The organism is Arthrobacter sp. ISL-69 (genome assembly GCF_018613775.1).
GTDB lineage: Bacteria > Actinomycetota > Actinomycetes > Actinomycetales > Micrococcaceae > Arthrobacter.
Map to the genome: position 1 here is coordinate 49,485 of NZ_JAGGPO010000006.1, position 50,929 is coordinate 100,413.

General features: G+C 65.4%; 43 protein-coding genes and 1 pseudogene. 27 read left to right on the forward strand and 17 right to left on the reverse strand.

Annotation, left to right across the window (positions count from 1 at the left end; genetic code table 11):
* The first annotated feature begins 368 nt into the window (after positions 1–368).
* On the forward strand, positions 369–1,307 hold the full coding sequence (locus J7I79_RS03205) for a cytochrome b/b6 domain-containing protein (protein WP_214950190.1): 939 nt from the start codon (positions 369–371) through the stop codon (positions 1,305–1,307).
* A 49-nt stretch (positions 1,308–1,356) separates the two neighbouring features.
* On the opposite strand, the gene J7I79_RS03210 is transcribed toward J7I79_RS03205, so the two are convergent.
* Positions 1,357–2,781 carry a deoxyribodipyrimidine photo-lyase gene (locus J7I79_RS03210; RefSeq protein ID WP_214950192.1) on the reverse strand — a complete coding sequence of 475 codons (1,425 nt, stop codon included), beginning with the start codon at positions 2,779–2,781 and terminating at the stop codon, positions 1,357–1,359.
* 211 nt (positions 2,782–2,992) lie between these two features.
* Between J7I79_RS03210 and J7I79_RS03215 the strand changes: the two genes are divergently transcribed.
* Complete coding sequence (locus J7I79_RS03215; RefSeq protein ID WP_214950194.1) at positions 2,993–4,231, forward strand: hypothetical protein; 1,239 nt, start codon at positions 2,993–2,995, stop codon at positions 4,229–4,231.
* 90 nt (positions 4,232–4,321) lie between these two features.
* Here the strand turns inward: J7I79_RS03215 and J7I79_RS03220 are convergent, their stop codons facing one another.
* The gene (locus J7I79_RS03220; RefSeq protein ID WP_214950202.1) at positions 4,322–5,110 is read right to left on the reverse strand and encodes a PspA/IM30 family protein; all 789 of its coding nucleotides are present in this window, start codon (positions 5,108–5,110) and stop codon (positions 4,322–4,324) included.
* 111 nt (positions 5,111–5,221) lie between these two features.
* Positions 5,222–7,276 (reverse strand): TPM domain-containing protein, encoded by a 2,055-nt coding sequence (locus J7I79_RS03225; protein ID WP_214950204.1) that lies wholly within the window; start codon positions 7,274–7,276, stop codon positions 5,222–5,224.
* A gap of 299 nt (positions 7,277–7,575) precedes the next feature.
* Between J7I79_RS03225 and J7I79_RS03230 the strand changes: the two genes are divergently transcribed.
* The 5 genes from J7I79_RS03230 (at position 7,576) to J7I79_RS03250 (ending at position 12,707) form a co-directional block, all read left to right on the forward strand.
* Complete coding sequence (locus tag J7I79_RS03230; RefSeq protein ID WP_214950206.1) at positions 7,576–9,222, forward strand: S1C family serine protease; 1,647 nt, start codon at positions 7,576–7,578, stop codon at positions 9,220–9,222.
* A gap of 263 nt (positions 9,223–9,485) precedes the next feature.
* Positions 9,486–10,286: an electron transfer flavoprotein subunit beta/FixA family protein gene (locus tag J7I79_RS03235; RefSeq protein WP_214950208.1), complete on the forward strand. Its 801-nt coding sequence runs from the start codon at positions 9,486–9,488 to the stop codon at positions 10,284–10,286.
* A 13-nt stretch (positions 10,287–10,299) separates the two neighbouring features.
* The gene (locus tag J7I79_RS03240) at positions 10,300–11,253 is read left to right on the forward strand and encodes an electron transfer flavoprotein subunit alpha/FixB family protein (RefSeq protein ID WP_214950210.1); all 954 of its coding nucleotides are present in this window, start codon (positions 10,300–10,302) and stop codon (positions 11,251–11,253) included.
* 4 nt (positions 11,254–11,257) lie between these two features.
* Complete coding sequence (locus J7I79_RS03245; RefSeq protein ID WP_214950212.1) at positions 11,258–12,034, forward strand: PIG-L deacetylase family protein; 777 nt, start codon at positions 11,258–11,260, stop codon at positions 12,032–12,034.
* Between the two features lie 73 nt (positions 12,035–12,107).
* Positions 12,108–12,707 carry a gluconokinase gene (locus tag J7I79_RS03250; RefSeq protein WP_214950214.1) on the forward strand — a complete coding sequence of 200 codons (600 nt, stop codon included), beginning with the start codon at positions 12,108–12,110 and terminating at the stop codon, positions 12,705–12,707.
* On the opposite strand, the gene J7I79_RS03255 is transcribed toward J7I79_RS03250, so the two are convergent.
* From J7I79_RS03255 to J7I79_RS03270, 4 genes are all read right to left on the reverse strand, one after another.
* Positions 12,634–13,503 carry an anti-sigma factor domain-containing protein gene (locus J7I79_RS03255; protein ID WP_251042333.1) on the reverse strand — a complete coding sequence of 290 codons (870 nt, stop codon included), beginning with the start codon at positions 13,501–13,503 and terminating at the stop codon, positions 12,634–12,636. The genes J7I79_RS03250 and J7I79_RS03255 overlap by 74 nt on opposite strands.
* 1 nt (position 13,504) lies before the next feature.
* A complete protein-coding gene (sigK, locus tag J7I79_RS03260) occupies positions 13,505–14,110 on the reverse strand; it encodes an ECF RNA polymerase sigma factor SigK (RefSeq protein WP_214950222.1) in 606 nt (201 codons plus the stop codon).
* 255 nt (positions 14,111–14,365) lie between these two features.
* Complete coding sequence (locus J7I79_RS03265) at positions 14,366–14,833, reverse strand: tRNA (cytidine(34)-2'-O)-methyltransferase (RefSeq protein ID WP_214950224.1); 468 nt, start codon at positions 14,831–14,833, stop codon at positions 14,366–14,368.
* Between the two features lie 48 nt (positions 14,834–14,881).
* On the reverse strand, positions 14,882–15,829 hold the full coding sequence (locus J7I79_RS03270; protein WP_214950226.1) for a J domain-containing protein: 948 nt from the start codon (positions 15,827–15,829) through the stop codon (positions 14,882–14,884).
* 123 nt (positions 15,830–15,952) lie between these two features.
* Between J7I79_RS03270 and J7I79_RS03275 the strand changes: the two are divergent.
* The 3 genes and pseudogenes from J7I79_RS03275 to J7I79_RS03280 all read left to right on the forward strand — a co-directional run.
* Positions 15,953–16,624, forward strand: a pseudogene (locus tag J7I79_RS03275) (diacylglycerol/lipid kinase family protein); the annotation flags it as partial.
* Complete coding sequence (locus J7I79_RS24120; protein ID WP_251042334.1) at positions 16,608–16,856, forward strand: hypothetical protein; 249 nt, start codon at positions 16,608–16,610, stop codon at positions 16,854–16,856. The pseudogene J7I79_RS03275 and the gene J7I79_RS24120, both read left to right, overlap by 17 nt.
* Before the next feature lie 160 nt (positions 16,857–17,016).
* Positions 17,017–17,670: a hypothetical protein gene (locus J7I79_RS03280; protein WP_214950228.1), complete on the forward strand. Its 654-nt coding sequence runs from the start codon at positions 17,017–17,019 to the stop codon at positions 17,668–17,670.
* A 10-nt stretch (positions 17,671–17,680) separates the two neighbouring features.
* Here J7I79_RS03280 and J7I79_RS03285 read toward each other — a convergent pair whose 3' ends face one another.
* Positions 17,681–18,103, reverse strand: coding sequence for a hypothetical protein (locus J7I79_RS03285; RefSeq protein ID WP_214950230.1), 423 nt, complete (start codon positions 18,101–18,103; stop codon positions 17,681–17,683).
* Between the two features lie 89 nt (positions 18,104–18,192).
* On the opposite strand from J7I79_RS03285, the gene J7I79_RS03290 reads away from it, so the two are divergent.
* Complete coding sequence (locus J7I79_RS03290; RefSeq protein ID WP_214950232.1) at positions 18,193–18,855, forward strand: metalloregulator ArsR/SmtB family transcription factor; 663 nt, start codon at positions 18,193–18,195, stop codon at positions 18,853–18,855.
* On the opposite strand, the gene J7I79_RS03295 is transcribed toward J7I79_RS03290, so the two are convergent.
* Positions 18,842–19,720: a DMT family transporter gene (locus J7I79_RS03295; RefSeq protein ID WP_214950234.1), complete on the reverse strand. Its 879-nt coding sequence runs from the start codon at positions 19,718–19,720 to the stop codon at positions 18,842–18,844. The genes J7I79_RS03290 and J7I79_RS03295 overlap by 14 nt on opposite strands.
* Positions 19,721–19,777: 57 nt before the next feature.
* Here J7I79_RS03295 and J7I79_RS03300 point away from each other — a divergent pair, with 57 nt between their 5' ends.
* Positions 19,778–21,007, forward strand: a complete 1,230-nt coding sequence (locus J7I79_RS03300; protein ID WP_214950236.1) for a cysteine desulfurase family protein — start codon at positions 19,778–19,780, stop codon at positions 21,005–21,007.
* On the opposite strand, the gene J7I79_RS03305 is transcribed toward J7I79_RS03300, so the two are convergent.
* Positions 20,986–22,236 carry an NAD(P)/FAD-dependent oxidoreductase gene (locus tag J7I79_RS03305; protein WP_214950242.1) on the reverse strand — a complete coding sequence of 417 codons (1,251 nt, stop codon included), beginning with the start codon at positions 22,234–22,236 and terminating at the stop codon, positions 20,986–20,988. The genes J7I79_RS03300 and J7I79_RS03305 overlap by 22 nt on opposite strands.
* A 224-nt stretch (positions 22,237–22,460) precedes the next feature.
* On the opposite strand from J7I79_RS03305, the gene mnmA reads away from it, so the two are divergent.
* Together mnmA and J7I79_RS03315 are read left to right on the forward strand one after the other, a co-directional pair.
* Positions 22,461–23,600, forward strand: coding sequence for a tRNA 2-thiouridine(34) synthase MnmA (gene mnmA, locus J7I79_RS03310; protein WP_214950251.1), 1,140 nt, complete (start codon positions 22,461–22,463; stop codon positions 23,598–23,600).
* A 119-nt stretch (positions 23,601–23,719) separates the two neighbouring features.
* Positions 23,720–25,345: a hypothetical protein gene (locus tag J7I79_RS03315; protein WP_214950253.1), complete on the forward strand. Its 1,626-nt coding sequence runs from the start codon at positions 23,720–23,722 to the stop codon at positions 25,343–25,345.
* A gap of 45 nt (positions 25,346–25,390) precedes the next feature.
* Here the strand turns inward: J7I79_RS03315 and J7I79_RS03320 are convergent, their stop codons facing one another.
* Positions 25,391–26,218: a caspase family protein gene (locus tag J7I79_RS03320; protein WP_214950255.1), complete on the reverse strand. Its 828-nt coding sequence runs from the start codon at positions 26,216–26,218 to the stop codon at positions 25,391–25,393.
* A 315-nt stretch (positions 26,219–26,533) separates the two neighbouring features.
* Here J7I79_RS03320 and J7I79_RS03325 point away from each other — a divergent pair, with 315 nt between their 5' ends.
* From J7I79_RS03325 to J7I79_RS03350, 6 genes are all read left to right on the forward strand, one after another.
* Positions 26,534–28,168: an ABC transporter substrate-binding protein gene (locus tag J7I79_RS03325; protein ID WP_214950257.1), complete on the forward strand. Its 1,635-nt coding sequence runs from the start codon at positions 26,534–26,536 to the stop codon at positions 28,166–28,168.
* Between the two features lie 132 nt (positions 28,169–28,300).
* Entirely contained in the window at positions 28,301–29,392 is a 1,092-nt protein-coding gene (locus tag J7I79_RS03330; RefSeq protein ID WP_214950259.1) for an ABC transporter permease, read from the forward strand.
* Between the two features lies 1 nt (position 29,393).
* On the forward strand, positions 29,394–30,419 hold the full coding sequence (locus J7I79_RS03335) for an ABC transporter permease (protein WP_214950260.1): 1,026 nt from the start codon (positions 29,394–29,396) through the stop codon (positions 30,417–30,419).
* A complete protein-coding gene (locus J7I79_RS03340) occupies positions 30,416–32,110 on the forward strand; it encodes an ABC transporter ATP-binding protein (RefSeq protein WP_214950262.1) in 1,695 nt (564 codons plus the stop codon). Before J7I79_RS03335 ends, J7I79_RS03340 begins: the two co-directional genes overlap by 4 nt.
* Before the next feature lie 124 nt (positions 32,111–32,234).
* On the forward strand, positions 32,235–32,678 hold the full coding sequence (locus J7I79_RS03345) for a chorismate mutase (protein WP_104172242.1): 444 nt from the start codon (positions 32,235–32,237) through the stop codon (positions 32,676–32,678).
* A gap of 96 nt (positions 32,679–32,774) precedes the next feature.
* Positions 32,775–33,800 (forward strand): hypothetical protein, encoded by a 1,026-nt coding sequence (locus tag J7I79_RS03350; protein WP_214950310.1) that lies wholly within the window; start codon positions 32,775–32,777, stop codon positions 33,798–33,800.
* On the opposite strand, the gene J7I79_RS03355 is transcribed toward J7I79_RS03350, so the two are convergent.
* Genes J7I79_RS03355 through J7I79_RS03380 form a run of 6 tightly spaced genes read right to left on the reverse strand, consistent with a single transcriptional unit; the run spans position 33,797 to position 40,249 of the window.
* Positions 33,797–34,510, reverse strand: coding sequence for a DUF4166 domain-containing protein (locus J7I79_RS03355; RefSeq protein ID WP_214950264.1), 714 nt, complete (start codon positions 34,508–34,510; stop codon positions 33,797–33,799). The genes J7I79_RS03350 and J7I79_RS03355 overlap by 4 nt on opposite strands.
* Before the next feature lie 43 nt (positions 34,511–34,553).
* A complete protein-coding gene (locus tag J7I79_RS03360; protein WP_214950266.1) occupies positions 34,554–35,846 on the reverse strand; it encodes a DUF58 domain-containing protein in 1,293 nt (430 codons plus the stop codon).
* Positions 35,846–36,874 carry a MoxR family ATPase gene (locus J7I79_RS03365; RefSeq protein ID WP_214950268.1) on the reverse strand — a complete coding sequence of 343 codons (1,029 nt, stop codon included), beginning with the start codon at positions 36,872–36,874 and terminating at the stop codon, positions 35,846–35,848. Before J7I79_RS03365 ends, J7I79_RS03360 begins: the two co-directional genes overlap by 1 nt.
* Entirely contained in the window at positions 36,871–38,124 is a 1,254-nt protein-coding gene (locus J7I79_RS03370; protein ID WP_214950269.1) for a DUF4350 domain-containing protein, read from the reverse strand. Before J7I79_RS03370 ends, J7I79_RS03365 begins: the two co-directional genes overlap by 4 nt.
* Positions 38,121–38,843 carry a DUF4129 domain-containing protein gene (locus J7I79_RS03375; protein ID WP_214950272.1) on the reverse strand — a complete coding sequence of 241 codons (723 nt, stop codon included), beginning with the start codon at positions 38,841–38,843 and terminating at the stop codon, positions 38,121–38,123. The genes J7I79_RS03370 and J7I79_RS03375 overlap by 4 nt, the downstream gene beginning before the upstream one ends.
* Positions 38,840–40,249, reverse strand: a complete 1,410-nt coding sequence (locus tag J7I79_RS03380; RefSeq protein ID WP_214950274.1) for a hypothetical protein — start codon at positions 40,247–40,249, stop codon at positions 38,840–38,842. Before J7I79_RS03380 ends, J7I79_RS03375 begins: the two co-directional genes overlap by 4 nt.
* A gap of 255 nt (positions 40,250–40,504) precedes the next feature.
* Here J7I79_RS03380 and mtrA point away from each other — a divergent pair, with 255 nt between their 5' ends.
* From mtrA to secA, 7 genes are all read left to right on the forward strand, one after another.
* On the forward strand, positions 40,505–41,179 hold the full coding sequence (mtrA, locus tag J7I79_RS03385; protein WP_104172248.1) for an MtrAB system response regulator MtrA: 675 nt from the start codon (positions 40,505–40,507) through the stop codon (positions 41,177–41,179).
* 97 nt (positions 41,180–41,276) lie between these two features.
* On the forward strand, positions 41,277–43,112 hold the full coding sequence (gene mtrB / locus J7I79_RS03390) for an MtrAB system histidine kinase MtrB (RefSeq protein ID WP_251042343.1): 1,836 nt from the start codon (positions 41,277–41,279) through the stop codon (positions 43,110–43,112).
* Positions 43,109–44,830, forward strand: a complete 1,722-nt coding sequence (locus J7I79_RS03395; RefSeq protein ID WP_214950276.1) for an LpqB family beta-propeller domain-containing protein — start codon at positions 43,109–43,111, stop codon at positions 44,828–44,830. Before mtrB ends, J7I79_RS03395 begins: the two co-directional genes overlap by 4 nt.
* Positions 44,831–44,940: 110 nt before the next feature.
* Positions 44,941–45,861: a phosphoribosyltransferase family protein gene (locus tag J7I79_RS03400; protein ID WP_214950278.1), complete on the forward strand. Its 921-nt coding sequence runs from the start codon at positions 44,941–44,943 to the stop codon at positions 45,859–45,861.
* Between the two features lie 178 nt (positions 45,862–46,039).
* A complete protein-coding gene (gene hpf / locus J7I79_RS03405) occupies positions 46,040–46,765 on the forward strand; it encodes a ribosome hibernation-promoting factor, HPF/YfiA family (RefSeq protein ID WP_214950286.1) in 726 nt (241 codons plus the stop codon).
* Between the two features lie 49 nt (positions 46,766–46,814).
* Positions 46,815–48,062: a winged helix-turn-helix domain-containing protein gene (locus J7I79_RS03410; RefSeq protein WP_214950288.1), complete on the forward strand. Its 1,248-nt coding sequence runs from the start codon at positions 46,815–46,817 to the stop codon at positions 48,060–48,062.
* A 70-nt stretch (positions 48,063–48,132) separates the two neighbouring features.
* On the forward strand, positions 48,133–50,874 hold the full coding sequence (gene secA / locus J7I79_RS03415; RefSeq protein ID WP_214950295.1) for a preprotein translocase subunit SecA: 2,742 nt from the start codon (positions 48,133–48,135) through the stop codon (positions 50,872–50,874).
* Positions 50,875–50,929 lie beyond the last annotated feature (55 nt).

Genomic DNA, 50,929 nt, shown 5'->3' on the forward strand with positions numbered 1-50,929 from the left:
GTTCAAATCCTGTCCCCGCAACCAATGAGAGGCCCTGACCGGGAAATAGCCGGTCAGGGCCTCTTTCTTTGTCTGCAGGCCCCCAACTACTAGCATTTCCTAGTATTCTCATTCGCGGAGGCAACGTCCTACCGTGCCACGTGGCTGTTCAATGACGATCACCGCATTGGCAGGCCGTCGCCTCCAAGGGAACGGATCTTTATGTTGCGGGGCATGACCGCCGCCGCATGCGGGTTCGCTCTTCCGCTGTTCATGATTCAAGCTGTTAAGGCGCACTTCACCCAGCCGCCGCTCCTGCCGGTGCAGCCCGGCCGGGGGTGGAGCCGCCCACGTCACTGGTCGATCATTCTCGAGAGGAATGCTGTTCGATGTCACTACCAACCAAGAAGAAGTCCGGAACTGCGAAGAGCAAGTGGGCCAAACTGTATTGGGCAGTACCGGCTGTGCTCGTCGCCCTGCTTCTCGTAGTGCTGCTCGCGATGTGGGCCACTGGACTTGACGGCGTGAAAGAATTCGTGGCGGACTACCCGGGTCACTCAGAGCTTCCCGAGGGTGCTCCCGTCGGCTTCCCCGCGTGGCTGGGTTGGCAGCATTTCCTCAACGGCTTCTTCTTGTTGCTGATCATCCGTTCCGGCTGGCAGGTCCGCACGCAGACCCGCCCTGCTGCCTACTGGACGCGGAACAACAAGGGCCTGATCCGGACCAGGAATGCGCCGGCGAAAATCAGCCTGGCGCTGTGGTTCCACCTCGTTCTGGACGCATTATGGATCCTCAACGGCATTGTGTTCGCCGTCCTGCTGTTCGCCACCGGCCAGTGGGTACGGATCGTGCCTACCAGCTGGGATGTCTTCCCCAACGCGCTCTCGGCGGCGCTGCAGTACGCGTCGCTGAACTGGCCCACGGAGAACGGCTGGGTCAACTACAACGCCCTCCAGCTGCTGACCTATTTCGTCACCGTCTTCATCGCGGCGCCACTGGCATTCATCACAGGCCTGCGGATGTCGTCGGCCTGGCCCAAGAACGCCAAGGCGCTGAACAAGGCTTACCCGATCGAGGCCGCCCGCGCTGTGCACTTCCCGGTGATGATCTACTTTGTTGCGTTCGTCGTCGTCCACGTGTTCCTGGTCCTGGCCACTGGTGCGCTGCGGAACTTCAACCACATGTACGGCGGTAGCGACGACGTCAGCTGGGTGGGCTTCGGCGTCTTCGCAGCATCGGTCGCGGCGATGGTCGCGGCGTGGTTCCTGGCCCGGCCGCTCTTCCTGAGCCCCGTTGCCTCCCTGATGGGCAAGGTCAGCAGCCGCTGACCTGCCCGCAGACGCGCGCGGCAGTCCCGGCCGCGGTTCGAGCCACAGGTCAGCTGTCCTTGAGCCTCTGGTAGGTCTCCAGGGCCCGCTCACGCGACTCGGGCAGGCCCACCACTGGCTCCGGATAACCGGCGGCCAGTTCCGGCGCCTTCCACGGTTCGTGGATCTCTTTGTCACTCAGGTCCGCGAGTTCCGGGATGAACTCGCGCAGGTACCGGCCCGCTGCATCGAACTTCTTGCTTTGCGTCACGGGGTTGAAGATCCGGAAGTAGGGGGAGGCGTCCGCCCCGGATCCGGCCACCCATTGCCAGTTGGCTGGATTGCTGGCTGCGTCGGCGTCCACCAGCGTGTCCCAGAACCAGGCTTCCCCCAGCCTCCAGTCGGCCAGCAGGTTCTTCACCAGGAACGACGCGGCCGCCATCCGGACACGGTTGTGCATCCAGCCCGTCTGCCACAGCTGACGCATTCCGGCGTCCACCAGCGGATAGCCTGTCCGGCCCTGCTGCCAGGCCTCCAGCTCAGCGTCCGACGGCGTTTGCCACTCGAAGCGGTCGAAGTCGGGACGGTAGTTGCGGGTGGCCAGCGCCGGGTTCTCGTACAGCAGTTGCCAGCAGAACTCCCGCCAGCCCAGTTCGGACCGGAAGATCCCGACGTCGGCAGGCGCCTGGCGTGGGAACCGCTCACGGAGCGCCTGCCAGACGCGGAACGGACTGATCTCACCGAAGCGAAGGTGGGGTGAGAGGCGGCTGGTGCCCTCGAGTCCTGGTCTGTCGCGGCCGGTCCCATAGTCCTCGACGGGGCCGTCCACGAAGTCCTGCAGGCGTGCGTGCGCGCCTGATTCACCGGGGTTCCACACTGCCCCGAGGCCTGCGCTCCAGTCGGGGGTGCGGGGGAGCAGCCCCCAGACCTCCAGGTCATCGCTGCCCGGTAGCGCACCGCGGGTGTCGCGGCCCGGGGCCGGAAGCCTGTCCGGGGCGTCGGAGGGCATGCGCGGCTCGCCGCTCTCCAGGCAGGCGCGCCAGAAGGGCGTGAATACTTTGTATGGTCCGCCCGCTCCGGTGCGAACGGTCCACGGCTCGAACATGAGGCTGGCCTGGAAACTCGCCGCATCCAGGCCTTGATCTGCGGCCCAGCCCTTGACCCCTGCATCGATGGTGCGTTCGGCTCCGCCGTACCTGCGGTTCCACCGGAGATGCGTGGCCCCGGTTTCGGCTGCCAGCTCCAGGATGATCCCGGCGGCGCTCCCTCGTCGCAGCACCAGCCGGGAGCCTACGGCTTCCAGGTCGCGGGCCAGAGAGGCAAGGGAATGGTGGAGCCACCACTTGGCGGCGCCGCCCAAGGGGCGCACGCCGGCCGACTCCTCATCCAGGACATAGACGACAGTCATGGCGTGGCCCAGGGCTGCCGCGTCGGCCAGGGCCGGATTGTCATCCAGGCGGAGGTCGTCACGGAGCCAGACGATGGTGGAAGGCATGCTTCCACGGTACACGCCGGGCAGCGCTATTTACTGGCCGGTAACTTCGTCGTAGACTCGCTCCACGCCGTCCGCTGCGCAGTTTCTCCGCGCGGACGGTTCCGTTCGCATCAGGCTTTTTCCCGTTGATAACGGCATTCCGGCTGGAGGCGGCCGGACGCCGGCAACCTGTTCGCCGCAATGTTGCTGCGGACAGGAAAAAGGATGACCAATGAAGCTATTCCTTGGACCGGCGGGACAGCCCCGGATGGCGGTCCCCAGGCACCCGGCCAGGCGGGTGCTCTTCGCCGCACTGGCTGTCGCAGTCACCGTTTCCGCACTGACCGCCCCAGCCGTGCACGCGGCTCCTCCCGGTGACGGGTGGGTGGTAAGCGTAGGGGATTCCTTTATTTCGGGGGAGGCGGGGCGCTGGGCGGGCAATTCGAGTGACCCCTCCCAAACTGATGCGCTGGGCGACGCCGCCTATCTTGACGCCGGCCAGTCGGAGAGCACAGCCGGCTGCCACCGTTCTTCCTCTGCTGAGATTGGGATCCGGCAGGCCCAGGCACTCAATCTGTCCTGTTCCGGTGCCAAGACGGCCACGTCCTGGAACTCATCCGGGCACTTCAAACCGGGGCTGGACTTCTACAGCGACGCTGCCGGCAACATGGGCCAGGCGCTGGCGCTACAGAACTTCGCGTCGGCCAACCGCGTGAGGATGGTTGTGGTGTCGGTCGGCGGCAACGATCTCGGGTTTGCGGGCATCATCGCCACATGTGTTTCCAAGTTCATGACCAGCCCGTGGTGGGCCCCGAGCTATTGCAAGGACTCGGCAACGGTGGCCACGAACTTTTCGGCTACGAACCGCGCAGCCGTGGCATCACGGATCGGCACCTCGCTCGCGAATGTAGCCAAGGCTATGACTGCCGCCGGATACACGGCCGGTGACTACAGCATGGTGGTACAAAACTACGTCTCACCCCTGCCGCGGAGCGCCGACATTTCCTATCCCGAGACCGGATTCAGCCGGCAAAGCACCTACGGCTGCGGATTCTGGAACGCAGATCTGGACTGGGCTTCGGGAACCGCTGTCCCCGCCATCAACGCCACCATTTCGGCCGGCATCGCCGCTTCCGGCGTGGACGGCATCCGCACCCTGGATGTGGCCTCGCTGTTCAGTGGCCATGAACTGTGCGCGGCCACGACGCAGAAGCTGGACAGCACCGCCCTGGCGGACTGGCGAAGCACGGGCGCCGCGGACATCAGTGAGTGGATCAACGAGGTCCGGACTGCCAGTGCCGCCTTCAGCGACTACTACGTCCAGGAGTCCCTGCATCCCAACTATTGGGGCCAGCTGGCCCTCCGTAATTGCCTGCGGCAGGTGTATAACGACGGCGCCGTCCGTTCCGGGAGCTGCACCGCAGGGACCGGTCTGACGGCAGCCGGCGAGCCGGCGGTCACCGTGCGATAGCGCTCCTCCGACGGTCCGGCATCAAAAAGGCCGGGGTCCCACGCGGGACCCCGGCCTTTTTACGTCCGGATCATGAGCCGGAGCGGCAGCCTACAGCTTGTCGAAATCAGCTTCTTCAACGGTGGAAGCGGCAGCCGAGGAGTTGGCCGACGACCCGATCGCCGGCTTCGCGCCGCCGGACTTCAGGGAAGCGAGCCGCGCTTCGATCTCGGTCTGTTCGCCGAGGTCTTCAAGCTGGTTGAACTGGGCGTCCAGGCTGGAGGCAGCGAGCTCCTGCTGGCCACGGACCTTGGCCTCTTCGCGGCGGATCTTCTCTTCGAACCGGCCAACCTCACTGGTGGGGTCCATGAAGTCAATGCTCTTGAGCGCGTCGTGCACCTGGGACTGGGCAGCGGCGGTCTTGGAGCGCGCCACGAGTTCGTTGCGCTTGCTGGTCAGCTCGTTGAGCTTGCCCTTCATCTGGTCCAGGCCGGACTTGAGCTTGTCCACAACCTCGCTCTGCGAAGCGATGCTCGGCTCGGCAGCCTTGGCCTCACTCTCGGCAGCCATCTGGCGCTGGATGGCGACCTTGGCGAGGTTGTCGAACTTCTGGGCGTCGACTGCATCGCCGCTGCTCCGGTACTCGTCAGCCTTGCGGGACGCTGCCAGGGCCTTGTTGCCCCAGTCGTGGGCATTCTTGATGTCCTCGTTGTAGTCGTCCTGGAGCATCCGCAGGTTACCGATGGTCTGCGCCACTGCGGACTCTGCTTCGGCAATGTTGTTGGTGTAGTCCCGGACCATCTGGTCCAGCATCTTCTGCGGGTCTTCGGCCTGGTCCAGCAGGGAGTTGATGTTCGCCTTCGCGAGCTGGGCCATGCGGCCGAAAATGGACTGCTTCATGGTGTTACCTTTCGTCCTGCTCAGTGGTCGCCACTGAATTCAGTGAACAGTTGATGTACCGCTTCTACCCGGCGGCCGGTCGGAACCGGCCGCCGCGAGTCTTTGGATCAGCTAGAAGCTGCCGGAGTCGCCGCCGCCGAAATCGCCGCCGCCAAAGTCGCCGCCGCCGAAGTCGCCACCTCCGCCGTCGCCGCCCCAGCCGCCGCCGTCGCTGTGGCCGCCGCCCCAGCCGCCGCCGCTGCCGCCGTTCAGGATGGAGTTGATGAGGATGCCGCCCAGGATGGCGCCGCCGAGGCCGCCGCCCCCGCCGCCGCCGAACATGCCGCCGCCGCGGCCATAGCCCTGGTTGGCGTAGCCGAAGCTGTCCACGTCCCCTTGGGCGAGCTGCGCTGCCTGGGCCGCGAGGGCGTGGGCCTGCTGGGCGTATGTGAGCGCCGTGACCGGATCATTGCGGGATATGGACAAGGCATAGTCCAGGTTCCGCTGGGCTTCGGCCAGCCGGGTCCTCGCCTCGGTCCCAACCCCGCCGCGGCGTGCGGTGATGTAGTCGGACGTGGCACTGATCTGCGCCTGGGCCGACATAATGGTCTGCTGCAGCGACGCCTGTGCGCGACGGGCCTGTTCCTGCTGGTCGCGGATTCCGGACAGGGACTGGTCCAGCGCCTGATGGGCTGTCTCAACCCGTTCCAGGGTGGCGATCGGATCGATCTTTCCGCCCTGGATCTCCGCCTTCACCTGCGCCAGGGCAGCCTCCACGCCCGCCACGGGTCCTGCCAGCTCCGGATGAGCGCCGGACTGGATGATGGCCTTGGCCTGTGCAAGGTCCTGGGAGGTGTCAACCACTGCTGCTTCGAGGCTGTTGCGTGCCTCATCCAGGCTTCCGGAGACCTTCGCAATGGCGTCGATCAGCACCTTGGTCTGGTGCAGGCTTTCTTCGGCGGCGCGGACCGCTACGGCAGCAAGGCTGCTTTCTCCGGATGCCAGCTTGTCCTGGGCCGTTGAGGTGGCGTTCTGCACGAAGGCGAGCCGCTCCTTGGCCTGGCCGATGTTGTCCGAGACCTGGACCAGGGCACTGTCCGCGTACTTGGCCCGCAGCGTCATGAGGGTCTGTTCCGCAGTCGCGATCCGGGCGTCAGCATCCCGGGCGCCGGCGTTCACCGCGGCCAGGGCCTGGGGTGCGTTCTTTTCGAGCTCACGGAGCGAATCGAAGTCGGCCTTTTGCTCCTGGAGCGAGGCAAGGGCAGCTTCCGAACGGCGGATGATCTCGCCAAGCCAGCTCCGCTGTTGTTCCTCGGTGTCCGGGATGTGGTCGTCAAGCTGCTGCTGCAGTTTGAACGACTCAGACATGTGGCCCTTGGCTTCCTGCAGGGCCTTCGTGAAGTTCCCGACGGCGGCATCGCCGTATTGTGCCTGGGCGAAGCCGAGTTCCTGCTCGCTCGAGTTGATGGCATTATCGGCCTCAATAAGCAGCGAGCCGCTCTTCTTACGCAGGTCGTCCACACTCAGCGAGGCCAGCGGATCCAGCTCTGCGCCCTGCGGTCCGTAGCTCGCGCTTGAGGCGATGGCCGCCTTCTTCCGGCGGTTCCGGAAGTAGAAGTAAGCGCCCACACCGCCCGCTGCCACGACCCCGGTACCCACCAGGACGGCAGCACCTGCGCCGTCACCGGAGGAAACAGTACCGCTGCCGCCGCCGGCGGCGTCGCCCACCGCCGTCGCTGTGTCAATGGCAGCCTGGGCGAAATCGCGTTTTCCTGCGCCCAGGTTGGTCGCCAAGGCGTTCTGAGAGATGTTGCTCGTTTTGGAGGCTATGGAACTCGTTGAATTCGGCGCGAAGTAGTACTTACCCTCGTCCGACATCGCCAGTATTACGTCCGCCTTACCCATGCCCTTGTTCTTCGCCACGTCTTGGGCCCATGCCTTGGGATCCGTGGGGCTTTCGAACTTTTTCACGGTGACCACGTACAGGTTGTACTTGTGGTCCTTCAGGAGCTTTTGGATTGCTTCCTGGACTTCAGCCTTGCGGCCGCCCAGCACATTGGCGTTGTCCACGATGTTTTGACCGGACGGGATGGTCACCGGGGGCTCGGCCCAGGCGCTAGTGGCGGGAACCGCCAACAACCCGGCAAGGCCGATCACGGCGAGGAGACGTTTAAACTTAGACCGCATGTGCAACCCTTCAGCACTTCTGCGACTGATTCGGGCCGAGCCAGTCGTCACAGAATGCAGCAGCGCCCCCACGCATGTGTAAAGCCGCAGGTCGCTGTGGCAATTCCATTTGATTCTATGGTGCACCTAATTGCCCGTCCACAACGGCGAATATGCCACCAGCGAAAAGCGCTACATCCGTGAATCGGGCCCTCGAAAAGGGGATTCCGACGGCGTTCAGGAACCTCCCAGCCAACGTCCGCTTTAGCTTCAGTCAGAGGGTCCATAGTTAAAGGCAGACAAGGACGAAAGGAAGTCTAATGACTGAGAACCCAGCACAGGGTGCGTCGCCTGAGAACAGGGATCCGGAAAAGCCTCGGGAAGGCTGGCCGGCACAGCCTCCTCAGGCGGACACGCAGCCGCTGGATGCGGGGCATCGGGAGCCCCAGTCAGCGGCGCAGCCAGCCGGGGACTCAGCCCAGGACAACCCGACCATCCGGATTGACCAGCCGCAGTCCGGTTCGGCGCACGCCAGCGAGGGACAGCCGCACCCGGAAGCCGACGGCGCACCGCGGCCCGTCTATCCCCCTCACCAGCCGTTCTACGGCCAGCAGGCCGGACCTGCCCCCCAGCACGGATCCGCACAGCACGGATCCCACCAGCACAATGGACCGTACCCGGGCGGCGGCTCCTACGCCGGACAGGGCAGCCAACATCAGCAGGGCAGCATGTACGCCTCCGACCCCGCGAGCACGCCCAAGCGCAAAGCCGCGTTCGGTGTGGGAACCCTGGTGGCCAGCATCCTGGCTGCCGGCCTCGTGGGCGGTGGAGTAGTGGCCGCCAGTGATGCCTTCCTGAACAACGGTTCCACGTCAGCCGTCAGCAGCACCGGCAGCCAGCCCGGTACCGTGATCGTCAACAACAAGGACGACGTAAACGTCATCACCGCAGCCTCGCTGAAGGCGTCACCAAGCGTTGTGACCATCAAAGCGACGAGCGGAAGCGACGGCGGCACCGGATCGGGAATCATCCTCGACGACGATGGCCACATCCTGACCAACACGCACGTCGTGACCCTCGACGGAAAAACGGCCAACGCCGCCATCGAAGTCCGGACCAGCGACGGCAGGGTGCTCACCGCAAAAATCGTCGGCACCGACCCACTGAGCGACCTGGCCGTCATCAAGGTGGACAATCCTTCCGGGCTGACGCCGGCAACACTTGGTGACTCCGGCAAACTCAACGTGGGGGACACCGCCATCGCCATCGGATCACCGCTGGGCCTCACGGGAACAGTCACCGACGGCATTGTCTCCACGCTGAACCGGACCATCAGCGTTGCGTCATCGGCAGCGCCGAAGGAAGGCGCGGATGACTCCCAAAGCGACGGCGAAGGCGGCTTCCAGTTCGCACCGCCGGACGGCGGCCAGAGCCAGAGCACCTCGAACCAGGGATCCATCTCGCTCAACGTGATCCAGACCGATGCAGCAATCAACCCCGGTAACTCCGGCGGTGCGCTGGTCAACAGCAAGGGCGAGGTCATCGGTGTCAACGTGGCCATTGCTTCAGCCGGCGGTGAATCCAGCACCAGCGGCAACATCGGCGTCGGTTTCAGCGTCCCCATCAACCTCGCCAAGCGCGTGGCCCAGGAGATCATTGACACCGGAAAGGCAACGCACGGCCAGTTTGGAGTCAGCGTCAAGCCGAAGTCATCCACGTCTTCAAACTCGTCGTTCTCGGTGGGTGCCGAAGTGGCTACCGTCGAGTCCGGTTCCGCTGCCGCTAAGGCCGGCCTCAAGGTGGGCGACGTCGTCACGAAGTTCAACGACCTTGCCATCAGTGATCCCAACCAACTGACGGCGGCGGTTCGGGAGCAGCCGGCGGGCGCCTCGGTGAAAGTCACGATCCTGCGCGGCGGCAAGGAACAGCAAGTGGATGTGACGCTCGGGGCGGCAGCCGAGCAGTAATGCCGGGGACCAGTTCCGGCAAGGGTACGAGCAAGCATTGACCGCAGGGCTGAGGCGGGGACACCGGTATGGTGCCCCCGCCTCAGCTGTGCAAGCGGCAGCCTGCGCCCTGCCTGACACAGGCGTTAACGGGACGGCGCGGGCGCCCCGCTATATGGTTAGCTTGGTTCTACCCGCACCCCGGGGGAGATCCGCGGCCATAACCTCACCCGGCTGGCTATCCACAAGCATGGAAGGCTGCTGTACAGAAAGTGGAAGAGACAATGAAGATCATCGTTCTGGTCAAGCATGTACCAGACGCGCAATTGGACCGTCACCTCAGCGGCGAGGACAACACCACGGACCGCGCCGACAGCATCCTGTCCGAGCTGGACGAATACGCCCTGGAGGCTGCCCTGCAGCTGATAGAGGCCCGCGGCGGAGCAAAGGCCGGCAACCAGGTTATCGCCTTGAGCATGGGCCCCGCAGGCGCCGTCAACGCCATCAAGAAGTCCCTCCAGATCGGTGCCACCGAAGGAGTCCACCTCCGCGACGACGCGCTGGCCGGTTCTGATGCGGCCGCGACGTCCTTTGCGCTGGCAGCAGCGGTCCGCCATCTTGGCGCGGACAGCCCCGTGGACCTGGTCCTCACCGGCATGGCGTCCACCGATGGCGAGACCTCCCTCGTGCCCGCGCAGTTGGCCGAGCGGCTGGACCTTCCGCAGGTCACGTTCGCCTCCGAGCTGGAAGTGGACGGCGGCCGTGTCATTGCCCGCCGCGACAGTGACACGCACTACGACACGATCGAGGCAACGCTCCCGGCTGTCGTGTCCGTCACCGACCAGATCAACGAGCCGCGCTTCCCCAACTTCAAGGGAATCATCGCGGCAAAGCGCAAGACCATCACCACCCTCACGCTCGCGGAGATCGGCGTCGACCCCGCACAGGTGGGCAAGGCAGGTTCCTGGACCACAGTGCAGACGGCCGCCGCCCGCCCGCCGCGCACCGCCGGCACCATCATCACCGACGAAGGCGACGCCGGCATCAAGCTGGTCGAGTTCCTGGCCGCCCAGAAGCTGCTCTAAGAGGATTTCAGACATGGCAAAAGTACTTGTATTCATTGACAACCCCGGCCAGGCCCTCAAAAAGAGCAGCCTGGAACTGCTGACGATCGCCCGTTCGCTCGGTGACACGGCTGTCGCGGTCAACGGCCCGCTGAACGACGACGTTGCCGGCGCCTTCGGTGCCAACGGCGCCACGACCATCTTCCGGCCGTCGTCGGACGACCTGGACGCGTACCTGGTCGGCCCCAAAGCCGCCTACCTTGCCGGGGCAGTGGCGGCCTCTGGTGCCACCACCGTGCTCCTCGAGAATTCGTTCGACGGCAAGGAGATCGCAGCCCGGCTGGGCATCAAGCTCGGTGCGGGCGTCATTACCGACGTCGTGGCGGTGGACCCGGACGGCACGGCCCACAAATCGGTGCTCGCGGGCTCCTACACCACCACGGCCAAGGCCACCACAGCCGTCTCCGTGCTGACGGTCAAGCCGAACAGCGTCACTCCGGAGCCCGCGGCTGCAGCAGCGAGCCCGGAGGTCCTCACTGTTGAGGTTCCTGAATACGCCTCAGCCGGCGCTGCCCGCATTACAGGCCGCAAGGACAAGCCCGCCAGCGGCCGTCCGGACCTCACCGAGGCCCGGATTGTCGTGGCAGGCGGCCGCGGCGTCGACGGCGACTTCGGTCCCGTGGAGGAACTCGCCGACGCCCTCGGTGCCGCCGTCGGTGCGTCCCGCGCCGCGACCGACGCCGGCTGGATCGGCCACGATGCGCAGGTGGGCCAGACCGGCAAGACGGTTTCCCCGCAGCTGTACATTTCGGCTGGCATCTCCGGCGCCATCCAGCAGAAAGCCGGCATGCAGACGGCCAAGGTCATTGTCGCCGTCAACAAGGACGCCGAATCACCGGTCTTCGAGATCGCCGACTTCGGCATTATCGGAGACCTCTTCCAGGTCCTTCCGCAGGCGACCGAAGAGATCAAGAAACGCAAAGGCTAATTAGTTGAGCACCAACGCTACGGCGCAGAGCCCGTTCAACCCGGACCACCACCGGGTTGAGCGGGTCCTTTGTTTTACCGCCCACCCCGACGATATCGACTTCGGCGCCGCCGGAACGATCGCTGCCTGGACCTCGGCAGGGGTTGAAGTCAGCTACTGCATCATGACCGACGGCGACGCCGGCGGCTTCGACCCGGCGCAGCGCGACGAGATCGTGGAGATGAGGGCGGAGGAACAGCGCCGCGCCGCCGCGCTGGTCGGGGTTACCGATATCCACTATCTCCATGAGCGGGACGGCTACCTGGAGCCGACGCACGAGGTGATGAGGGGAGTGGTGAAGCTGATCCGGGAGATCCGTCCCGACGTCGTACTTTCCATGCATCCCGAGCGCAACTGGAACCGCATCCAGAAGAGCCACCCGGACCACCTCGCCGTGGGCGAGGCCGTCACCCGGGCGGTCTACCCGGCGCTGGAAAACCCCTTCGCCTATCCGAAACTGGCCGAAGCGGGCCTCGAGGCCTACAAGCTGCCGTGGCTATGGCTGTTTGCCGGGCCCGAGGAGCGGGAAAACCATTTTGTGGACGTCACAGGGCACGTGGAGGAAAAGCTGGCGGCGATCCATGTGCACGCCAGCCAGCACCCGGACCTGGACGCCATGGACCGCACAGTCCGCTCCCTCATGCTGGAGACCGGATCGCGGGCGGGGCTGGCCGACGGACGCAGCGCCGAGGCATTTCACGTCGTCACAGTCAACGGTTCGGGGACCATCGCCGGGTTCTAGGGTTGCCCGGGTGTAACCCGTGTCATATGCTGGCCACTCTTTAAATCATATTTATTGAGGAAGGCGGACTTTGATGGCGAAGACTGCGCAGCAGCCGGTACTGGTGATCATGGGCGTCTCAGGATCCGGCAAGTCAACTGTGGCCGGCCTCGTGGCCGGCAAGCTCGAATGGGCCCTGGCGGAAGGCGACGACCTGCACCCGGCGTCGAACGTCGCCAAGATGCAGGCCGGTGAGCCTCTGGCCGATGAGGACAGGTGGCCGTGGCTCGAAACCATCGCCGAATGGATCCGGGCTCACGCCCAGGACGGAACGCCGGGTGTGATCACCTGCTCTGCACTGAAGAGGGTGTACCGCGATGTTCTCCTCGGCGAGGGCGTGGTGTTTGTCTTCCTGCAGGGAAGCAAGGACAAGATCTCCGACCGCCTGGCGTCGCGGCACGGGCACTTCATGCCTCCCGCACTGCTCGAATCGCAGTTTGACGCGCTGGAAGAACCGACCGCCGACGAAAACCATGAATCTCACATAGCAACGGAGCGGCCTGCCGGTGCGCGCCTGAAAGGCAGGCACCGGCAGGCCGGTGATGATGCTGGAAGTCGCGCTACGCTCCGAGAGGGGCCGCGGCCACTGTCGGCAATGTGGGTGAAGCGGAGCCGCCCACAGGTTCAACGGTGATGCCCAGCGCCGCTGCCGAACCAATGCCCTTAACCACAGCTGGTTTGGACAGTGCTTCGGCATCCATGAGCCCCTGCGAAACCGGAGCGGAACCGTCCTTGGGGATCAGCCACATCTGATACACCTTGCCGGCAGGAGGGGCCGGGACACCGTTCATCTTGACCACAACAGCGTCCTTGGACGAGGAAATGGAGACAGTGGCCGTACCGCCGCCGCTCACTTCAACGGTTGCCTGCCGGACATCCTGGGCCTGGAGGACCTGGTTGAGCGGATCGTTCTGGTTGGCCACATAGGCGCCGACTCCCACGCCGCCAAGCGCGATAACAGCCGCGGCGGCCACGCCCACCAGCCAGTTGCGGAGCCCGGGAGCCCGGCGCCGTTCTTCACGGCGCTGGCGGGCGGCACGGAGTTCATCGGTCGCCGGAGTCCCACCCGGTTCAAGGGGACGCTCATGGCTGGCAGGAGCTGGAACCGTCCCCGGCTGTGCCGTTACCGGTTGGGCCGGGAGCTGGGCCACGATGCGGTCGAACAGCCCTGCAGGCGGTTCCTCCTCCGCAGTAAAGGTGGCGGCCAGCGTTTCCCGTGCCTGGCGGACGCGTTCATCAAACGCGTTCCGTTCCGGCCCGGGCGCGGCCGAGATGTATTCCTCAATGGCTGCCCGCTCTGCGGGGCCCACGGCGTCCAAGGCATACAGTTCGGCCAGCTCCACTGCCCGGCCGGAGGCCAGGTCCGTGGCGATATCGTGGGCAAACATCCCGGCGGAGCGGCTGCTGTTCGGCTGGTTCATGTCGGTCATCTCAACTCACCCCCAGACAGGTCTTCAAGCGGATCAGTCCATCGCGGATGCGGGACTTGATGGTGGGCACGGCGGCGTTCAGTTTCTCCGCGACTTCGCGGTACGTTAGCCCGCCGTAATATGCCAGCCGGACGGATTGCTGCTGCGTCTCGGTGAGCGTGTCCAGACATCTGACGACGGCCTCGGCTTCCAGCCTGCTTCCGACTTCGTCTGAGACGGCGTCATGGTCAATTTCCTGGCTGCTCGCGCCGTATTTCGCCTCGCGGTCGGTTGATGACTGCGAGGAGCGGACCTTGTCCACTGCCCGCCGATGCGAAATGGTCATGAGCCATGCCAGCGGGCCGCCGGCCTCCGGATTGAACTTCGCCGCGTTCTGCCAGACCTGGAGAAAGACTTCCTGGGTTGCGTCCTCGCTGAGCTCGGGGTCGATCAGGACGCGTCGGGCCATTCCGAAGACACGCCGGGAAGTCAGTTCGTAAAACTCCGCGAAGGCACCCTGGTCACCGGTGGCGATTTGTGCCAGCAGGTCACCGAGCCGCCGGTTCACGTCGGCGGCGGTGCCAGGGGACGCGGTAGCCTCTGGGTTTGGGGCGTTGGGGGTTTCCATCACTCTCAAGCATAAGTCGGCGGGGGATGATCCATTGCCATCGGCACCGCTCGGAGGCTCACTGTGAACGGCGGCTTCCCTCGCAGGGGACCTGCGGACCTGCAACGTGGTCACCTGCCGCTCCTCGCGATCCTGTATGGGCCCGGATTAGCCTCTACAGGTAGTTCGGAATGCACAGCGGGACGGATGGGCGGGAAAGTCCATTAATTGCGCCCCGGTCACGGTCAACCGGGAAGCCTTCGGGCGTGGCGGCCCTTAGATTTTGGCGCCGGCGAAGCCGTTCTGGCGCCAGGCTTCAAAGACCGCGATGGAGGCAGCGTTGGCAAGATTCAGCGACCGCAGGGACGGCAGCATTGGAAGCCGCACGCGGGACGTCACATGCGGGTCATGCTTGACGTCCTCGGGAAGTCCGACCGATTCCTGGCCGAAGAGGAGGACATCGCCGGGGAGGTAACTGATGTCCGCGTAGGAGGTTTCGCCGTCGGACGTAAAGGCATAGACGCGCTCGGGCTGCAGGGCCTCCCAGGCAGCCTCGATGCTCTTGTGCACCGTCACCACGGCGAGGTCGTGGTAGTCCAGCCCTGCACGGCGGAGCTTGGCGTCGGAAAAATCAAAGCCCAATGGCTCCACCAGATGCAGTTCGGCGCCGGTGATGGCAGCGAGCCGGATGGCGTTGCCTGTATTGCCGGGAATTTCAGGGGTGTGGAAGAGGATGCGGAACACCGTCCCATCCTAGCCAAGGCCGGTGCACTCCTGCGCACGGCCGGGCCGTCAGTGCATTCCGCGGAGCAGTCTTGCCAGTGCGGGGACGTTCACCGTATTGGGCGCAGGCCCGGAACTCAGGAATTCCTTGAGCCCGCGGACCAGCCCGGCTCCGTTCACCACCTGGACGGTTTCGTGCCCGCGGGGTGAGCGGCGGTGGTGGTCGATCACCGGTTCATGGAGATTGCCATCAGGGCTATGGATGACGGTCCAGCCCGTCACGTTGAGTTCCGGGAAGATATCCTGCATGCGCCGCACGATATGCGCCAGCTGCGGCGGCGCAATGGACCGGCCTCCGTGCGTCAGGGTGCTTCCGTTCCAGGCGTAGGCACCCTTGGGCAACAGCATGGATCCAATCAGCGCCAGCCGGTAGCCGGACAGCAGCGCGTGGTCGATATGGCTGTTGTCTGCGGGCGACTGCAGCCCGTTGATCAGGCGGGCCGCAGGGATGGCCGGGAGGACCTGCCGGCTGATCAGCTGGACTGTCCGCATCTCCCGCTGGATGCGGGCTTCCGCCCCGAAGATTCCGCGTTTCCGCGGCATTCCATGGACCTGGCGGCTGGCCAGGTCCTCCGGAATCAGCGGGACGCTGCCGGACTCAGGGTGTTCGAACGGCGGAACGTACACCGGCGGGTCGCCAGCCGTGTTCCGCGGGGTGTTGGGCCGGTGGACGGTTGCCGAGGCGCGGCTCCCGGCTGCGGGCGCATCGAAATGTGCGCCGTCAGCGGTTGGCGCTCCCGTGGACCCGTGCGCATACGAGCGGTCATAGGCGGCCCGACGCTTCGGATCGATCAGGGTCTCATAGGCCAGCGCCACCTGCCGGAAGACGGCGGCGTCTCCGCCGTGGTCGGGGTGCGCCCGCCGGGCAGCCTTGCGGTAGGCCACCTTGATCTCTTTGTCGGTCGCCGTCACGGGAAGGCGAAGAACCTGGTAATGGGAGCTGCTGCCCTGGGTCAAGCACTGATCCTTTTCTTGTTGATTCCAGTCCACTCAGGCAGTCCGGTCCGCCCAGTTTAACCGTCTGAAGACTCAACGTCCGTGCCCGCGGTCTTGGTTCCCCCCGCTGGCATAATTCAGCGCATGATCATCGCCGTTGCTATTAACCCCCTGGCTTCTTTCGGCGGCGCACAGCACACCGGCGCCGTTGTGGTGGATTTCTTCCGTGCCGCCGGGGCATCGGTCATCGTGCTCCGAAGGGACAGCTATGACGGGTTGGCCGAGTCTGTGGGCGAGGCGCTGGCCGCAGGCTGCGACGCCCTGGTTGTTGTGGGAGGTGACGGCATGGTCCATCTGGGCATCAACGCACTCGCCGCGCCAGGTGCCCCTTACGGAAAGGTTCCGCTGGGCATTGTTCCGTGCGGAACGGGCAACGACATGGCCCGCGCGCTGGGCCTTCCCCTGAAGGATGCACGTGCCGCCTGCGAACGGATATGGGTGGCATTGAAAGCGGGCGGGCGCCTTATCGACGCGGGCCGCATTACGGGCAACGGCACAACCCGCTGGTTTGCCGGAGTGGTTTCCGCCGGTTTCGATGCCGCCGTGAACGAACGCGCCAACGCCTGGCGCTGGCCGCGCGGCAAGGGCAGGTACAACCTTGCCATGCTCCGTGAACTCGCCACGTTCAAGGCCATCGATTACACGGTAACGGCCGACGGCGACACCTGGCGGCAGGGGGCCATGCTCATTTCGGTGGCGAACGGGCAGTCCATCGGCGGCGGCATGAAGGTGACCCCGGATGCCCTGCTCGACGACGGATTGCTGGATCTGTTCATTGTCGAACCGCTGTCCCGCGTACAGTTCCTGGCCGTTTTCCCCAAGGCCTTTTTCCGGCCGCCACACCGGGCACCGTGCGGTGCACTTCCGGCAGGTACGCCGTGTGGACATCGCTGCCGCGAACGTTGTTGCATATGCCGACGGCGAACGGGTCGGGCCGCTGCCGCTGACAGTTGAGGTGGTGCCCGGCGCCATCCGGGTGCTGGCGTAGATGCCTGATGTCACTGCGCGGCGCGCGGAGCGTCTAGACTCTTGCGGAGGACCGGCCGGGGGAGTGCCGCCGGCAGAAGGTATGTGGGGGCAATGTGACAGCGCTTGGCAGGGGACCCGCTGCAAACCGGAGGCAACCCGTTTTCGCGGTGCGGCGGCGGATGGCCCTGCCCGTCACCCTGGCGCTGGCGCTTGCCGGCTCGGCCGGATGCAGCGTGGGAGTCCCGGATCCGGCTGCCCCGCGTGATATTCAGACCACCCCGACGCTGGCAACGCCCACCATCACCCCGGGCCACGATGCGGCAGCAGTAGCGGCCAAGGACCTTCCCTTCGCCGCGGGTGACTCGCTGGCCGCGGGAACCGCCGTGGGCCTCTCCGACGGACTCCGCGAAGCGCCGGGATGGAAGCCGGTCAAGGAGAACGTGGCGGGGGAGAACCGTTACCTCAAAGCCGACGGCTGCGTGGTGTCGGCCCGCGTGCGTTCCAACCAGGGGTCCCTTGCCGTTGCCGGAGATGACATGGCCTCCACCGTCGAACTGTTCAAATATCTGGATCCCACGATCCTCCCCAGCTACCTGAAAACCGACACCCTGCGCTGGGGCGGTGAACCGGACAAGCCGGGCCCTAAGGCCGAGGTGCTGGCCTTCGAAAGCGGTTCCGCGCCCGGCGCAAAGCCGGTCGCAGTCCTGGCGAGGGTCTTTGGCAAGGCGGGTTCGTCCATTTACATTTCGCTCTCGTGCCCGGACCGGGCCGCGCTCGCCGCGGCCCGGGCGGACGTGTCGGAACGGCTGGTTGTTGTTCCACCGACGAACTGAACCGACCGCGCTATCTTGGCTGGCGGGAATTCCGCGGTGACAGCCGATTGACGGCCAGCGCACCCACGAGCAGGCCAAAATCGCGAAGGGCAATGTCGAAGAAACTGCCCAGCAGCAGCAGGTTGATGATGATGCCCAGCAGCCACACGGCCACCAGCAACGATCCGAAGCGCGGCCGGACTGCCACCGCGATGCCGGCGATCACTTCCACAACGCCCACGATGTACATGATGGTCTGGGCCGGGAGCGGAACCACTGACGTTGCGACCGGGGCCAAGTAGATGGTCCAGTCGGCGAGCAGGTTGGTGAACTTGTCGAGGCCGAAAATGATCGGCGCGACCGTAAAGACCGTGCGCAGCAGCAGGAAGGCCTGACGGCCCGGGTCACCAGCAAGCGTGCCGCCGGGCGAACTCAGCACCGAGGTGGATTTCATGACGGACTCCTTCTAAAAGTAGGTATCATAATTTTAGAAAGCATTGCGCAATTAAGCAATGAATCTTGTTTTTAGAGTTAGGGTGTTCCATGCGCAGACTTCCCTGGGCCCGCCGGATCGCAGCCGTGGCATCCCTGGGCGATGAGAACCGCCGGAACCTGTTCGGCTTCGTCTCCTCATCGCCCCGCCCGGTGGGGCGCGATGATGCTGCCGGCGCGCTTGGAATCCCGCGAAGCACGGCGTCGTTCCATTTGGACAGGATGGTTCAGGACGGGGTCCTCACCGTTGAGTTCCGCAAGCTCGGCGGCAAGGCCGGGCCCGGCTCGGGGCGGCCGGCGAAAATGTACCGGACGGCGCAGCCCGAAGTGGGCGCCTCCGTGCCGGACCGCAACTACGATCTCGCCGGCGAACTGATGGCAACGGCCATCGAACAGTCCAGTGCCGCCGGAGAGCCCGTCCGGGACGCACTCCTGGCCACTTCCTACGCGAAGGGCCTCGCAATGGCGGAAGGGAGCGGGAGTCTCGAGGAATTCCTCTCGGCGGAAGGCTATGTGCCGGAGCCCGACGGCGCCGGCGGCTACGCCCTCCGGAACTGCCCGTTCCACCGGCTCGCGGACAGCCACTCGGAAGTGGTCTGCGCCATGAACGGGGCCTTCCTGAGCGGCGCCGCTGCCGGCTGCGGCCTGGCGGAAGGCCGCATAGCGGGCAACAACGTCCCTGGTGAGTGCTGCGCCAGGGTTACGCCGCCCTGACTTCCTGCGGCTTTTTGGGCCGGCTCGCCATCAGGACACCTGCTATGACCAGCGCGCCGCCGATGACCTGGGGCAGGCTGACCGGAATCCCCATGATGACGGTGATGGCCGCGGTGAAGACGACCATGAGGTTCAGGTAGTTTCCGGCCGTCGCAGGTGCCGTTGTCTTGAGCGCGAGGTTCCAGAAAAGGTACGCCCCCAAGGACGGGAACACGGCGATGTACGCGAGCGACCATCCTTCCGACGCCGTCGCAGGGAACGCTGCTCCCGCGCCGAGGGCGAACGGAGCGAGGATGGCAGTGGCCATCACCACCTGCACCGCAGTGGCGGCAATGGCGGGAAGCCCCAGCCTGCGGGCAATGATGGTGTAGAAGCCCCACACCACAATCGCGCCGATCATCAGCAGCTCGCCGGCATTGAAGGTGATGCTGAAGGCGCGAAGCAACTCGCCCCGGGTCAGGACCAGGACCACGCCGGCCAGACCCAGGGCAATGCCCAGCCAGCCGTACGCGCCGGGCTTTTCACCGAGGAAGAAGATCGCCATCACCACGATGAGCGCCGGATTGGCGGCAGTGATCAGGGAAGCGTTCAGCGCCGAGGTGTGCTGGAGGGCAGTGTAGAGGAGCAAGGTGTAGCCGCCCATGCCAAGCACGCTCAGGAGCAGCAGCACGCGCCAGCGGACCAGGACGGCACGCCAGTCCGGACGTTCCACGAAGTGCGCCAGCGCCACGAGGGGCAGGGCAGCGAGCGCCCATCTCCAGAAGGTGAGTTCCAGCGGCGTCATGGTGTTCAGGGCAGCCTGTCCCACCACAAAGTTGCCGGACCAAAACAGCGTGGCCAGCACCAGGTAAATCGAGGCTTTCACCGCTCGAATCTACACCGGCGCCGGAGCCTCCTGTGCGGCCGCGGCTAGAATTGGCTTGTGTCCGTTTACCTCGATCATGCCGCCACCACGCCCATCGCCGCCGAGGCTCTGGCGGCACTCACCCGCGAGCTCACCAGGACCGGAAACCCTTCATCGCTGCACGGCTCAGGACGCCGCGCCCGGCGATCCGTGGAGGACGCCCGCGAGGCAATTGCCGCCGCTGCCGGTGCCCACCCGTCAGAGGTCATCTTCACCTCGGGCGGCACGGAGGCCGACAACCTGGCTGTGAAAGGGCTGTACTGGGCCCGCCGCGCCGAAAACCCGGCACGCACCCGGATCCTCTGCTCCGCCGTCGAACATCATGCTGTCCTGGACACCGTTGAATGGCTGGAACGGCACGAGCAGGCGGAAGTTTCCTGGCTACCCGTGGATTCCAGGGGCGTTGTGGACCTGGGGGCGCTGCGGTCCGAGCTTGGCCGGAACCCGGAGTCCATCGCCCTCGTGTCGGTAATGTGGGCCAACAATGAGGTGGGCACCATCCAGCCGGTGCGGGAAGTGGTTGAGGCGGCCCATGCCGTCGGCGTTCCCGTGCATTCAGACGCCGTCCAGGCCTTTGGATCCGTTCCCGTGGACTTCCGGACGAGCGGACTGGATGCCATGTCCATCTCCGGCCACAAGATCGGCGGCCCGGTGGGTGTGGGTGCCCTGCTGCTGGGCCGCTCAGTGAAGCTGACACCGGTGCAGCACGGCGGAGGCCAGGAACGCGACGTCAGGTCCGGAACCCTGGATACGGCATCGATTGCCGCCTTCGCCGCGGCGGCCGAAGCCGTGACGAAGGACCTGCCGGGGGAGGCGGCCCGCATTGCGGGGCTGAGGGACAGGCTGATCGCCGGTGTGCAGGAATGCGTCCCGGAGGCGGTCCTCCGCGGCGCGCCCGGGGTTGGCCGCCTGCCCGGTAACGCGCACTTCACCTTTCCGGGCTGCGAGGGCGATTCCCTGCTGTTCCTGCTGGACCTTGCCGGGGTGGAATCGTCCACGGGTTCCGCCTGCACGGCCGGTGTTCCGCGGCCCTCGCACGTCCTGCTGGCCATGGGGCTGGACGAGGCGACCGCGCGGGGTGCGCAGCGCTTCTCGCTGGGCCACTCATCCACGGAAGCCGACGTCGATGCCCTCCTGGCAGCGCTTCCGGGCGCCTATCAGCGTGCCAGCCAGGCAGGGATGGCGGGCCACGAATCGACCATCCAGACGGCCGCCACCGTGGCCCGTCAGTCGTCCGCCAGGAGCTGATCCAGCGCGACCGCGGGGTCCGCCAAACGGCTTGCCTGGATGGGTGCCCGGCTGGAGATCAGGGCCTTGATGGCTTTCTGCGTGCGGGGAACGTTGACGTTCATGCCTGCGACCACCTGGTCCTCGTGCTGCCAGAATGCGATGAATTCCTTGCTGGCCAGCGACCCCCGGATGACCGGTTCGGCGCCCGAGGCCAGGGTGGGAAATCCCGAATACTCCATGCTGACGTCGAACTGGTCGGTGTAGAAATACGGGATGGTGTCCAGCGCGGCGTCCCGGCCCAGCATCGACTTTGCCGCGACTTTCCCGCCGTTCAGCGCATTTGACCAGTGCTCGCTGCGGTGGTGCTGCCCGGTGAAGGGATGCAGGGCGTTTGCCACGTCCCCGGCGGCGAAGATGTCCGGTCCGCTGGTCCGCAGGGCGGCGTCGGTCAGTATTCCGTTGTCCAAGGCCAGGCCGGCCTGCTCCGCGAGCGTGGTTTCGGGGGCCACTCCCACGGCAATGACCACCACGTCGGCCGGCAGTGCCTCACCCGATCCGGTGACCACTGCGGTTACGCGGCCGGAATCGCCCAGGAGTCCGGCGGCAGTGGCCCCGAGCCGGAACTGCACGCCGTTGGCTTCATGGAGCGAGCGGAAGAAACGCCCCAGTTCGGGTCCGATGGCGGCTGCCAGCGGAATGTCCTCGAGTCCGAGGAGGGTCACGCGGTTGCCGTAGCTGGAGGCCGCGGCCGCAAGTTCCATCCCGATCCAGCCTGAGCCGATCATTACGACGTCCCGCCCGCCCGGGGACAGCTTTTCCCGGAGGCGGCGGCTGTCGTCCAGGGTCCTGAACATGGTGACGCCGTCCAGCGTGCTCCCGGGCAGTGGGATGTGGCGGGGGAGGGCGCCGGTAGCCAGCAGCAGGGCGCCGTAGCCCAGGGTTTCGCCGCTGCTGAGCTGTACCCTGTGGGGGCCGGGATCAATGCCGGCGACCTGCACGCCCAGGCGGAGGTCGACGTCGTTCTCTGCGTACCAGGCCTCGGGCGCCACGGGGACGGCTTCCTCGCCGGCTTTGCCAAGGAGGTACTCCTTGGACAGGGGCGGCCGCAGGTACGGTTGGTGCAGTTCGGCGCCAATAAGGGTGATCCGGCCGGAGAATCCCTCGCCGCGCAGGGTGCGGGCAGCGGTGGCGCCGGCCAGGCCCGCCCCGGCGATCACGATGCTTTCGATGGTGCTTTCGACAGGCATGGAGCCCCTCGGTTCCTGGCAAGCCGGCGCCTCCGGCCGGGCATTCTAAAAATAGTAATCCTGACGATAGAAGCCGGAGGGGTGGCAGTCAAGGGCCGGCGGGCACGTTTTAAGAGCCCCTTTTCCGAGGCAGTAGAATGGACGGGCATGCAGTGTGTCCAGCCGGACCGGCCAGGGACGCGCTGCAGCCCCACAATCAAACCCTTCCCCCAAAGAAAGACAGCATGCGAGTTCTTGCAGCCATGAGCGGCGGAGTCGATTCCGCCGTTGCCGCCGCCCGCGCCGTCGAGGCCGGACACGACGTGGTCGGTGTCCACCTGGCGTTGTCCAGGATGCCCGGAACGCTCCGTACCGGCAGCCGCGGGTGCTGCACCATCGAGGACTCCCGTGATGCCTGGCGTGCCTGCGATGTCCTGGGCATCCCGTACTACGTCTGGGACTTCTCCGAGCGGTTCAAGGAGGACGTGGTCCAGGACTTCATCGACGAATACGCCGCCGGACGAACGCCGAACCCCTGCATGCGTTGCAATGAACGCATCAAGTTTGCAGCGCTGCTGGAGAAGGCAATCGCCCTGGGATTCGACGCTGTCTGCACCGGCCACTACGCCAAGGTCATCACCGACGCCGACGGAAATCCTGAACTTCACCGTGCGGCCGACTGGGCCAAGGACCAGAGCTATGTGCTCGGCGTCCTCACCCACGAACAGCTCAAGCACTCCATGTTCCCGCTGGCGGACACGCCGTCCAAGGCTGAAGTCCGTGCGGAAGCCGAACGCCGCGGGCTGTCCGTGGCCAACAAGCCGGACAGCCACGACATCTGCTTCATTCCGGACGGCGACACCGCCGGCTGGCTGGCCGAAAAGATCGACATGACCACTGGCGACATCGTGGACGAATCCGGTGCGAAGGTGGGCGAGCACCCCGGCGCCAACGCGTTCACCGTTGGCCAGCGCCGCGGCCTCAAGCTGGGCACCCCCGCAGCCGACGGCAAGCCGCGGTTCGTGTTGGAGATCCGGCCCAAGGAAAACAAAGTGGTGGTGGGACCGGAGGCTCTCCTGGCCATCGACGAGATCCGCGGCATCAAAGTTTCCTGGGCCGGCCTGCCGATTGCTGAAATCGCCACCGGCGAAGAGTTTGACTGCCACGCCCAGGTCCGCGCCCACGGCGATCCCGTTCCTGCAACGGCCCACACCGAACTGCTGAAGGACGACGACGGCGGGGAGCGGACCAACCTTGTGGTCAGGCTCACCACGCCGCTGCGCGGTGTGGCCCCTGGACAGACCGTGGTGCTCTACCAGGGAAGCCGGGTCCTGGGGCAGGCCACCATCGACGCAGCGCGCTCGCTGCAGCGCGTGGCACTCTAGCGGGAGGACCCGGGGCGGCCCTTTCCGCCATTGTGTTCAATCCGGGCCGGATCCATACTTGCCTAAGCAGCGATTCCCGCTGCCGGCGGCTGGGCTCCGGACTCGGGACGGCGATGAGCGTGGCAATACAAAGGAAGCCTCCCGGCGACATCAGGGCGGGGCAGATGGTCTCCGTGGTGGTTCTCGCAGAAGGACCGCTCGGCAATGGCAAGGCCGGCCCGCTCATCGCCGAAGTCCGCATTCCCGTTGAACGGCTACGCCGGGGACCCACAGGCCACCGTTTTTCCGTCCACATCCGCAAATGGCGGGGCACCACCGTGACGCCCGTGGCACTGACCGAGGCAGGGGATCCCTGGCGCCTGGTTTCCACGACTCCGCCACAGGGCCTCCGGGCACTGTTGGACGACACCAGGTTCCTGGCCCAGCACGTCTACGGGGTGGCCGCCTCCACCCTTGAACTGTTCGAAAGCACGCTTGGCCGCAGGATGCCCTGGACCCCTGAAGGCAGGCTGGTGCTGAAGGCGAGGGATTCCGGCACTGCCACCGAGACCGGATATGCCCGCGACACCAACATCATCCGCTTCGGCTCCATTGACAGAATGGGCTACAAGATTCCGACGGCGCTGTTCCGCGACATCGTGGCCCACGAAGTCACGCACGCCATCCTGGACGGGTTCCGGCCGGCGTGGGCAGACGACAAGGCAACCATTGAACAACTGGCCTTGCACGAGGCGCTCGCGGACCTGGTCGCGATCCTGTCCGTCTTCTCGTCGCGTGAGGTCGTGTTCCGCGAGCTGGTTGCCGCTTCGGCCGGCATAAAGCCCGGGCAGGAGCTCGACGGCGACGTGATGCTGCGGACGCTCTTCGACGTGGCCCGGGACCTGTTCGCGCGTGGACCGCTTCGGGAGCCCTTCCTTGGTGTGCCGCCGGAGAACTGGCAGGAGCTTCCGGAGCCGCACCAGCGCGGGGCCGTGGTGGTAGGGGCAGTCCTTCGGGCCGTGGAAGAACTGTGGGCGGACAGGAACCGAAGGTTCGGCGCCTTCCAGAACCTGCAGCATAAGGCCGAATCGGGGTCCATCGTCGGCACGCGCGTGCTGCGCATGGTGATCCGCGGGCTGTCCTACATGCCCCCGGTTGACGTCACGTGGCGGGACCTGCTCCGGGGGATCATCGCTGCTGACCTGGACATGCTGCCTGAGGACCAGCGCGGGTACCGGGAAGCGGTTCACTCCAATTTCTCAAAAATCGGCATCCGGCGGGTGCCGCTCACCAACATCATGGGCGTGGACAACTACCAGGGACTCCGGTACCCCATCCGCCTTGCCGCCCTCGGCTCCGACCCCCAGGAAGTCCAGAAATTCGTCTGGGAGAATCCCCGCCTGCTCGACGCAGCCCGGCTCGAGCGCAGTACGCCGCTGAGCAGCACGCGGGTCCGGACGTCCGAACGGATCTCCCCGGACGGCTTTGTTGTCTCCGAGATAGGCGCATCGTTCATCCAGACGGTGCGCCTGAGCCGCCGTGATGCGTACCAGCGGCTGGGCCTCCGCACCCAGCGCGAGTACGTTGATATCCGCGGCGGCGGGCTGTTGAGGTTCGACGCCGGCGGGCGGCTGATCTTTGCCGCCTTCAAGCCGGTGATGGACCGTGAGCGCCAGGCCGCCATGTTCGTGTCGGACGAGCAGCGGGAGGCAGAAGCTGCAGCTTCGTCGGAAGTCCGGAGTAAGTTCCACGGGACGGGAGACTGACGCCCGGCCGCCCGGGCCCAGCTTCGGTTGCCCAGCTTCGCGGACTCAGCTTCCCCAGGGAGCCTTCCGCGCCGCCGTCGTGCCTTCCAGCTGCGCGACCTGGTCGAACCCGCCGGCCCTGAGGCCCTGGCTGACCAGCTTCAGGATGCCTGCCCGGCCCAAGGTGCCGTCGCCCCTGACGGCCTTGATGAAGTTATACGTGAAGGCGCCGTTGTAACGGCCCTCCAGATACGCATCGGCTGCCGTCTGGTCGGCGCGGCAGGCCGCCAGGAGCACCGGCTTGACGCCCCTGCCGGCCTTGACCAGGTCGCGAAGTGCCCTGGGCTCGTTGAACTCAGTGGCCGCCACGCCGCGGGCTGTCGGCGCTGGCAGGAAGCGCGGCCGCCGCCCGGGCAGGAGGTCCAGTGACTTCAGGCCGGTACCGCTGTGGCAGGTGTCCAGCACCACGTCCATGAGCACGCCGTCCGGCAACCGTGCAAAAAGGGTGAACAGCTCGTCGTCCGAAATGACGGTAGCCGGATCCCACGAGTCGCCCGAGTTGTTGATGTCGTAGCAGGCGAAGGCTTCATCCAAGCGGTCCGCCTCGTCGTCGCTGCTGTCCGGGATCTGCGTTCCGTGGCTGGAGAACGTGAAGACGATGTGCTGCAGCTCGCCCGACGCGGCGCGGTCCAGCAGCGCATTAAGCTGCGCCACGACCCGCTCCTTCGTGGCCTGGGAGTCCAGCAGGATCGAAATGTCGGCGCCGGGAAATCCGTAGCCTGCCTGCAGCAGCCCGGCCAGGTCGCGGGCGTCATTGACGCAGCCCTGCAGCCAGCTGGATTTTGGCAGATGCTCGAATTCGTTGATTCCCACACAGAGGGCGGCTTTGCTCATGACGTGTTTCCTTCAGCCAGGTAATGACAGGAATCCGGTGATGCGGTCAACGCAATCCCACTCTATTCCGGGGGCTGGGGTCCTTCAATGGCCGCGCGCAATCGTCCCGGTGGACGCTGATCGGGCCGGAACGCAGAAGAAAACGATAGTTTTGCCCCAATCAGGTAAATTTTGTGTCTCAACTCACAGGATGAAACGATTCAGCTGTCAGCGTTCTGATTGAATCGTGTGATCAGGACAACGTTCCGCCCACCGAGTCCAACTGATCCAGTTGCCGGGCGGCGCGCGTGTACTCATCGAACAGAAAGTCCACAGATGGCAATGAACAAAAAAGCCCTCCACAGCGCCATCGCGCTTGCGGGTGTTTCCGCGTTTGCACTGACAGCCTGCACGGGCCCGTCCGGCGGCGGCGGAACTTCCACCGGCGGCGCCGGCGGCGGAACCATTACCTACGGCACCACGGATAAGGTCGTTACCCTCGATCCCGCAGGCTCCTACGATGCCGGCTCGTTCATGGTGATGAACCAGATCTACCCGTTCCTCCTGAACGCCAAGCCCGGTACGGCAGATGCCACTCCGGACATCGCGGAGTCCGCGGAATTCACGAGCCCCACGGAGTACACCGTGAAGCTCAAGCCGGACCTCAAATTTGCCAATGGCCACGCCCTCAGCTCCTCCGATGTGAAGTTCTCCATTGACCGCGTGGTCAGCATTGCGGATCCGAATGGTCCGGCCTCCCTCCTGGGCAACCTTGACTCCGTGGCTGCCAAGGATGACACCACGGTGGTCTTCACCCTCAAGGCCGGCAACGACCAGGTATTCCCCGGCGTCCTCGCAGCCAATTCCGGACCGATCATCGATGAAGAGGTCTTCCCGGCGGACAAGCTGATGACCGACGACGAGATCGTCAAGGGCAAGCCGTTCGCCGGCCCGTACACCATCGAGAGCTACAAGAAGAACGAACTGGTCAGCCTCAAGGTCAACCCGGACTACAAGGGCCTGCTCGGCAAGCCCGCGAACGACGGCGCCACCATCAAGTACTACGCCGACTCGAACAACCTCAAGCTGGACATCCAGCAGGGCAACATCGACGTCGCCGGCCGCAGCCTCACCGCAACAGACGCCGCCGACCTTGAGAAGGACTCCAAGGTCAAGGTCCACAAGGGCCCCGGCGGCGAGCTGCGCTACATCGTGTTCAACTTCGATACCATGCCTTTCGGTGCCAAGACTGCCGACGCTGATCCCGCCAAGGCCCTGGCCGTCCGCCAGGCGATGGCCAACGTCGTGGACCGCGACGCCATCGCCACCCAGGTTTACAAAGGCACGTACCTGCCGGCCTACTCCGTGGTCCCCGACGGATTCGTCGGCGCCATCCAGCCGCTCAAGGAAATGTACGGCGACGGCAACGGCAAGCCCAGCCTCGACAAGGCCAAGAAGGCTTTTGCCGACGCGGGAGTCACCGCTCCGGTGAACATCAAGCTGCAGTACAACCCGGACCACTACGGCAAGTCCTCCGGCGATGAGTACGCCATGATCAAGGAGCAGCTCGAGAAGTCCGGCCTGTTCAAGGTTGACCTGCAGTCCACTGAATGGGTCACCTACTCCAAGGACCGCACGGCCGATGCTTACCCGGTGTACCAGCTGGGCTGGTTCCCCGACTATTCGGACGCGGACAACTACCTGACCCCGTTCTTTGTTCCGGGCAACTTCCTCAAGAACCACTACGAGAATGCATCCGTCACCGAGCTGATCAAGGAACAGCTCACCACGGTTGACAAGGCAGAGCGCGAAAAGGTGCTGGGCGAGGCCCAGACCGCCGTCGCCAAGGACCTGTCCACACTGCCGCTGCTGCAGGGCGCCCAGCTCATGGTCGCCGGAAAGGATGTCAAGGGTGTCGATCAGACCCTGGACGCATCCTTCAAGACCCGGCTTGGCGTAATTTCCAAGTAGGTCCAGTTCTCCATCCGGTCCTGACCAGCCGAGGAGGCGGGGCGCCTGCGCGGCGTCCCGCCTTTCGTGCGGGAGCAAGGGCAACAGATTCCGGGGCTCACAAGGCCGCCGGAAGCACAGATTTAGGTACCAATGACAACACTGATTGAGGCGCCGCCAACCGACGCCGACGGCCTGCTGCCGTCAAAGAAGAAGTCGTCCGGCGGGGGGCTGGGCCAATACATCCTGATCAGGTTCATGCTGATCTTCCCTACAATTTTCATCCTTGTGACGATGGTGTTCTTCCTGATGCGCATCACGGGCGATCCCATTACAGCGGCCATGGGCGGCAGGCTGCCTCCTGAGCAGCTGGCGGAGCGGATAGCCGCGGCAGGCTATGACCGTCCGATCCTGGTGCAGTACTTCGAGTACCTCGGACAACTCGTTACCGGCAATTTCGGCACCACCCTGTCGGACAACCGGCAGGTCACGGAAATGCTGACCACCTACGGGTCGGCCACCCTGGAACTGACCATCAACGCGTTGCTGGTCGCCCTGCTGGTGGGTATTCCGCTGGGCATGATCGCCGCGTACCGGAGGGACCACGCTCCCGACGCCGTGCTGCGCGTCTTCGCCATCGTCTGCTATGGCACGCCGGTGTTCTTCGCCGGCATGCTCCTGAAGCTTACGTTCGCCGTGTGGCTCGGCTGGCTGCCCGTGGCAGGCCGCGCAAAGACCTCCAGCGAGCTGGAGCTCACCTCCCTGCAGTCGCCAACGGGCATCTACTGGCTGGATGCCATCCGCAGCGGCAACATGGCAGCATTGGGTGACGTCATGGCGCACGCGGTCCTGCCGGCCGTTGCCCTTGGACTGCTGACCGCAGGCATTTTCCTCCGCCTGGTCCGCACCAACGTGATCGGCACACTGGGCAGGGATTACGTCGAGGCCGGCCGATCGCGCGGCGTCAGCGAATTCCGGCTGGTGACCAAGCACGCCTACAAGCCTGCGCTGATCCCCATCATCACGGTGATGGGCCTGCAGATCGCGGTGTTGCTCGGAGGGGCGGTGCTGACGGAAACCACCTTTGAATGGAAGGGGCTAGGATTCCAGCTGGCGACCTACCTCACGGCACGCGACTTCGTCGCAGTCCAGGGCATCGTGGTCCTTCTTGCCGTGATTGTGGCCGTGACCAACTTCATCGTGGACATTGTCGCCGCGCTGATCGACCCCCGCGTGAGGTACTGACATGAGCACCCCTATAACTGTCGAACCGACGGCGGATCCGCGCGCTTCGCTGTTCCGCCGGTTGCCGGTCATCTCGCACTTCAACAAGAGCGTGGGCCTGCAGCGCGGCATGCTGGTGGCGGGCCTCATCCTGACCGGCGCCTTCCTGCTGACGGCCATTTTCGCCCCGCTGCTTGCCCCGTACGGGTACTCCCAGCTCTCTGACGCCGACGGCAACTTCCCTGCCCAGCAGGAACCCGGCGGAAAGCACCTTCTCGGGACCACGGTGGGCGGCTACGACGTACTTTCCAGGGTTATCTGGGGAACGCAGACGGCCATCATGGTCATCGTTGTGGCCGTCCTGATGTCGATCTTCATCGGGGTCATCCTGGGACTGGTGAGCGGCTACATCGGCGGCTGGCTGGACCGGATCCTCGTTGTCATCGCGGACGCCATCTATGCCTTTCCCTCCCTGCTCGTCGCAATTGTCATGGCCATCGTCATCAGCGGCGGGCAGTCAAGCCTGCTGGGCGGCGTCACCGCCGCGGCAATCTCCATCACGGTGGTCTTCATCCCGCAGTACTTCCGGGTGATCAGGGCCGAAACAATCCGCCTGAAAGCCGAACCCTTCGTGGAATCGGCGAAGGTCGTCGGGGCGTCCAACATCCGGATCATGACCCGGCACATCTACAAGAACGCCACACGCACCCTGCCGCTGATCTTCACGCTCAATGCCTCCGAAGCAATCCTCACCCTTGCGGGCCTGGGTTTCCTGGGCTTTGGCATCGAACCCAGTTCTGCCGCCGAGTGGGGCTTCGACCTTAAGCAGGCACTGGCCGACACCACGTCCGGCATCTGGTGGACGGGCGTGTTTCCGGGCCTTGCCATGGTGCTGACCGTCGTCGGCCTCACCCTGATGGGTGAGAGCATCAACGACCTCAACGATCCGCGGCTGCGCGGACGCAAGAAGGCCGCCTCCGGCAAGGGCGGGCCTGATTCCCCCGCAGGCGCTCAGGCTGCGCTCGAAACAGAAGCGAGACTTCCATGACCATCAACATCGACAAACACGGCACCGGTCCGGTCTTGGATATTGAGCACCTGAAAGTCACTTTCGCCACCGATGCCGGGGACGTCTATGCAGTCAAGGACGTCAGCCTGGAGGTCAACCCGAGCGAAGTGGTGGCGATCGTCGGCGAGTCGGGCTCCGGCAAGACCGTGACGGCGAAAACCATCCTCGGCCTCCTCCCGGAGACCGCCATCAGCTCCGGCGCAGTGCTGATCAACGGGAACAACGTCATCAGCGTCAGTGCCTCCAAGCTGCGGCAGATCCGCGGCCGGGACGTTGCCATGGTGTTCCAGGAGCCCTCCACGGCACTGAACCCCGTCTTCACCGTGGGGTGGCAGATAGCCGAAGGAATCCGCGCGCATGCCGGCGGCACGGGTAAACGCGTATCGGCCAAGGAAGCCAAGGTCCGGGCAATCGACGCCCTCCGCAAGGTGGGCATCCCGGACCCTGAAAACCGCGTGGACTACTATCCCCACCAGTTTTCCGGCGGCCAGAAACAGCGTGTGGTCATCGCCGCGGCGCTCGCGCTCAATCCGGGGCTGATCGTGGCCGACGAACCCACGACCGCCCTGGATGTCACCGTCCAGGCGGAGATCCTCCAGCTGCTGCGGGACCTGCGGGACAAATACGGCACGTCGATCGTCCTGATCACGCACAACATGGGTGTCGTGGCCGACCTCGCCGACCGGGTGGTGGTGATGTACCAGGGCGACGTCGTCGAAGAGGCACCTGCCAAGGTGCTGTTTGCGGAGCCGAAGCAGGAATACACCCGGAAGCTGCTGGCAGCAGTGCCGCACCTGGGCCGGAACTCCGCCTCCCAGGGAATGACCACGCGGGCACACCAGGACCGGAAGGTCCTCGTTGAAGCCAAGGGCCTGACCATTGAATACCCGGGCAGGCTGGGAAGTCCAAGCTTCAAGGCCGTGGACGGCGTCAGCTTCACGCTGTCCGAGGGCGAGGTGTTCGGGCTGGTGGGTGAATCAGGGTCCGGCAAGACCACCATCGGTCGTGCTATCGCGGGCCTGAACCGCACCACCGGCGGCAGCCTTAAAGTGCTGGGCTACGAGATGCTGAACCTCAAGGAGCGGACGTTCAAACCCCTCCGCAAGGACATCGGGTTCGTGTTCCAGGACCCGGCGGCTTCGTTCAACCCGCAGCTGACCATCGGTGACTGCGTTGCCGAGCCGCTGATCATCCATAGCAATCCGACGCCTGCCCAGGCGCGGAAACGCGTGGGCGAGCTGCTCGAGTCGGTGCAGTTGCCGGCGTCGTACGCTGACCGCTTCCCTCATGAACTCTCCGGCGGGCAGCGGCAGCGCGCATCACTGGCCCGTGCCCTGATCCTGAACCCCAAACTGCTGATTGCCGACGAGCCCACTTCGGCCCTGGACGTGTCCGTTCAGGCCGTGGTACTGGAACTGTTCAAGGACATCCAGCAGGAGTTCGGGTTCGCCGCACTGTTCATCAGCCACGACCTGGCCGTCGTGGACATCCTGTCCCATTGGGTTGGTGTGCTCTACAAGGGCAAGCTCGTGGAGCAGGGACTTGGCACCCAGGTCATGGGCGCCCCGCAACATGACTACACACGGAAGCTCATCGCGTCGCTGCCCGTGCCCGATCCGGACGAACAGGCGAAGCGCCGGGAAGCGAACCGCTCGCTGCTTGCCGGTTAGTTCCAGTCCCGGGTGAAGATGCCCGCCGTCCACTATGGGCGGCGGGCATTTCCGTCCCTCCGGCAACGTTTCGCGGACGCTTAACAGCCACGGGCATTTAGCGCGGTGCCCATAGACTGGAGCCATGACCGAGCAGAACCAAGATCTTTCAGACGCCGAATCCTACGACCCCTCAGCCAGCTCATTGGCCGGACAGGTGGACCAATCGGTGATGGCGGAACTGCTGTCCATCCGGTCCAGCATCGACAACATCGACGCCACCCTTGTCTTCCTCCTGGCCGAGCGGTTCAAGGCCACCCAGAAGGTCGGATTCCTCAAAGCGGCGCACAAGCTCCCGGCAGGGGATCCCGGCCGGGAGACCGCCCAGATCGCACGGCTGCGCCGCCTCGCCGAGGAAGCGCACCTGGACCCGGCCTTTGCGGAAAAGTTCCTGAACTTCATCATCGGCGAGGTCATCAGGCACCACGAAGCCATCGCCGAGGACCACCAGGCAGCGGAGAACAATGGAGCCGCCGCCAGCCAGCCGCGGCTTTCGCAAGCCGCCCCGTCCACCGCGGTCGACGCCTAGGCCATGCCGGAATCGAACCGCTCAAGGGCTGGCGGACAGGACCCCAGGAACCAGGACCCCCGGAACCCTGATTCCCGCAGCGCCGAAACCAGCGTCATCGAAACCCGCCAAGTCACGGCCACCGCCTTGGGGCCGTGGCCGGGAGAAGACCCGCTGGAGTCAACCCGGATCGTTCGCGGTGAGCTCGGCAGCCCGCATCTGCCGTTCCTTGTGGAGCTCCCGGACCGCGGCGTCGGTTCGGATGCGCTCGGCAGGACGGCCTCACTCCTGGTTGACCTTTCGGTCGACGTCCAGCCTTACGGGTGGCGAATCGTGGACCGTCCCGGGCGGGACCTGATGAAGGCGAAGTCGGCGCTCTCCACGGACGTCAACGTCCTCGCCGATGTCGCCGGGACGGAAGAGAGCGCGGCGCAGGACTTCAAGGTCCAACTGCGCGGACCGCTCAGCCTGGCCGCGGGCCTGCACCTCCACAACGGTGAACGGGCTTTGATCGACTACGGCGCCCGACGCGACATCGCCGAGTCGCTGGCAGCCGGCGTCGGCGATTTCCTCGCCCGGGTGGGCACGGCTGTTCCCGGGGCACGATTGGTTGTCCAGCTCGATGAACCTGACATCGCCGCTGTCCTGGCCGGAACGATTCCCACTTCCAGCGGTTACCGGACCTTGCGGTCGGTGCCGGGCCAGGAAGTGACAGAATCGTGGCGGCTGGTGATCGACGCGATCAGGGCCGCCGGCGCTGTGGAAACGGTCATCGCGGTTGCCGAAATCGAGGCGCCCTTTGAGCGAATTCTCTCGTCAGGGGCGGACGGGATCGCTGTCCCGCTAAAGGCGCTCACCTCCCGGCAATGGGAAGAGCTCGCCGGTGCAGTCGAGGCGGGGAAGAGCCTATGGGCCGGTGTGCTGCCGGTGAACGACGCGTCAGCTGCCCTGCCACGTGTCCAGGATGCAGTGGAGAACGTGTGGCGGCCCTGGCGTCACCTGGGACTTCCCGCCTCCGCGCTCGACTCCATCCGCGTGACGCCGTCCGCGGGGCTGGCGGGGCACACACCGTCGTCCGCCACCGCTGTCCTGACCCGACTGACCCAAGTGGCGGACGGGCTCAACCAGCTGGCCCTCGGCTAGACGCGGCTCTCCCACCTGTCCGGCCGGCCGTAGCCAGGGAGATGGCCGGGCGCCGTGGCGGCGCCCGGGTAGGAGCGGAGCCGGTAATCGAAGCTCCCCGCGTAGACCAGGACGAGGCCCAGTTGCGGCTGGATCACCTTGACCTGGATCCGGTGCTTTCCGTGGCTGCCCTCCGACGGTTCCCACCACTGCTCCGCGTACGCCTTGGCGTCCACGGCGGCCGGTAGCGGGATTCGCAAGGCACCCAGGAAAAGCCGGGAGGCCTCGGAAACACCCCGGAGCCGCCCGTCGGCGGTCACGCTGAGATTCAGGTCGGTGACGAGGCGACGGTAGCGGCCCACGTAATCGACCAGTCCCGGGTTGCTTCGGGACTCGTCGAAGCTGGTGGTGTCATGGAACAGCCGCGTCCGTCCGGGAAACTGGATCTCACGCCTGGCAGTGAGGCTCGACCGGCCGAACGGATCGAGGTGGGCGTGGTTTTCGATCCGGAACGGAATACGCTCACCGTACTCCGGGAAGAACGCTTCCTCCCCGCTGGTGAGCCGCAACAATGGCCTTAGCCTCTGCTGCCGGCACCCGACGACGTCGAACACCCCCTCACCCACACCGTAGCGTCCCGACCCGGGAGCAAGGGAAAAATACTCCTGCAGCTCGGGCTGGAGCCGGGCGAAATCGCTGCCCAGGGCACGTTCATAGATAGGCGTATTCAAGCTAGCCTCCTGCTTTCCGACAGAACAGTTTTCGACAGATCAGTCACAGTCTTCCCGCAGCCTTGAGCCTGATGTAGGCGTCCGCGAGGGCCGGCGGCAGTTGGTGCGGTTCGGCGTCGACCACTTCGACGCCCATTTGCCGGAGCTGGATGGCTACCGCCTCGCGTTCCAGCAGCGCACGTTCGGCTGCTGCCGCGCGGAACACCTGTGCCGCCGTCCCGCGTTCTTTTTGCATAGTGCCCAGCATGGGGTCCCGCACCGAGGCAACCACCACAACATGCTGCTGCGCCAGTTGCGCCGCCATCGGGAGCAGTCCCTCCTCGGGCGCGCCGCCGTCCAGCGGGGTGAGCAGCACCACGAGGGAGCGGTGCGCGGAGATCTGCCGGATCTGGCCCGGGACCTGGCTCCAGTCCAGCTCGATGAGCTCCGGTTCCAGCGGCGCCATGGCCTGCACGAGCTGTCCCAGCACGTTGCCTTTTGACGCAGAGCCCGCCCGCCCGCGGGTCCGCCGGTCGAAGGCGAAGAAATCCACACGGTCGCCGCCACGTTCTGCGAGGACGGCTAGCAGCAGGGCCGCCTCGATTCCGGTGTCAAGGCGCGGCTCGTCGTCGATCCTCGCAGCAGCCGTCCGGGACGTGTCCAGCATGATCACCACGCGCCGGTCCCGTTCAGGCCGCCAGGTACGGACGACGACGGCGGACCGCCGCGCTGTGGCGCGCCAGTCTATGGAACGCACATCGTCACCGCGGACGTAGTCGCGGAGCGAATCGAATTCGGTGCCGGCGCCCCTGATCTGAACTGCGGCCTTTCCATCTAGCTCACGCAGCTTACGGAGCTTGGACGGAAGGTGGCGCCGCGAATGGAACGGCGGGAGCACCCGGATTGCGCCGGGACAGGGGAGGGTCCGCTGCCGCGCGGCCAGCCGCAGCGGACCGAAGGCGCGAAGGGTTACATGCGGAGCCTTGAGGTCGCCCCGGCGGGCAGGCCTGAGCGTCACCGTCATGCGCCGCCGCTCGCCGGCCGGAACGTCCACGCGCTGGCGCGGATTCTGCGTACCCGCCGATGGCTGCCACGCGTCACGCACCAGGGCATGCAGCGGGCGGTTGCCGGTGTTCCCGATCGTCAGGACGGATTCGGTGCTTGCGCTGAGCGTGACATTGCCTGGCAAAGTGCGGTCCAGCGTGACCTTCCGGAGCGATGCCGCAATGGAGAGGTCCAGGAGCAGCAAGGCGCAGAGGGCGAGGCAGACCAGCAGAACCGTGCCCCAGCCGGGAAACAGCATCACCGGCACCAGCCCCGCCAGTGCCAGAAGTACGAACCGTCCTGAAATGGCCATCAGCGCGGAACGGGCACGGATGCCAGGATGCTGGCGAGGACACCGTCCACGTGCACGCCGTCCATCTGCGCTTCGGGCTGCAGCGCCACCCGGTGGCGCAGGCAGGGGAGCGCCAGTGCCTTGACGTCGTCCGGTGTCACGAAATGCCGTCCGGACAGCCACGCCCACGCGCGGGCGGCGCTCAGCAGGGCCGTTGCGCCGCGCGGGGACACGCCCAGCTGGAAGGACGGTGCGGCACGGGTGGCCCTGGCAATGTCCACGATGTAGGCCGCGACTTCCGGCGCCACCTCCACCGCAGCCACCGCCTGGCGAGCCTGCTCCAGTTCGGCGGCGCCTGCTACAGCGCGGACACCGGCGGCGGCCAGGTTCCTGGAATCGAAGCCGGCCGCGTGCCTGCGGATGACCTCAATTTCGTCCGCCCGCCCCGGCAGCGGCATGGCGAGCTTGAGCAGGAAACGGTCCAGCTGGGCTTCGGGCAGGGGATAGGTGCCCTCGTACTCCACCGGGTTCTGGGTGGCGGCGACGATGAACGGCACGGGAAGCAGCCGTGAGACGCCGTCCGCCGATACCTGGCGTTCCTCCATGGCTTCCAGCAGGGACGCCTGCGTCTTCGGCGGCGTCCTGTTGATTTCATCTGCCAGCAGGATGTTGGTGAAAACCGGGCCCTCCCGGAAGCTGAATTCGGAGGTCCGGGAGTCGAAGACCAGCGAGCCTGTGATGTCGCCGGGCATCAGGTCCGGGGTGAACTGGACCCGCTTGGTGTCCAGGCTCAGGGCCGCGGACAGCGTGCGGACCAGCAAGGTCTTCGCCACACCGGGAACCCCTTCGAGCAGCACGTGCCCGCGGCACAGCAGGGCGATCAGCAGCCCCGTTACGGTGGCGTCCTGGCCCACCACGGCCTTTGCCACCTCGTGACGCACATCGAGCAGGGCCTGCCGGACAGGATCCGTGCCGGTGGTGGCCTCCGCCGTTGCAAGGGCAGGGCCCCCGGGGCCGCCCTGGATGAATCCGTTGGTCTGCTCGCTCATCGGGCGGTTACCTCTTTCTCTAGTGTGTCCAGCTGCTGGGCCCAACGGACCAGCTCGCTATCAGTTCGGGGACGGGCCTCCAGCACGCGGGCCGTCTGTTCAGCCGGGCGCCCAAGGTGCCGGGCGGCGGCGTCGACGATGGCCGTAGACTCAGCGTCCGGTCCCAGCCGGAGGACCCGCGCGAGCCGGACCAGCGTGCCCGCCCTGAGGTTGTCGGCCGCCCGGTCCACGGCATGGGAGTCGTGGTATAGCCGGGCGCGGCCCTCGGCGGTCTCAACGGCCTTGACCACCACCGGCAGCGGCTCGAAGACCAGTGGCCCCAGCCGGCGACCCCGCCAGACCATGGCCAGCACCGCCACCAGGGCAAGCCACGGGCCGAGGAAGGCCACCCACGGCGGGGCCAGCTCATCCAGGGTCTTCGGCGCGTCCGCAGTGGTGACATCCGCAATGCCGGGGAGATACCAGACAAGATGGTCCGAGCCCCCGAGGGTCCGCAGTGCAAGCGCCGCATTGCCTTGTTCATCGAGCCGGCCGTTACTGATGATCTGCGTACTGCCCATCACCACCAGCCGGCCGTCGTCGCTGCTTGCATACAGGCCGCCAAGGCCTTCCGAGGGCTCATAGCAAGGGCGGTCAGCCTGGTAGAGGTACGCGGACTCCGCAGTGACCGCTCCGGCGGTGGCGGGATCATCCGTCCCGCAGCCGGGATCCAGCGTGGCAACCCCCGCCGGGACAACTCCGGCGGGGCGAATGTCACCGCCGAGGGCGCTGAGCGCGTTCAGCCTGGGAGTCACCACGACCAGCCTGTCCGTGGCCTGCTGCAACTCCTGAAGCTGTCCGCGGTCCAGGTAGCCGTTTCGGTCGTAGAGGAGCAAAGTTGTTCCGCTGCTGCCCCCACTGTCCTCGGACGTGTCCCCGAACGCACTGTGCTCGGACGTACTGTCCAGGGCGGACATCGTTGCCGCGAAGTTGTCGGTCTGGCGGACTTCCACGCCCTGGTTTCCCAATATTTCGGCTACGGCCCTAGCCCCGTCCGGGGCTGCGTTTCGCGTGGACAGGGGAACGGTGTCGCCGCGGGGCGAAAGTTGGGCAACAATCGTCAGCGCCACACCCAGCGCGAAGACCATGCCGATGAGGGTCCACGTACGGTGCCGGCGGATCCATGCCCTGACGTTGTGGCCGGCGAGGTCACTTCCGGCGGCAGGTCCCGGCGATGAGGGCCGGATCTCCGACTCAAGTACGGGCGTCATAACGGCAGCGCCAGGCGGTCCGCGGCCGGCCGACCGAAGTCGGGCTTTGCGGATTCCAGAAGCTGATCCAGCGCCACCATGTCGGCGTGATCCCTGGCGGTGGCGTCCTCGCTGCCGTACCGGACGGCGTCGAATTGATCGGCGGCCCGGCGCAGCTGCGCGGCACAGCCGCCGAAGGCGCCGGCCAACTGGCCGGCCACCTCGTCCGCCGTCCGGCCCGGCAGCGGGTCGATCACCATTCGCTCCTCCGCGGACCGGACGATGGCCCTGAACTCTTCGACGACGGCGGTTCGCCAGTCGGAGCGTGCTGCCGCGGCTGCCGCGAGCCGCCGGTATTCCCCCGGGCTGATGGAGGGATCGGCGTCGACGACGTCTCCGGCCGGGCGGCGGCGGGCGTTCAGCCGGGGGCGCGCGAGGAGGATGGCCACTGCAATGAGGATCACAATGGTCACCCCGATGGCCGGTACGGCGACGCCGCTGTCAATTGCGGGGTCGCCGCTATTGAGCGATCGCAGCCAGTCCGTGAATTGCCGCCACAGATCGGTCAGCCAGTCCGGTTGTGCGTCCCGGTACACGGGCTTGGACAGTTCTTCGGCGGCCCACCTGCTGGCCTCCTGCCTGTCGGGCTCCACGGGAGGTTCAGCTGGCGTCCGGCCAGCGGCCGAATGCAGGACCGTACCCACCGCGGATGCCGCCTCGGAAAGGACCGGCGGGCTCATCCGGAGCCCGGGGGCGGGCGGTAGCCCGGAGGTGGACCGTAGCCCGGTGGTGGACCGTAGCCCGGTGGCGGGCCGTAGCCCGGTGGCGGGCCGTAGGGGGCGTGGGACCAGCCGCCGGGAGCAGGGCGGCCCGCGTTCCCCTCCGGGGCGATGCCGCGTCCGGGGACGCCGTTGGCGTCCGTGCTTGATTCCAGCAGCCGGAGAAGGGCGAGGTCGAGTCCTTCCTTGCGCATCCGAAGGTCCATGTACAACAGGCCCACCACGGACGTTTGGAAGGCGTACGCCACTGCCCCTACGAGAGCCGAGACGATGAGCGACGCGATGCCGACGCCCACCGCGAGGGCGCGTTGCGCGTCGTCGCCGCCATGGGGCGCGACGACGGAGGAAAATCCGCCGGAAACGAGGCTGATGGGGATCAGGACAATCTGGCTGATAATGCCGATGAGGAGGGAAACGACCAGCGTGATGCCGAAGATCCGCCACCAGTTGTGCCGAGTCAGCTGCCAGGACCTTCGGAGGCCGTCAAGTACGTCCAGTTCCTCGACGACAATCGCAGCCGGCGTCACGAGGAAGCGGATGGAGAGCAACAGCACGGTCACTACGGTGCCGAGGAACAGGGGGACGATGATGAGCGCAGACATTCCGCCCATGGAATCTGCCAGGAGCCAGGTCCCGCCCACCAGTACGGCGACGACGGCGACGCTGGCCAGGATCATGAGCCCACCAAGCCCGAGCAATGAGCCGATCCTGGACCGCGACAGCGACCACATCTCCTTAAAACCGGTGCGCCAATTAAGGACGGATCGGGCCACGGGAACCACCATCACGCCCTGAAGTACAAGCGAGGTAAAGACGGACACCAGTCCGAGAATGACGGCACCGGCCAGGACGCCGAGGCCCAGGCCGACCATTTCCGTAGGGCTCAGGCTTTCCAGCCACAGCCCGAGGGACTCGCCGTCCGATCCGGCTTGTGCCGTTGCGAGCGCACCGGCAATGGTTCCCAGGGCCTGTGCCAGGAGGGCCGCACCCAGCATCGCTGCGGCGTTGCGCCTGATGGTCTGAAACGAGCCGTCCAGGATTTCGCCGAACATCAGCGGTCGCAGCGGAACTATCCCGGGCTTCGGCGGAGCGACGTACCCCGGCTGATTGGAGTAAGGCTCTGGCCCCGGGTAGGGGGAACCCCATTGCGGCTGTCCGCCGTGACCGGGCTGCTGTGTGTTCCATTGCGGCGCCGCCCACTGCGGCTGGTTTCCGCCGGAGGCACCCTGCGGCGGGTTCCACTGCGATTGGCTTCCCTGGTGGGGCGGCTGCGGCGCGGGCCACTGCTGCGGCGCGCCCCCTGCGGGTGGCTCCACCGGCTGCGGATGCCCCTCCCGGGGCCGCGCGTTCGGATCCTGCTCTGACAACCTGTTCCTCCCCAAAAGATGCTGTCCGCGAGCAGCCCGGCCGAAACTCCGGCCCGACGCTCCGGACCGGCGGTGTCCTGCACCGTCCGGCCCGCTCCCAGCCTATAGTTTTGCCCGCACGCCTCATAGCCTCGGGCTGATTCTTCGCGGTGTGGCGCCGGTCCGGCCGTTCCGCGTCCCGCCCGGCAGGTGACCGCGCCATGCCGTGTCGGCCCTCAACGGGACAAAGCCCATTCAATAGGCGAATATATAACTATGAAGGCACGCATTCTGGTAGTGGACGATGACGAGGCGCTGGCCGAGATGATCGGAATTGTTTTGCGCAATGACGGCTTCGAGCCGGTCTTTTGCGCAGACGGGGCACAGGCTCTGGAAGTCTTTCGTTCCTCGAAGCCGGACCTCGTGCTGTTGGACCTGATGCTTCCTGGCATGGACGGCATTGAAGTGTGCCGGCAGATCCGCGCTGAGTCGGATTCGCCCATTGTCATGCTGACCGCGAAGTCGGATACCTCGGATGTGGTCCGCGGCCTGGAATCCGGCGCCGACGACTACGTGCCCAAACCGTTCAAGCCGGCCGAATTGGTTGCGCGGGTTAGGGCGAGACTCCGTCCGGGTGACCAAAAGGCTCCTGAAACGCTGCGGATTGCCGACATCACCATTGACGTGGCCGGGCACCTGGTGAGCCGCAACGACGAACGCATCTCGCTGACGCCCCTGGAGTTTGACCTGCTCGTTGCACTCGCCCGCAAACCGTGGCAGGTCTTCACCCGCGAACTGCTGCTGGAGCAGGTCTGGGGATACCGGCACGCGGCAGACACGCGCCTTGTGAACGTCCACGTCCAGCGGCTGAGGTCAAAGATCGAACGCGACCCTGAAGCCCCCGAAGTTGTCTTGACGGTCCGTGGTGTCGGCTACAAAGCAGGTTCCTGACCCGTCCAGCGGCGAAGCCGGCGGCGAGCCGGAGGTAGCCCGCCCGCCAAAAACGGAACACGCCCACGTCCACGGTGCTCCGGAGCATACCGATGCAATGGCCGGTGTGCTCTCCGGACTGCCGTTCCGAACCCGCATCTGGGTACGCCGTGCCCGGATTGTTGGACTCCGGGTCTCGCGGCTCGTCCGGACCGGGCTGATCCGGCTCTTGCCCGGTGTCCGGTTCCTGCTGCGGGCGTTGCACCGGCGTTGGCGCAGGTCCCTGCAGTTCCGGACAGTCCTCACTACGCTACTGCTCTCGATTGGTTCGTTCGCCGTGGTGGGCGCGTACTTGTCGAACCAGATCGCCAACAACTTGTTCCAGGAACGGTTGACCCAGGCGGAATCGGAGACGCTGTACAACGTCAAACAGGTCCAGGACACGTTTGATGGCGCCCAGGTCACCGACCAGTCGAGCGTTATTACACTCGTCTACGACACGCTAAACGCCGTTGAGGGGCGCGGAAACGTGATCCAGCGTCGATATGTCTTTGAAGCGATGCCGGAACAGACCAAACCGCGCAACCGCTGGGTGGAATCACGGGCATCGGACCAGCTCACCGTCAGCGTCATCCCGCCCGAATTGCGGAAAGCCGTTCAGGAATCAGGCAAGGACCAGTTCTGGGCATCCACCGAGTTCCCGGTAGGGACTGAGGACCGGCCGGGCATTGCCGTGGGCAACAAAGTCACGTTCAACGGCACCGTGTATGAGCTGTACCTTATCTACGACCTGAACACCGCGCAGAAAACGCTCAACGAAATACAGAACGTCCTGCTGGCCGGCGGGGCGGTGTTGGTCCTGATCATTGGGGCCATTGCCTGGTATGTGACCCGGAACGTCGTCAGCCCGGTTAGCCATGCAGCCGTCGTCTCCGAGAAACTGGCGGCCGGCCAACTGCAGGAGCGGATGGTGGTCAAGGGCGAGGACGAGGTGGCCAGGCTGGGCGCATCGTTCAACCACATGGCCGCCAGCCTGCAGGAACAGATCACGCAACTGGCCACGCTCTCGCAAATGCAGCAGCGCTTCGTCTCCGATGTGTCCCACGAGCTTCGCACGCCACTCACCACCGTGCGGATGGCCGCCGAAGTACTGTACGACGCACGCCACGATTTCGATCCGATCAACAAGCGCTCGGCCGAGCTCCTGTACAACCAGGTGGAACGCTTCCAGTCCCTTCTGGCTGACCTCCTGGAGATTTCCCGGTTCGACGCAGGCGTGGCCGTGCTCGACGCCGAGCCCACCGATATCCTGCAGCTCATCGCGAATGTCGTGGAGGACGCCGGACCCGTCGCCGCCGAATACGGTTCGGACGTCACCATCAATTCCCGTGAAAAGAGCATCGTGGTGGAGATGGACGACCGGCGGATCGAGCGAATCCTTCGCAACCTGGTGCTCAACGCGCTTGAACACAGCGAAGGCAACCCAGTCAATATCTCCGTCGCTGCGAACGATACCGCCGTGGCGGTTGTAGTCCGCGACCACGGGATCGGCATGACACAGTCCGAGGCCGCGCGGGTCTTTGACCGGTTCTGGCGGGCGGACCCCGCGCGGGCGCGCACCACCGGCGGCAGCGGTTTGGGCCTTTCCATTGCGGCGGAAGACACAAAACTCCACAACGGGTGGCTTCAGGCCTGGGGCAGTAAAGGAACAGGATCAAATTTCAGGCTGACTTTGCCGCTGAAGCAGGGCGAGGCCATCTCCAAGTCTCCGCTCCAGCTGGAACCTGCCGACGTCGCACTCCCCGGCACCGGCCAGGGCACCATGCTGATCCTTGGAACCGTCGCGGCGCCGGACTCCGAAGGCGCCGTCCAGGCTGCGGAGCCGGGGCCGGTCAAGCCATCGGCTGCCTCGCCGGTCGCGACGCACGACACGGGCGGGGACGAAGCGAAATGAACGCCACATCACGAAGGCCAGGCACCGCTGCCGCCGCTCTCTTGGCGGTGCTGCTGCTGCTGCTGACCTCCTGCGCCCAGATTCCGCGCTCCGGACCCGTCGGGAAAAGCACGGATGAGAGCGCGGGCAAGCCCAACAACGCACCCGTTTTCTTTCCGGTGGCTCCGCGGGAAGGCGCCGCTCCCGAATCCATCATCGATGACTTCTATCTGGCGGGCAGTGGCTACGAAGACGACTATGCGGTGGCGCGGGAGTACCTGACCCAGGCCGAGTCCGTGGCCTGGAAGCCGGACCAGCGGACGCTGGTTTTCCGCTCGACCAAGGTGGTCCGGACCGGCGTCGAAAACGTGTACAACTACGAGCTTGATGTGGCGTACTCCGTCGATGCAGACGGCATCGCCACGCAGTTTCCCGAGGGCACCAAAGAAACGGTCCAGGTCACCCTGACGCAGGTGGACGGCGAGTGGCGGATCTCCGGAATCCCGGACGGGACCGCCATTCCTGAACAGACGTTCAAGGTGATTTACGGCGCCTACCCCATCTACTTCTATGATCCGAGCTTCACCTACGCGGTACCGGACGTCAGATGGTTCATCAAGAAGAAGACCGTCAAGGCGATGACCAGTGCACTGCTCAGCGGACCAGCCCCGTATCTCAAGGGAGCCGTTGTCAGCGCCTTCCCCTCGGGGATGAAACTGGCGCGCGAGTCAGTTCCGGTGGTCTCCGGCGCAGCGCAGGTGGATCTGAGTGCGAAGGAGCTGGTGGAAGCTTCCAGCGAAGACAGGCTGCGGATGCAGACACAACTGGCGCTGACCTTCCGCGGCCAACCCGACGTTGTCAACGTAGAGCTCAGGGCGAACCAAGACCTGGTCCGCGTCGAGGACAACGGGTCCGTGCTGCCTCCCGTCCGTGACAAGAACGTCCCGGCCCGCCAGATTGCCGTGAATGAGGGCCAGCTGGTCCGCTACGAGAACAACAGGATTTCACCGCTTCCGGATATCCAGTCCGTGGGAGCACTCGATCCGGTTTCCCCGGCCGAGTCCCCGGCATCACAGTCCATAGCGTTCCTCAACAGCACCAGGACAACCCTGTACTCGATTGTGCCGGGGCAGCCCGCGAGGGCGCTGACTACGCGTTCCACCCTCACCCACCCGTCGTTCGGCCAGGAGGACTGGGTCTGGACTGCCGGCCCCGGGGCCAACGGTGCTACCGAAGTCCTCGCCTACCGCCCCACCGGCGTCGCCGAGGGTGCCGGCATGCCAACTGTGACGCTGGCACCCGCGTGGCTCGCAGGACGCACCGTCAAGGAGTTCCGAATATCCCGGGAGGGGGTGCGTGCCCTCGTGATTTCCGAGCAAAACGGGAAAACCCGCGTGCAGGTGACGGGAATTGTCCGCAACGCTGACGGCACGCCCCGGGACCTCACTGCCCCGACGACCCTCCTGACCGACCGCCAACCCGACCAGGGTGTCTGGGTAAGCGACACCACGGTCGCGGTCATGAAGGGATCGGCCACCGACAACGTCACGCCGGAATTGCTCTCCCTGGCTGCTTCCCAGCCCCAGCAGCTGGCCCCCTGGCCAGGGCTCACCGCGATTAGCGCCGGCAACGGACCGGAGGAAATCTTCGGGCAGTCCGCTGACGGTATTTTCCAGCGCCTCGGAAACGGTTGGTCACCCCAGCTGAAGGGACCAGTGGATCCGTCGTTCCCGGGCTGACGCAGCGGCCCTTCCAGGCACGCCGCAGGGCGTGCCGGCCCGTGGCGCGATGTCCACATAGGCACCGTCCGGGCTTCCTGGCCGGGCGTCCAGTCATGCAGCCTTAGCAGGTGATTCGACTACCCGATCCCGATCTGGCGCCTCCTGCCGCGACGCCGGCAAAACACCGCAGCGACTACTCACAGTGGCTTCCGAGGGCTGCGGACCGGGCAGCAAGTGCGGGCCGCGAGCTCCTGGCGTTGGCCGCCCCGGTGGAATGTGTCTGTTGCGGAACGGAAGATTTCTCGCTTTGCGGCCCATGCGAACGGGCGGTGCGGACCCTCACCAAGGCGCCTTTCCGGGCTGAGGCGCAGGCGCCTGCCCTCATGGATGTCAACGGCTCGGTCATCCTTCCGGTCGTGGCTGCCGGGGTTTATCGTGAGGAACTCGCCCAGGCCCTGCTGTCGTTCAAGAAACACGGCCAGGGCCAGCTCGGGTCGGTGTTGTCCAAAGCACTGGGAAGAGCCATCCAGCGGGCCGCCGGGACAATGCGGGGATTCTGCCTCATTCCGGTTCCCACCACCAACAGCGCATTCCGGAAACGCGGTTTCAGCCCGGTGCACCTCATGCTGCGCAACCTGGCCCGCAGCGGCGGCCTGGGTGCGGGATCCCTTGCCTGCGCCCTCCGCAAGCGGAGGGCAACCGTCCAAGGACCACGGGCTGCCGTTGATCTCCCGGAACGAATCCGTGCCCTGGTGTCTTCTCCTGCGATGGCCGGAGGGCAAAAGGGACTGGGGCGAGGGGCACGCGTCAAGCGCGTCCGCGGCTCGATGCATGCGGGACCGGTCCTCTTCGAGCCGGACATCCGGGGGCGACCCTGCATCATCGTGGATGATGTCCTCACCACGGGCGCCACGCTGGCAGAGGCTGCGCGGGCAGTCCACCAGGCGGGCGGCATTGTCGTTGGTGCCGTGGTGCTGGCGGCGACACGCCCGCCCGACTCCGCCGATCCAGCAGACGCTCCCGGCGCCACCGCGCGGAAGGACGCGTGACTCCGAAAAAAATAAAACGAAGAAAAGGTGAATAACGGGTAGCGATGAACTAACGTCGGTTGTGGGTACCAAGATCAGTTGTACCTGTCGATAGCGGCTCGGAAAGGGGCTCGACTGTCAGTCAGATCGGCCCCGGGAAGTGCCGCCGTCGTGTCACCGAAGTCATTTGGAGGGCACCATGGAGTTCATGATCAGCGGACGGAATTTGACGGTTTCGGACCGCTTCCGCGAATACGCCGACGAGAAGATCTCAAAGATCGCATCGCTGGGAGACAAGGTCCAAAGGGTGGACGCGAAGGTGTCCAAGGAGACCAAGGCCCGCCAGACCGCAGACTTGCTTACGGTTGAGCTGACTGTCCTGGGCCGTGGCCCCGTAATCCGTGCGGAAGCCAGCGCCGCCGACAAGTTCGCCGCGTTCGATCTCGCTTACAACAAGCTCCTCGAGCGCCTGCGCCGCGCCAAGGACCGCAAAAAGGTCCACCACGGGCGGCACACCCCGAAAGCCGTCCGCGAGGCGACAGCCAGCCTCGAACCGGCAAGCACCACCGAGCCTCTGTATGTTGAGGCCAGCAACCACCAGGAGCCACAGCCGGCGCCCGTGGAAAAGTCGCCGTACGACGTCGACAATGACATCCCGGCAGGCGACTCACCGGTCCTGATCCGCCGCAAGGTCTTCCCGGCGGCATCCATCACGCTCGACGACGCCGTCGACAACATGGAACTTGTGGGCCACTCCTTCTACCTGTTTGTGGACAAGGAGACCAAAGCGCCGTCCGTGGTGTACCGCCGCGACGGATGGACCTACGGCGTCATCAGCCTGGACCAGACCTGCGAACCGGGCGAAGCGCCCTTGGAAGAGAAGATCCTCGCCTACCGCTCGGAGGATGAACCTGCACGCGCCTAAGCAGCGTGTTCGCCTAAGCTGGTGTTGACCAGCCAAAGGAAGGACTGACATGAGCGCATCGCTGAGCCTCAATCAGGCACGGCGAATCGCTTTGGCAGCCCAGGGATTGGACAAAGGACGGCCCGCCGGACCCGTGACTGCACGGGCGGTGGGCCGTACCTTTGACCGGCTGCACCTGGTCCAGATTGACTCCGTCAACGTCCTTGCCCGCAGCCACTATCTGCCCTTCTTCTCCAGGCTCGGAAATTACGACCGTGCCATTCTGAACCGGATGGCGTCCAAGCATCCGCGCAGGATGATGGAGTATTGGGCGCACGAAGCCAGCTTCATCAGGCCGGACCACTTCCCGGACCTTTTGCTGTGGCAGAGCCGGAAGTGGGTCGGGGCATCGGCTATGGACCCCGAACTCCGCACCGGTGTGGCCGTGAAGGTCCTCGAAGAACTTGCCAAGGGCAAACCACTGACCGCCGCCGAACTCACTGTCCGGATCGGACATGTCGAGGACCGGCGGACGGACAACTGGGGCTGGAACTGGAACGCAGTCAAACGCGTCCTGGAACACCTTTTCGAGGAAGGGCTCGTCTCGGCGTCCTCGCGGACCGAGCAGTTCGAACGCCGCTACACACTTACGGGGAAGGTATTTTCCCCGCTCGACGGCGGGGGAGACGCCGACGCCGATCCTGCGACAGCGATGGACCGGCTCATCGCTGCCGCGGCGAGGGCCCACGGCATCGGAACCGTGCGCTGCTTCGCTGACTACTTTCGGAGCCCCCTGCGTGCGGCCGCCATTTCCGTGCAGCATCTTGTGGAGCTCGGCACGCTGGAGCCCGTCGCTGTCCGGGGCTGGGACAGGCCGGTCTACCGGCACGTCGATTCCAAGTTGCCCCGCGCGGCAACGGGACGGGCCCTTCTCAGCCCGTTTGACTCGCTCGTCTTTGAGCGGCGGCGGCTGGAGGAGCTCTTCGGCTTCCACTACAGGATTGAGATCTACACACCGGAGGCCAAACGGCGTTTCGGGTACTACGTCCTTCCGTTCCTGCTGAGGGACGGCATCGTGGCGCGGGTCGACCTGAAGGCTGACAGGGCGGCTGGCCGCCTCCTGGCGAGGGCAGCGCACGCCGAACCGGATGCGCCGGCGGATACCGCCGTCGAACTGGCCGCAGAACTCCAGCTGATGGCCGAATGGCTCGAGCTTGACCATGTGGTGGTCTCGCCCGCCGGCGACTTGGGGCCGGCGCTCGCCGAGGCAGTCGCTGCCACCGGAGCGGGTGCATCCGCTCTCAGGGAACAGGCGTAACGCACCGTGCGTCTCTCCCGTAGACTGAACACGCCAGAATTCGGCAGCTTGAGACTGGGAGCAACTTCACGTGGCATCACTTATCGAAAAACTTCTCCGTACGGGTGACAAAAAAACCCTAAGGCAATTGAGGAACTATGCCGATTCCATCAATGCCCTGGAGAGCTCCCTCAAGACCTTCACGGACGCCGAACTGCGTGAAGAAACCGACCGGCTCCGGGAACGCCACCAGGACGGCGAGAAGCTGGATGATCTCCTGCCGGAGGCTTTCGCAGCGGTGCGCGAAGCCTCGTCACGAACGCTGGGAATGCGCCACTTCGACGTCCAGATGATGGGCGGAGCCGCCCTGCACCTGGGCAACATCGCCGAAATGAAGACCGGTGAAGGCAAGACCCTGGTGGCCACCGCTCCGGCCTACCTCAATGCCCTCGCCGGCAAGGGTGTCCACGTCATCACGGTGAACGACTACCTCGCCGAATACCAGTCCGACCTTATGGGCCGCGTTTACCGGTTCCTCGGCCTGAGCAGCGGCTGCATCCTCTCCAACCAGGACCCCGCCGTGCGCCGCGAGCAATACGCCGCGGACATCACCTACGGCACCAACAACGAATTCGGCTTTGACTACCTGCGCGACAACATGGCCTGGGACAAGTCAGAACTGGTCCAGCGCGGCCACCACTTCGCAATCGTTGATGAAGTCGACTCCATCCTCATCGACGAGGCCCGTACCCCGCTTATCATTTCCGGTCCTGCCCAGGGCGACACGAACCGCTGGTACAGCGAATTCGCCAAGGTGGTCCTGCGGCTCAAGGCCGACACCGACTACGAGGTCGACGAGAAGAAGCGCACCGTAGGTGTCCTCGAAGCGGGCATCGAAAAGGTCGAGGACTACCTCGGCATCCACAACCTCTACGAGTCAGCCAACACGCCGCTGATCGGCTTCCTGAACAACGCCATCAAGGCCAAGGAACTTTTCAAGCGGGACAAGGACTACGTTATCCTCGACGGCGAGGTCCTGATCGTCGATGAGCACACCGGCCGCATCCTGGCCGGACGGCGTTACAACGAGGGAATGCATCAGGCGATCGAGGCCAAGGAAGCCGTCGAGATCAAGGCGGAGAACCAGACCTTGGCGACCGTCACGCTGCAGAACTACTTCCGCATGTACGACAAGCTTTCGGGCATGACCGGCACCGCCGAGACCGAAGCCGCGGAGTTCATGGGCACCTACAAGCTCGGAGTGGTGGCCATCCCCACCAACCGGGACATGCAGCGCCTCGACCAGTCGGACCTGGTGTACAAGAACGAGGCGGTCAAGTTTGACGCAGTCGTCAAGGACATCGCCGAGCGCCACGAAAAGGGCCAGCCGGTGCTGGTGGGCACCACCAGCGTGGAGAAGAGCGAATACCTTTCCCGGCTGCTGGCCAAGGAAGGCATCCGGCATGAGGTCCTGAACGCGAAGAACCACGCCCGTGAAGCCGCGATCGTCGCGCAGGCCGGCCGCAAGGGCGCCGTGACGGTCGCCACGAACATGGCCGGTCGCGGTACCGACATCATGCTGGGCGGAAACGCCGAATTCACCGCAGTCGCCGAACTGGCCGCCAAGGGCTTGGATCCGGAAGAAAACTCGGACGAGTACGAGGCCGCCTGGCCTGCGGCGCTCGAAGCAGCCAAACAGGCCGTCAAGGATGAGCACGAGGAAGTTCTGGACCTCGGAGGGCTCTACGTCCTGGGCACCGAACGCCACGAGTCGCGCCGCATCGACAACCAGCTCCGCGGTCGTTCCGGACGCCAGGGCGACCCCGGCGAGTCCCGGTTCTACCTGTCCCTGACGGATGACCTGATGCGTTTGTTCAATTCGGGCGCGGCCGAGCGGCTTATGAACAGTTCGGTGCCGGACGATGTCGCCCTGGAATCGAAGCTGGTGTCCCGTGCCATTGCATCTGCACAGGGCCAGGTCGAAGGCCGCAACGCGGAACAGCGCAAGAACGTCCTGAAATACGACGACGTCCTGAACCGCCAGCGTGAAGCCATCTACGGGGATCGCCGCCGCATTCTCGAGGGCGATGACCTGCACGAGAAGGTGCAGTTCTTCCTTGAGGACACGATCACCGCACTGATCGACGAAGCCACTGCCGAGGGCACCGGGGACGACTGGGACTTCAACCAGCTGTGGACCAACCTCAAGACGCTGTACCCCGTGAGCATTACGTCCCACGACGTCATTGACGAAGCTGGCGGCAAGTCCCGCATCACCGTGGACTTCCTGAAGGAAGAGATCCTTTCCGATGCACGCCTGGTCTACCAGGCCAGGGAAGAGGCCATCGGATCCGAGAGCATGCGCGAACTGGAACGCCGCGTAGTGCTGTCCGTGATCGGCCGGAAGTGGCAGGAACATCTCTACGAGATGGACTACCTCAAGGAAGGCATCGGCCTCCGTGCCATGGCCCAGCGCGACCCGCTCGTTGAATACCAGCGCGAGGGATTCATCATGTTCCAAGCCATGATGGAGGCCATCAGGGAGGAAAGCGTCGGCTTCCTGTTCAACCTGGAGGTCGAGGTGACTCCCGCGGAGGACGTCGTGGTTGCTGACACCGCCGGGGAACACACGGAGCACCACGAGCCGCAGATCCGCGCAGCCGGCCTGGAAGCCCCGGAAAAGCCCGCCCAGCTGCAGTACACCGCACCGGGCGAAGACGGCGCCAGCCAGACCCGTATCGAGGGCAGGCCCTCGGGCCGTTCGGGAAATCCGGCGAAGGCTGCGGCCCAGGACGGTGCCCGGAAGCAGGCGCCGAAAAAGAAGAAGCGCTAGGAACTGATGACTGCCGAAACCGCAGCCAGCTGAGATACAGGTAAGGGCCGGAACA

What these genes read in the sequence shown, in the direction of transcription:
- J7I79_RS03345 (WP_104172242.1), top strand. Translation starts at nt 32,235, where the DNA reads ATGACCGAGCAGAACCAAGATCTTTCAGACGCCGAATCCTACGACCCC.
- J7I79_RS03290 (WP_214950232.1), top strand. Translation starts at nt 18,193, where the DNA reads ATGCGCAGACTTCCCTGGGCCCGCCGGATCGCAGCCGTGGCATCCCTG.
- J7I79_RS03360 (WP_214950266.1), bottom strand. Translation starts at nt 35,846, where the DNA reads ATGGCCATTTCAGGACGGTTCGTACTTCTGGCACTGGCGGGGCTGGTG.
- J7I79_RS03375 (WP_214950272.1), bottom strand. Translation starts at nt 38,843, where the DNA reads ATGAGCCCGCCGGTCCTTTCCGAGGCGGCATCCGCGGTGGGTACGGTC.
- J7I79_RS03285 (WP_214950230.1), bottom strand. Translation starts at nt 18,103, where the DNA reads ATGAAATCCACCTCGGTGCTGAGTTCGCCCGGCGGCACGCTTGCTGGT.
- J7I79_RS03250 (WP_214950214.1), top strand. Translation starts at nt 12,108, where the DNA reads ATGGCGAAGACTGCGCAGCAGCCGGTACTGGTGATCATGGGCGTCTCA.
- J7I79_RS03240 (WP_214950210.1), top strand. Translation starts at nt 10,300, where the DNA reads ATGGCAAAAGTACTTGTATTCATTGACAACCCCGGCCAGGCCCTCAAA.
- J7I79_RS03330 (WP_214950259.1), top strand. Translation starts at nt 28,301, where the DNA reads ATGACAACACTGATTGAGGCGCCGCCAACCGACGCCGACGGCCTGCTG.
- J7I79_RS03215 (WP_214950194.1), top strand. Translation starts at nt 2,993, where the DNA reads ATGAAGCTATTCCTTGGACCGGCGGGACAGCCCCGGATGGCGGTCCCC.
- J7I79_RS03305 (WP_214950242.1), bottom strand. Translation starts at nt 22,236, where the DNA reads ATGCCTGTCGAAAGCACCATCGAAAGCATCGTGATCGCCGGGGCGGGC.
- hpf (WP_214950286.1), top strand. Translation starts at nt 46,040, where the DNA reads ATGGAGTTCATGATCAGCGGACGGAATTTGACGGTTTCGGACCGCTTC.
- J7I79_RS03220 (WP_214950202.1), bottom strand. Translation starts at nt 5,110, where the DNA reads ATGAAGCAGTCCATTTTCGGCCGCATGGCCCAGCTCGCGAAGGCGAAC.
- J7I79_RS03325 (WP_214950257.1), top strand. Translation starts at nt 26,534, where the DNA reads ATGGCAATGAACAAAAAAGCCCTCCACAGCGCCATCGCGCTTGCGGGT.
- J7I79_RS03320 (WP_214950255.1), bottom strand. Translation starts at nt 26,218, where the DNA reads ATGAGCAAAGCCGCCCTCTGTGTGGGAATCAACGAATTCGAGCATCTG.
- J7I79_RS03370 (WP_214950269.1), bottom strand. Translation starts at nt 38,124, where the DNA reads ATGACGCCCGTACTTGAGTCGGAGATCCGGCCCTCATCGCCGGGACCT.
- J7I79_RS03365 (WP_214950268.1), bottom strand. Translation starts at nt 36,874, where the DNA reads ATGAGCGAGCAGACCAACGGATTCATCCAGGGCGGCCCCGGGGGCCCT.
- J7I79_RS03340 (WP_214950262.1), top strand. Translation starts at nt 30,416, where the DNA reads ATGACCATCAACATCGACAAACACGGCACCGGTCCGGTCTTGGATATT.
- J7I79_RS03230 (WP_214950206.1), top strand. Translation starts at nt 7,576, where the DNA reads ATGACTGAGAACCCAGCACAGGGTGCGTCGCCTGAGAACAGGGATCCG.
- J7I79_RS03395 (WP_214950276.1), top strand. Translation starts at nt 43,109, where the DNA reads ATGAACGCCACATCACGAAGGCCAGGCACCGCTGCCGCCGCTCTCTTG.
- J7I79_RS03225 (WP_214950204.1), bottom strand. Translation starts at nt 7,276, where the DNA reads ATGCGGTCTAAGTTTAAACGTCTCCTCGCCGTGATCGGCCTTGCCGGG.
- J7I79_RS03335 (WP_214950260.1), top strand. Translation starts at nt 29,394, where the DNA reads ATGAGCACCCCTATAACTGTCGAACCGACGGCGGATCCGCGCGCTTCG.
- J7I79_RS03235 (WP_214950208.1), top strand. Translation starts at nt 9,486, where the DNA reads ATGAAGATCATCGTTCTGGTCAAGCATGTACCAGACGCGCAATTGGAC.
- J7I79_RS03255 (WP_251042333.1), bottom strand. Translation starts at nt 13,503, where the DNA reads ATGACCGACATGAACCAGCCGAACAGCAGCCGCTCCGCCGGGATGTTT.
- sigK (WP_214950222.1), bottom strand. Translation starts at nt 14,110, where the DNA reads ATGGAAACCCCCAACGCCCCAAACCCAGAGGCTACCGCGTCCCCTGGC.
- J7I79_RS03205 (WP_214950190.1), top strand. Translation starts at nt 369, where the DNA reads ATGTCACTACCAACCAAGAAGAAGTCCGGAACTGCGAAGAGCAAGTGG.
- J7I79_RS03410 (WP_214950288.1), top strand. Translation starts at nt 46,815, where the DNA reads ATGAGCGCATCGCTGAGCCTCAATCAGGCACGGCGAATCGCTTTGGCA.
- mtrB (WP_251042343.1), top strand. Translation starts at nt 41,277, where the DNA reads ATGGCCGGTGTGCTCTCCGGACTGCCGTTCCGAACCCGCATCTGGGTA.
- mnmA (WP_214950251.1), top strand. Translation starts at nt 22,461, where the DNA reads ATGCGAGTTCTTGCAGCCATGAGCGGCGGAGTCGATTCCGCCGTTGCC.
- J7I79_RS03210 (WP_214950192.1), bottom strand. Translation starts at nt 2,781, where the DNA reads ATGCCTTCCACCATCGTCTGGCTCCGTGACGACCTCCGCCTGGATGAC.
- mtrA (WP_104172248.1), top strand. Translation starts at nt 40,505, where the DNA reads ATGAAGGCACGCATTCTGGTAGTGGACGATGACGAGGCGCTGGCCGAG.
- J7I79_RS24120 (WP_251042334.1), top strand. Translation starts at nt 16,608, where the DNA reads ATGCCCTGCTCGACGACGGATTGCTGGATCTGTTCATTGTCGAACCGC.
- J7I79_RS03280 (WP_214950228.1), top strand. Translation starts at nt 17,017, where the DNA reads ATGGCCCTGCCCGTCACCCTGGCGCTGGCGCTTGCCGGCTCGGCCGGA.